This is a genomic window from Bradyrhizobium sp. SZCCHNR1002 (genome assembly GCF_032381435.1).
Taxonomy (GTDB): domain Bacteria; phylum Pseudomonadota; class Alphaproteobacteria; order Rhizobiales; family Xanthobacteraceae; genus Bradyrhizobium; species Bradyrhizobium aeschynomenes.
Map to the genome: position 1 here is coordinate 1 of NZ_JAUHIS010000011.1, position 57,671 is coordinate 57,671.

45 protein-coding genes and 1 tRNA gene (1 of these 46 running past the window's edge) are annotated in these 57,671 nt (G+C 65.8%); 26 read left to right on the forward strand and 20 right to left on the reverse strand.

What is annotated here, in order from left to right; translation table 11 throughout:
• Positions 1–125 precede the first annotated feature (125 nt).
• On the reverse strand, positions 126–314 hold the full coding sequence (locus QX108_RS32515; protein ID WP_315786354.1) for a hypothetical protein: 189 nt from the start codon (positions 312–314) through the stop codon (positions 126–128).
• A gap of 123 nt (positions 315–437) precedes the next feature.
• On the opposite strand from QX108_RS32515, the gene QX108_RS32520 reads away from it, so the two are divergent.
• From QX108_RS32520 to lepB, 10 genes are all read left to right on the forward strand, one after another.
• Entirely contained in the window at positions 438–650 is a 213-nt protein-coding gene (locus QX108_RS32520; RefSeq protein ID WP_172130955.1) for a hypothetical protein, read from the forward strand.
• Between the two features lie 30 nt (positions 651–680).
• Positions 681–1,217, forward strand: coding sequence for an HNH endonuclease (locus QX108_RS32525; protein WP_315786359.1), 537 nt, complete (start codon positions 681–683; stop codon positions 1,215–1,217).
• 565 nt (positions 1,218–1,782) lie between these two features.
• Positions 1,783–1,856: transfer RNA gene (locus tag QX108_RS32530), tRNA-His, on the forward strand.
• A 381-nt stretch (positions 1,857–2,237) separates the two neighbouring features.
• Entirely contained in the window at positions 2,238–3,389 is a 1,152-nt protein-coding gene (locus QX108_RS32535; RefSeq protein ID WP_315786361.1) for a slipin family protein, read from the forward strand.
• Between the two features lie 228 nt (positions 3,390–3,617).
• The gene (locus tag QX108_RS32540) at positions 3,618–3,905 is read left to right on the forward strand and encodes a GIY-YIG nuclease family protein (RefSeq protein WP_315786363.1); all 288 of its coding nucleotides are present in this window, start codon (positions 3,618–3,620) and stop codon (positions 3,903–3,905) included.
• A 284-nt stretch (positions 3,906–4,189) separates the two neighbouring features.
• Complete coding sequence (locus tag QX108_RS32545) at positions 4,190–4,321, forward strand: hypothetical protein (RefSeq protein WP_315786366.1); 132 nt, start codon at positions 4,190–4,192, stop codon at positions 4,319–4,321.
• Positions 4,322–4,522: 201 nt separating this feature from the next.
• The gene (locus QX108_RS32550) at positions 4,523–5,863 is read left to right on the forward strand and encodes an RtcB family protein (protein WP_315719438.1); all 1,341 of its coding nucleotides are present in this window, start codon (positions 4,523–4,525) and stop codon (positions 5,861–5,863) included.
• Positions 5,864–6,053: 190 nt separating this feature from the next.
• On the forward strand, positions 6,054–6,635 hold the full coding sequence (locus QX108_RS32555) for a 2OG-Fe(II) oxygenase (protein WP_315719439.1): 582 nt from the start codon (positions 6,054–6,056) through the stop codon (positions 6,633–6,635).
• Positions 6,636–6,879: 244 nt separating this feature from the next.
• Positions 6,880–8,235 (forward strand): RtcB family protein, encoded by a 1,356-nt coding sequence (locus QX108_RS32560; protein WP_315786371.1) that lies wholly within the window; start codon positions 6,880–6,882, stop codon positions 8,233–8,235.
• A gap of 124 nt (positions 8,236–8,359) precedes the next feature.
• Positions 8,360–9,568, forward strand: coding sequence for a signal peptidase I (lepB, locus tag QX108_RS32565; RefSeq protein ID WP_315786585.1), 1,209 nt, complete (start codon positions 8,360–8,362; stop codon positions 9,566–9,568).
• Positions 9,569–9,791: 223 nt separating this feature from the next.
• Here the strand turns inward: lepB and groL are convergent, their stop codons facing one another.
• On the reverse strand, positions 9,792–11,432 hold the full coding sequence (groL, locus tag QX108_RS32570; RefSeq protein WP_315786374.1) for a chaperonin GroEL: 1,641 nt from the start codon (positions 11,430–11,432) through the stop codon (positions 9,792–9,794).
• A 91-nt stretch (positions 11,433–11,523) separates the two neighbouring features.
• Positions 11,524–11,838, reverse strand: coding sequence for a co-chaperone GroES (gene groES, locus QX108_RS32575; RefSeq protein ID WP_008969797.1), 315 nt, complete (start codon positions 11,836–11,838; stop codon positions 11,524–11,526).
• Positions 11,839–12,218: 380 nt separating this feature from the next.
• Between groES and QX108_RS32580 the strand changes: the two genes are divergently transcribed.
• From QX108_RS32580 to QX108_RS32590, 3 genes are all read left to right on the forward strand, one after another.
• Positions 12,219–12,503: an usg protein gene (locus QX108_RS32580; protein ID WP_009030613.1), complete on the forward strand. Its 285-nt coding sequence runs from the start codon at positions 12,219–12,221 to the stop codon at positions 12,501–12,503.
• Between the two features lie 417 nt (positions 12,504–12,920).
• Positions 12,921–13,550: a cupin domain-containing protein gene (locus QX108_RS32585; RefSeq protein WP_315786379.1), complete on the forward strand. Its 630-nt coding sequence runs from the start codon at positions 12,921–12,923 to the stop codon at positions 13,548–13,550.
• Between the two features lie 155 nt (positions 13,551–13,705).
• Positions 13,706–15,784: an acyltransferase family protein gene (locus QX108_RS32590; protein WP_315786381.1), complete on the forward strand. Its 2,079-nt coding sequence runs from the start codon at positions 13,706–13,708 to the stop codon at positions 15,782–15,784.
• Here the strand turns inward: QX108_RS32590 and QX108_RS32595 are convergent.
• Positions 15,722–16,972: a NupC/NupG family nucleoside CNT transporter gene (locus QX108_RS32595; RefSeq protein ID WP_315786384.1), complete on the reverse strand. Its 1,251-nt coding sequence runs from the start codon at positions 16,970–16,972 to the stop codon at positions 15,722–15,724. The genes QX108_RS32590 and QX108_RS32595 overlap by 63 nt on opposite strands.
• A 117-nt stretch (positions 16,973–17,089) precedes the next feature.
• Here QX108_RS32595 and QX108_RS32600 point away from each other — a divergent pair, with 117 nt between their 5' ends.
• A complete protein-coding gene (locus QX108_RS32600) occupies positions 17,090–18,316 on the forward strand; it encodes an MFS transporter (RefSeq protein ID WP_315786387.1) in 1,227 nt (408 codons plus the stop codon).
• A gap of 234 nt (positions 18,317–18,550) precedes the next feature.
• On the opposite strand, the gene QX108_RS32605 is transcribed toward QX108_RS32600, so the two are convergent.
• The 5 genes from QX108_RS32605 to QX108_RS32625 all read right to left on the reverse strand — a co-directional run bounded on the left by QX108_RS32605 (position 18,551) and on the right by QX108_RS32625 (position 23,919).
• Positions 18,551–19,306: an SDR family oxidoreductase gene (locus QX108_RS32605; protein WP_315719447.1), complete on the reverse strand. Its 756-nt coding sequence runs from the start codon at positions 19,304–19,306 to the stop codon at positions 18,551–18,553.
• 45 nt (positions 19,307–19,351) lie between these two features.
• Positions 19,352–20,110 carry a peptidase gene (locus tag QX108_RS32610; RefSeq protein ID WP_172113848.1) on the reverse strand — a complete coding sequence of 253 codons (759 nt, stop codon included), beginning with the start codon at positions 20,108–20,110 and terminating at the stop codon, positions 19,352–19,354.
• Between the two features lie 242 nt (positions 20,111–20,352).
• Positions 20,353–21,201 carry a transglutaminase family protein gene (locus QX108_RS32615; RefSeq protein WP_315719448.1) on the reverse strand — a complete coding sequence of 283 codons (849 nt, stop codon included), beginning with the start codon at positions 21,199–21,201 and terminating at the stop codon, positions 20,353–20,355.
• 151 nt (positions 21,202–21,352) lie between these two features.
• Complete coding sequence (locus QX108_RS32620; protein ID WP_172113850.1) at positions 21,353–22,297, reverse strand: alpha-E domain-containing protein; 945 nt, start codon at positions 22,295–22,297, stop codon at positions 21,353–21,355.
• A gap of 203 nt (positions 22,298–22,500) precedes the next feature.
• Positions 22,501–23,919: a circularly permuted type 2 ATP-grasp protein gene (locus QX108_RS32625; RefSeq protein ID WP_315786393.1), complete on the reverse strand. Its 1,419-nt coding sequence runs from the start codon at positions 23,917–23,919 to the stop codon at positions 22,501–22,503.
• Positions 23,920–24,147: 228 nt separating this feature from the next.
• On the opposite strand from QX108_RS32625, the gene QX108_RS32630 reads away from it, so the two are divergent.
• From QX108_RS32630 to QX108_RS32645, 4 genes are all read left to right on the forward strand, one after another.
• A complete protein-coding gene (locus tag QX108_RS32630; RefSeq protein WP_315719450.1) occupies positions 24,148–24,885 on the forward strand; it encodes a competence/damage-inducible protein A in 738 nt (245 codons plus the stop codon).
• A 244-nt stretch (positions 24,886–25,129) separates the two neighbouring features.
• Positions 25,130–25,651: a xanthine phosphoribosyltransferase gene (gpt, locus tag QX108_RS32635; protein WP_315719451.1), complete on the forward strand. Its 522-nt coding sequence runs from the start codon at positions 25,130–25,132 to the stop codon at positions 25,649–25,651.
• 104 nt (positions 25,652–25,755) lie between these two features.
• On the forward strand, positions 25,756–26,391 hold the full coding sequence (locus QX108_RS32640; RefSeq protein WP_315719452.1) for a hypothetical protein: 636 nt from the start codon (positions 25,756–25,758) through the stop codon (positions 26,389–26,391).
• Positions 26,392–26,550: 159 nt separating this feature from the next.
• Positions 26,551–28,065 (forward strand): glycoside hydrolase domain-containing protein, encoded by a 1,515-nt coding sequence (locus QX108_RS32645; protein WP_315786397.1) that lies wholly within the window; start codon positions 26,551–26,553, stop codon positions 28,063–28,065.
• 41 nt (positions 28,066–28,106) lie between these two features.
• Here the strand turns inward: QX108_RS32645 and QX108_RS32650 are convergent, their stop codons facing one another.
• Entirely contained in the window at positions 28,107–30,953 is a 2,847-nt protein-coding gene (locus QX108_RS32650) for an autotransporter domain-containing protein (RefSeq protein ID WP_315786401.1), read from the reverse strand.
• Between the two features lie 391 nt (positions 30,954–31,344).
• Positions 31,345–32,367, reverse strand: a complete 1,023-nt coding sequence (locus QX108_RS32655) for a methionine synthase (protein WP_315719455.1) — start codon at positions 32,365–32,367, stop codon at positions 31,345–31,347.
• 148 nt (positions 32,368–32,515) lie between these two features.
• On the opposite strand from QX108_RS32655, the gene QX108_RS32660 reads away from it, so the two are divergent.
• From QX108_RS32660 to QX108_RS32670, 3 genes are all read left to right on the forward strand, one after another.
• Positions 32,516–33,220 carry a glutathione binding-like protein gene (locus QX108_RS32660; protein WP_315786404.1) on the forward strand — a complete coding sequence of 235 codons (705 nt, stop codon included), beginning with the start codon at positions 32,516–32,518 and terminating at the stop codon, positions 33,218–33,220.
• A gap of 225 nt (positions 33,221–33,445) precedes the next feature.
• Complete coding sequence (locus tag QX108_RS32665; RefSeq protein ID WP_315719457.1) at positions 33,446–34,051, forward strand: 2-hydroxychromene-2-carboxylate isomerase; 606 nt, start codon at positions 33,446–33,448, stop codon at positions 34,049–34,051.
• A complete protein-coding gene (locus QX108_RS32670) occupies positions 34,051–35,028 on the forward strand; it encodes an NADPH:quinone oxidoreductase family protein (protein WP_315786408.1) in 978 nt (325 codons plus the stop codon). Before QX108_RS32665 ends, QX108_RS32670 begins: the two co-directional genes overlap by 1 nt.
• 198 nt (positions 35,029–35,226) lie before the next feature.
• On the opposite strand, the gene QX108_RS32675 is transcribed toward QX108_RS32670, so the two are convergent.
• The 8 genes from QX108_RS32675 to QX108_RS32710 form a co-directional block, all read right to left on the reverse strand.
• Complete coding sequence (locus QX108_RS32675) at positions 35,227–36,117, reverse strand: crotonase/enoyl-CoA hydratase family protein (RefSeq protein ID WP_315719459.1); 891 nt, start codon at positions 36,115–36,117, stop codon at positions 35,227–35,229.
• 416 nt (positions 36,118–36,533) lie between these two features.
• On the reverse strand, positions 36,534–37,955 hold the full coding sequence (locus QX108_RS32680) for an amidase (protein ID WP_315786411.1): 1,422 nt from the start codon (positions 37,953–37,955) through the stop codon (positions 36,534–36,536).
• Positions 37,956–38,021: 66 nt separating this feature from the next.
• On the reverse strand, positions 38,022–39,185 hold the full coding sequence (locus QX108_RS32685) for a M20 aminoacylase family protein (protein WP_315719461.1): 1,164 nt from the start codon (positions 39,183–39,185) through the stop codon (positions 38,022–38,024).
• 236 nt (positions 39,186–39,421) lie between these two features.
• Complete coding sequence (locus tag QX108_RS32690; protein WP_315786414.1) at positions 39,422–40,927, reverse strand: M81 family metallopeptidase; 1,506 nt, start codon at positions 40,925–40,927, stop codon at positions 39,422–39,424.
• A gap of 296 nt (positions 40,928–41,223) precedes the next feature.
• Positions 41,224–42,870, reverse strand: a complete 1,647-nt coding sequence (locus QX108_RS32695; protein WP_315786417.1) for an ABC transporter ATP-binding protein — start codon at positions 42,868–42,870, stop codon at positions 41,224–41,226.
• Between the two features lie 112 nt (positions 42,871–42,982).
• Entirely contained in the window at positions 42,983–43,873 is an 891-nt protein-coding gene (locus QX108_RS32700) for an ABC transporter permease (RefSeq protein WP_315719464.1), read from the reverse strand.
• 13 nt (positions 43,874–43,886) lie between these two features.
• Positions 43,887–44,828, reverse strand: coding sequence for an ABC transporter permease (locus QX108_RS32705; protein WP_172113867.1), 942 nt, complete (start codon positions 44,826–44,828; stop codon positions 43,887–43,889).
• 411 nt (positions 44,829–45,239) lie between these two features.
• A complete protein-coding gene (locus QX108_RS32710; protein WP_315786420.1) occupies positions 45,240–46,370 on the reverse strand; it encodes a M20/M25/M40 family metallo-hydrolase in 1,131 nt (376 codons plus the stop codon).
• Between the two features lie 267 nt (positions 46,371–46,637).
• On the opposite strand from QX108_RS32710, the gene QX108_RS32715 reads away from it, so the two are divergent.
• Positions 46,638–48,251 carry an ABC transporter substrate-binding protein gene (locus QX108_RS32715; protein ID WP_172130937.1) on the forward strand — a complete coding sequence of 538 codons (1,614 nt, stop codon included), beginning with the start codon at positions 46,638–46,640 and terminating at the stop codon, positions 48,249–48,251.
• A gap of 411 nt (positions 48,252–48,662) precedes the next feature.
• Positions 48,663–50,276, forward strand: coding sequence for an ABC transporter substrate-binding protein (locus QX108_RS32720; protein ID WP_315786423.1), 1,614 nt, complete (start codon positions 48,663–48,665; stop codon positions 50,274–50,276).
• 128 nt (positions 50,277–50,404) lie between these two features.
• Here QX108_RS32720 and QX108_RS32725 read toward each other — a convergent pair whose 3' ends face one another.
• Positions 50,405–50,545, reverse strand: a complete 141-nt coding sequence (locus QX108_RS32725; protein ID WP_172130935.1) for a hypothetical protein — start codon at positions 50,543–50,545, stop codon at positions 50,405–50,407.
• A 251-nt stretch (positions 50,546–50,796) separates the two neighbouring features.
• On the opposite strand from QX108_RS32725, the gene QX108_RS32730 reads away from it, so the two are divergent.
• From QX108_RS32730 to QX108_RS32740, 3 genes are all read left to right on the forward strand, one after another.
• On the forward strand, positions 50,797–52,407 hold the full coding sequence (locus tag QX108_RS32730) for an ABC transporter substrate-binding protein (protein ID WP_315786426.1): 1,611 nt from the start codon (positions 50,797–50,799) through the stop codon (positions 52,405–52,407).
• Positions 52,408–52,630: 223 nt separating this feature from the next.
• Entirely contained in the window at positions 52,631–55,765 is a 3,135-nt protein-coding gene (locus tag QX108_RS32735; protein WP_315786428.1) for an autotransporter domain-containing protein, read from the forward strand.
• A gap of 380 nt (positions 55,766–56,145) precedes the next feature.
• Positions 56,146–57,671, forward strand: partial view of an autotransporter domain-containing protein gene (locus QX108_RS32740; protein WP_315786430.1) — the 5' portion only. It continues 1,081 nt past the right edge of the window; the window shows 1,526 of its 2,607 coding nt (coding positions 1–1,526); its start codon is at positions 56,146–56,148; its stop codon lies beyond the right edge, outside the window.

The window sequence follows — 57,671 nt, forward strand, 5'->3', positions numbered from 1 at the left end:
GATGATACGGCTATGGCTCGAAGTCGCACCGCGCCGAGCCCTCCTAGCCTCTTAATTTGGATTCTTGCCCAGCCTCGACGGGCAGTCCGGCTGTTGCCGATCTGCCGCGCTCGACCGCAGCACTATCATTTGCCATCGCCATCCGGCCTTGACGGCTTCGGAAAATTCTGCGCATAGCTCTGCCCCATCGAAAACGGACCGCCGATATCGGGCGCTCCCTTGAGGACCACGACCGTGTTGAGCCTAAGCTCACATCTCGCGAACACCCCCGCCAACGAACGGCCATTCACCTGGTCGCGCGGCTGGTTCGGCATGGGCGTCGCCTGTCAGGGTCCTGACAATCTCGCACTGTCCCGGGCGAAACCGGGACTTCAAATTTCAGCAGACGTGTAATTCGCGGCGGGATCCGACCCTCCGCACATCGAGCGGAGGGTCAGATGACCCGCATGACGAGCGAAGACCCTGAGATTTGCGACCACGCACGCGCGCTGTCCTCGCCGGTGGCGCTTGCCTTCGTGCGCATCGCGATGGCCTGCCGCGGCGTCAGCGAGGCAGCCGCGCGGCAGATCTATCTCGACTACATCCATGGCGCTGCGACCGCGCACGCGCCTGACGAATCCGGTCGTCCCGTCGGACATCCGCAATCATGAGCCGGCCGAGCCCGAGAAAGGAGGTCGACGATGTCAGCAACACATCCCGCGCTCGTTCTCAACGCCGACTTCCAGCCGCTGAGCTACTTTCCGCTGTCGGTGGTCAGTTGGGAGGATGCGATCCGCGCGGTGGTCAGCGGCTCTCACGTCGTGGTCGCGGAGTACGACCGGGTTGTCCGCAGCCCGAGCGTCAGCATGCGGCTGCCGTCGGTGATCGCGTTGCGCGACTATGTGAGGCCTGCGATGCGCGTGCCGTTCACGCGCTTCAACGTCTTCCTGCGCGACCGGTTCGAATGTCAGTATTGCGGTGGCCGTTATCTCCACGGCGAGCTGACCTTCGACCACGTCGTGCCGCGCGCCGATGGCGGCGAGACGTCGTGGGCCAACATCGTCGCGGCCTGCAGTCCGTGCAACGCGCGCAAGGACCGTCGCTACCTCAAGCCGCGGCGGCCGCCGTTCGAGCCGACGCGGCACGAGCTGATGGCCGCCCAGCGCCTGTTCCCGCCGAGATTCCTGCATGTGACATGGCAGGATTATCTGTATTGGGACGTGGAGCTGGAGCGGTGAAAGGGCGTGGAGCCCGGATGCGCCTGCGTCGATTCCCAAAGGGCGTCGGCGCAGGCGGCGTCCGGGTTCCTATCGGCTGCGCGTGTGAACCCGGATGTCGCTTACGCTCATCCGGGCTACGAAGTTGCGTACCGTATCATGATCTGCATCGACACAGCGGTCATTCCGGGGCGCGCGTAGCGCGAGCCCGGAATCCATAGCCACATCTGCTCATGTGGCGCGAGATGCGAGTGGCGCTCATCTTCGTCAAATGTCCGCTCGTGGTTATGGATTCCGGGCTCGCGCTGCGCGCGCCCCGGAATGACGACGTGGCGAGATCCCGAGGTCATTAGCTGAGTTCGAGTCAAAAATAGTGATGCATCTACAAACTAACACTTGCCATGTCGTATTAGTCGATCTATACGCGCCGTCCTTCGCTTCGGCCATGGGTTCGGGCTCGTTGAGATCCCGACTGGTGCGGGCCGGCATCCGGTGGCGTATTCCGCTGAAGAGAAGATACGCGTCGAAGCTCATGGTGAGCATCGGGTGAGAGCCCGACGGCATCGGTTCGAATCCGATCGACACACAATGGATAGCTCAGATGGTTAGAGCAGATGACCATGAATCATCCTGTCGCGGGTTCGACTCCCGCTCCAGCGCTCCGCGCGTTAGCTTTGCAAGCTAATTTCCTCTGACGAGGACCGGACGCGCGCTTCAGTCGCGGTTCGGCCGTTCTGCTCCGAGGCAATGCCTCGGTCATGGCGACCTGATCGGGACACTGCAGAGCCGGCTCTGTGCCGCGGTGGATACCGCGTCGCGTATGGCCGGGACAGCTTGCGCATCGCCACGTCCGCTAAGGCGGCCGTGAGGTGTGCAGGCGCCCGGCCGCACCCGACGCTCAAGCCGCGGCCCGCTCGGTTCAGGCAGGAAGCGCCGTCCGGTCCTCACGTCCTTTGAATTTCAAACTGCTGCGGGCGTGGGCCGGCAGCCAACAGAGCGGGGCCCGGCATCCGGCCGGACCTTGCGTGACAGGAGAGTGCCATGAGCTGGCATGTGATGATGAAGACGCAGACGGTGGCGGATGGCGAGCGGGCGCTGGTCTGGCGCGATGGCCAGCTCGTGCGCGTGCTCGGTCCCGGCCGTCATGCGCTGCTCGATCCGCTGCACCGGCAGACCGTGCAGGTGTTCGACGTGGTCAAGGCCGAATACCCGGCCGATCGTTACGCGGTGCTGAAGGCGGCGCGGGCCGATCTCGCGGCCGAGCTGTTCGAGGCGGTGGAGACGGGCGCGAACGAGATCGCGATCGTGAGCCTCGACGGCCGGCCGGCGCACCTGCTGACGCCGTGGCAGACCCGCGTCTACTGGAAGGTGGCGACGCGGGTCGAGGCGGAGCGGGTCGACATCACCAGCGACGTGCGCGTGAGCGTGCGCCACCTGGCGATGATCGAGCGCAACCGCCCGGGCATCGTGACCGAGGTCGTGGTCGAGAACCACGAGGCCGGTCTGCTCCACGTCGACGGCAAGCTGACGGAGCGGCTGGCGCCGGGCCGGCATGCGTTCTGGGCGATCGGCCGCAAGGTCGAGGTCAAGCGCCTCGATCTCAGGCCGACCGCGCTCGAGATCACCGCGCAGGAGATGCTGACCAAGGATCGCATCGCGCTGCGGGTGACCTTGACGGCGTTCCGCCGGATCGTTGATCCGGAGGCGGCGCTGGCGACGACGCCGGACGTGGATGCGTGGCTGTACCGGCTGGTGCAGTTCGCGATCCGCGAGGCGGTGGCGTCACGCACGCTCGACGAGGTGCTGGCGGCGAAGGCCTCGCTCGACGCCGAGCTGCGCGACTACGTGCGCGCGCGGCTCGACGGCTCGGGTGTGGAGGTGACGGAGCTCGGCGTGAAGGACGTGATCCTGCCCGGCGAGATCCGCGAGCTCGTCAACAAGGTGGTGGAGGCGGAGCGGCTGGCGAAGGCCAATTTGATCCGCCGCCAGGAGGAGACCGCGGCGACGCGCTCGCTCCTGAACACCGCCAGGTTGATGGAGGAGAACCCGCTGCTGCTGCGGCTCAAGGAGCTGGAGTCGCTGGAGCGCCTGGTCGAGAAGGTCGGCCGCATCGACCTGCATGCCGGTGAGGGTGCGGGCTTGGATGCGCTGCTGACGCGGCTGGTGCGGCTGAAGGCGCCGGATGCGGCGTGAGGCTGCATCGCCGAGTTACTGATGAGAAAGGCCGCCTACGGGCGGCCTTTCGTTTGTTTGTGTGATGGGAGAAGCAAGTTGCAAGTTCAACTGAGTTTCGGGAGTATGGATTCCGGGCTCTCGCTTCGCGAGCCCCGGAATGACAAGCGGATAGGGTACGGGCTCTCTCCGCTTGTCATTCCGGGGCGCCCGAAGGGCGAGCCCGGAATCCATAACCACGGCTGTCTGATGGCGTACTACGTCTATCTGCTTGCGAGCAAGAAGCATGGCACGCTGTACCTTGGCGTGACGAATGATCTCGTGCGGCGAGTCCATGAGCATCGGTCTAAGGCCACGCCAAGCTTCACGTCCCGTTACGACGTTGGCATGCTCGTCTGGGTCGAGATCTATGATGATCCAACGAGCGCCATCACCCGCGAGAAAGAGCTGAAGAAGTGGCGGCGGGATTGGAAGATCAGGCTGATCGAGGAGCAGAACCCGAGCTGGGATGATCTGTATCCGGGGATTTGTGGATGAGCAGTGAGGCTCAAATGCTCATAATGCGTATGGATTCCGGGCTCGCGCTTCGCGCGCCCCGGAATGACGGATGAGGGGGGGCGTGATCCATCCTCCCGTCATTCCGGGGCAGCCGCGCAGCGGCTGAGCCCGGAATCCATAACCACGAAACTCCATGATGTGCTCCGGCGACCCCACATCGCCAGCATTGCTCATCATTAGTAGACTCGTCACTTTACAAGTCCAAAAACACCCTGTATCTGCACGCGCCAACTTCCACGCGGTTGATCCGCAGCGAGAGACCCATGTCGTATCCGACCCCACGCCACATCAAGGACAGCGCGCTGCCGCAATCGCGGCGCCATGAGCTGGTCCTGCGCGTGCCGGCGGTCTCCGCAGCCAACGTGCTACCCGTCAATATCAGACTGATAGCCTAACGCGGCAGCGGGATCGTCCCTCTGCCGACCCGGCCAGAGCGACGATCATCCCGAGACTGGGCTCCCCACGCGGAGTCTCCCTCAACTCAGATCCACCTCCTGGCCTGCACAACCCGCTTGCGCGACGGTTCGCGCGAGCGTCGATGGCGGAAGCACCGTGTTGGTGCTCCGCGTCCTGATGCGAGCAAAGAGGAGGATCCGATGCGAGCCGATCCCTACAAAGACCGTGCGCGAGAGCTGGCCGTCGAGGCCGGGCTCGATCCGGATGCGCGGGTCGAGCGGCCCGGCCAGCGCTCGATGCCGTTGTGGTGCACCTTCCGCGACGCCGCGCGCAAGGAGCAGCTCGCGCGCGAGGCCGCGGCGCTGCCCGACACGGTGGCCAACCGGCCGCAGGCGGCGCAGTACCAGAACAGCCCGCTGAAGGTTTTCGGGACGCATGAGGCTGCCACGATCGCGCAGATGAAGAACTGCATGGCGGTCGGCAATGCCGTCGCCGGCGTGATCTGTGCCGACGGTCATCTCGGCTACGCGCAGCCGGTCGGCGGGGTGATCGCCTATGAGAAGCAGATCAGCATCTCCGGCGTCGGCTTCGACATCGGCTGCGGCAACATGGCGGTGCGGCTCGACACGCCGTTCAGCGCGATCGAGGACAAGGTCGGCGCGATCATCAAGGACGTGTCGAAGGTGATCTCGTTCGGCGTCGGCCGCAAGAACGCCGAGCGCGTCGAGCATGAGCTGTTCGATGATGCCGATGCGTGGCGGGAGTCCGACATGGACGCCTACCGGCAGAAGGCGGTCGGGCAGCTCGGCACGGTCGGGTCGGGCAACCACTATGTCGATCTGATGCGCGACGAGGACGGCTTGGTCTGGATCGGCGTGCATTTCGGCAGCCGTGGTCTCGGCCACACCTCGGCGACGCGCTACCTCAAGGCCGCCGGCGGCAAGGACGGCATGAACGTGCCGCCCGCCGTCGTCGACGAGGACTCGGAGGTCGGGCAGCGCTACATCGCCGCGATGCAGCTCGCCGGGCGCTACGCCTATGCGGGCCGCGAGTGGGTGGTGGAGCGCGTGCGCCAGATCATCGGCGGCGCGGTCACCGACAGCGTGCACAACCACCACAACTACGCCTGGCGTGAGACCCACGACGGGCGCGATCTGTGGGTGGTGCGCAAGGGCGCCACGCCGGCCTTTCCGGGGCAGCGCGGCTTCGTCGGGGGCTCAATGGGCGACGACGCCGTCATCATCGAGGGCGTCGAGTCGGAGGAGGCGAAGGCGTCGCTGTACTCGACGGTGCATGGGGCCGGGCGAATGTTCGGGCGGCGTGAGGCAAAGCGGCGCTTCACCCGCGACGAGATGGACGCCTGGCTGCAGAGCCGCGGCGTCACCCTGATCGGCGCCGACCTCGACGAGAGCCCGATGGCCTATCGGCGCCTGCCCGAGGTGCTGGCCGAGCACGCCGGCTCGGTGAAGGTGGTGCACACGCTGCGGCCGTTCGCGGTCGTGATGGCCGGCGAGGGCGAGTTCGATCCGTTCAAGGATTGAGCGCGTCCTCGTTCTCCCCTCGTCATTCCGGGGCAGCCCGCAGGGCTGAGCCCGGAATCCATAACTACGAGGGGAGTCGAACGAACGGGAGCGCCATTTGCATCTCGTACCACACGAGCGGCAGTGGCTATGGATTCCGGGCTCGCGCTGCGCGCGCCCCGGAATGACGGCGGGAATGGAGGATATGATGATGACCGAGCTCACTTGGCACGCTGACGACATCGAGACGATCGCGAGCTTTCTGTCGGCCGAGGAGTGCGATGACTACATCCGCTGGGGTGAGGCGATCGGCTTCGGGGATGCGCCGATCTCGACCTCGATGGGTATGATCATTGCCAAGGACGTGCGCAACAATGAGCGCGTCATGGTCGACGACGCCGAGCGGGCGCAGAGTCTCTATGCACGGCTCGCCGGTCATCTCGCGCCGTCGTTCCAGCATCGCTGGCAGCCGGTCGGGCTAAACGAGCGGTTGCGGCTGTATCGCTACGACGTCGGCCAGAAGTTCGATTGGCATCGCGACGGCCATTTCGCCCGCGACAACGGCGAGCGCAGCCTGTTCACCTTCCTGATCTATCTCAACGATGATTTCGAAGGTGGGGCCACCTCGTTCTGCGACGACACGGGCCTGATGCCGGAAGGTCCGCTCCGCATCACCCCGCAGCAGGGCATGGCGCTGCTGTTCCACCACCCGATCATGCATCGCGGCGATCGGGTGACGCGGGGACGTAAATACGTGCTGCGGACCGACGTGATGTACCGGCGTGCGAGGTGAGACGCCAAACTCTCTCCTCGTCATTCCGGGGCAGCCGCGCAGCGGCTGAGCCCGGAATCCATAACCCCGATCGGGGATGTGGCGAAGACCGCTGCCACTTGCACCTCGTGCCACACCGCCGTCGTGAGTATGGATTCCGGGCTCTCGCTGCGCGAGCCCCGGAATGACGGCGGAGGGAGTGTCGCAGGTGAACGCAATGCCCGTTCGCGGCAACAAACGAATCCGACCGAACGCGAGACCTGCCATGATCGACGGAAACACTCTGATTGCCTGGGGCTTGAAGCCGGGCCGCTGGTTCAAGGACGCGCTGGCGACCGCGAACGCGCTGCGCGCCGAGGGTGCCGATGATGACGCGATCTTCGTCGCGTTGCAGGCGCTGCAGCCGGCGGAGGCGTTGATGCGCACCAATGGCGTGCCGTTTGCGATGCTGATCGAGGCCGAGAACGAGCTCGAGCGTGCCAATGTCGCGGCGGTCGCGCAGCACATGGATGCGCTGATGCGGGTGCCGACCATCGTGGCCGGCGCCGTGATGCCCGACGCCTGCCCGTCGGGCACGGCGCTCGGCACCATTCCCGTGGGCGGCGTGGTGGCGTGCGAGGACGCCATCCATCCCGGCTTCCATTCGTCTGATATCTGCTGCTCGGTGGCGGTGACCGTGTTCGCGCGCAAGGACGATCCCAAGCGCATCCTCGATGCTGTCAACGCCGTCACTCACTTCGGTCCCGGCGGCCGCGACCGGCTGCACCAGCCGCCGGACGAGGTGATGCAGGGTTTTGACAACAACCCCTTCCTCAAAGGTCTGGAGCGCTTCGCGGTCGGCCATTTCGCCACGCAGGGCGACGGCAATCACTTCGCCTTCGTCGGGCATCTGAAGTCGACGGGGCAGGCGGCGCTGGTGACGCATCACGGCTCGCGCGGCTTCGGCGCGCAGCTCTACAAGCGCGGCATGGCGGTCGCGCGCAAACACACCGCGATCCACGCGCCGAAGGTCCCCGAGCACAGCGCCTGGATCAGGGCGTCGAGCGACGACGGCCGCGCCTATTGGGAGGCGCTGCAGGTGGCGCGGTTGTGGACCAGGGCCAATCATCACGCGATCCATGATCTCGCGGCGGCCAAGCTCGGCAATGCCGTCGCCGACCGGTTCTGGAACGAGCACAACTTCGTCTTCCAGAAGAGCGATGGCCTGTACTACCACGGCAAGGGCGCAACGCCGAATTGGTCCGGCTTCTCGGCCGATGATGACGGCCGCACCATCGTGCCGCTCAACATGGCCGAGCCGGTGCTGATCATCAAGCATCGCGACAACAAGGACGCGCTCGGTTTCGCGCCGCACGGTGCCGGCCGCAATCTCGGCCGCAAGGCATTCTTGCGCGAGCATCGCCCCGACCTTCCCGAGGGCATCGACGCGCGGTTCTATTGCGGCAAGCCCGACCTCTCGGAGCTGCCGCAGGCCTACAAGAATGCGGCGTCAGTACGCGCGCAGATCGCGCGTTTCGGGCTCGGCGAGGTCGTCGACGAGGTGATCCCCTACGGCTCGATCATGGCCGGCGACTGGGAGGACGACGCGCCGTGGCGGAAGAAGCGATCGGTGCCGTCGTAGGCGGGCTCTGCCCGTGCAATAGCCTTTGCGCTTTCGCTTGCGCGTGCGGCATGATTGACCGCAACCATGTCGCGCGCGGCTCAAGTGAAGCTGTGCCGAATGAGGATGATCCATGTCCGATATCATGCCCGTGACGACGCCCGAGGGATCGCCGTTCGTGTCGGTGTGGCTGCACCCGCGGCGCACGATTGCGCGCATCGTCGCGCGGTTGCCGCATCCGCTCGTTGTGCCGCTCGCGGTTGCAGGCGGGGTCGCCTCGGCCATCAACACGGTGCTCGGCTTCGGGACGGCGAACGATCTGTTCGACTGGCGCGCGCTCCTGTTCTGCTTGGCGATCGGGGGCGCGCTAGGCGTGATCAATCTCTATGTCCTCGGCGCGATCGCTGCATGGTTGGTGCGTCGACTGGGCGGCCAGGCGTCGGCCGCGGCGATGCGCGCAGCCCTCGCCTTTGGCGGACTGCCGGTGATTCTCGGCGGCGTCGCGATCGTTGCGGCATCAGCGAGCGCGGGCCAGGTCTCCGGCGTCTCGATGCCGTTGCAGATTCTGGGCGGCATCTGCGGCCTCTGGGCGATGGCCGTGACCGCAGCGATGATGGCCGAGGTCGCAGGCCTCCGTCTTTGGCGGGGCATCCTCACCTATGCCGTTGCGGCGCTGCTGGTGCCGGCGCTCGGCGCGCTGGCCGTCAGAACCTTTGCCTTCCAGCCGTTCAGCGTGCCCGCCGCCTCGATGATGCCGACCCTGCTGGTCGGCGACAACGTGTTCGCGACGAAATACGCCTATGGCTACAGCCGCTATTCGCTGCCATTCGCGCCGCCGCTGTTCGCGGGGCGCATCTTCGGCGCAATGCCCGCGCGCGGCGACGTCGTCGTCTTCCGCCTGCCGCGAGGCGAAGGCGGCGTCGACTACGTCAAGCGGGTGGTCGGCCTGCCCGGAGATCGCGTCCAGATGCGCGACGGCGTGCTTCATCTCAACGGACAGCCGGTCGCGCGCGAGCGGCTGGCCGATGTCGCGGGCGAGGAGGCTTGTGCGGGAAGTTCGCGTCCGGCGAAGCGCTGGCGGGAGACGCTGCCGAACGGCGCGAGCTATGAGACGATCGATTGCCTCGACCACGGCGCCTTCGATGAGACGAACCCGACCACCGTTCCGGCCGGACATCTGTTCATGCTCGGCGACAACAGGGACAATTCGACCGACAGCCGCATGTCACAGATCGGCGCGATCCCGGTCGAGAACCTCATCGGCCGCTTCGGCATGATCTTCTTCTCGGGGGCCGGCGGTGTCGACGAAGGACCGCGGGCCCGGTTCGAGCGGATCGGGACGATGGTGCGCTGAAGCACGCGCCGGAGTGAGGTCGGCAGAGTGTGGGGAAAGCGGCCGCTGAAAGGCGGCAGCGTGCCCGCCATCGTCCTGCAAACTCATCAGCAAGATGGTGGGCATGGCGCCACCCGTTCGCGCCTGCGGCGACGGCGCGGCCGCCTTTGCCCATTCTACTCGTCCAAAGCAAAAAGGGCGCAGCTTGCGCTGCGCCCTTGGTATTCGCGTTGGAAGCCTGACTTTAGAAGTCCATGCCGCCCATGCCGCCGCCCGGAGGCATCGCGGGGCCGCCGGCGTTCTTCTTCGGCAGCTCGGCGACCATCGCCTCGGTGGTGATCAGCAGGCCGGCCACCGACGCTGCGTTCTGGATCGCGGCGCGCACGACCTTGGTCGGGTCGATGATGCCCTTGGACACCATGTTCACGTAGTCGCCGGTCTGCGAGTCGAAGCCGTACGCATACTGCTCCTTCTCGAGGATCTTGCCGACGATGACCGAACCGTCCTCGCCCGCGTTGATCGCGATCTGGCGGGCCGGGGCGGAGAGCGCCTTGCGGACGATCTCGATGCCGGTCTTCTGGTCCTCGTTCTTGGCGCGGACGCCCTTGAGCTGCTCGGAGGCACGGAGCAGGGCGACGCCGCCGCCCGGCAGGATGCCTTCCTCGACAGCCGCGCGGGTCGCATGCATCGCGTCATCCACGCGATCCTTGCGCTCCTTGACCTCGACCTCGGTCGCGCCGCCGACGCGGATGACCGCGACGCCGCCGGCGAGCTTGGCCAGACGCTCCTGCAGCTTCTCGCGGTCGTAGTCCGAGGTGGTCTCCTCGATCTGCGCCTTGATCTGCTGAACGCGCGCCTCGATGTCGGCCTTCTTGCCGGCGCCGTTGACGATCGTGGTGTTCTCCTTGTCGATCATCACCTTCTTGGCGCGGCCGAGCATGGAGAGGTTGACGTTCTCGAGCTTGATGCCGAGGTCTTCCGAGATCGCCTGGCCGCCGGTCAGGATCGCGATGTCCTGCAGCATGGCCTTGCGGCGGTCGCCGAAGCCCGGCGCCTTGACGGCAGCGACCTTCAGGCCGCCACGCAGGCGGTTGACGACGAGCGTGGCCAGAGCCTCGCCCTCGACGTCCTCGGCGACGATGACCAGCGGCTTGCCGGTCTGCACCACGGCCTCGAGCAGCGGCAGCAGCTCGTTCAGCGACGACAGCTTCTTCTCGTTGATGAGGATGTAGGCGTCGTCCATCTCAACGCGCATCTTGTCGGCGTTGGTGACGAAGTAGGGCGAGATGTAGCCGCGATCGAACTGCATGCCCTCGACGACGTCGAGCTCGGTCTCGAGCGACTTGGCTTCCTCGACTGTGATCACGCCCTCGTTGCCGACCTTCTTCATGGCGTCGGCGAGGAACTTGCCGATCTCGGAGTCGCCGTTGGCGGAGATGGTGCCGACCTGGGCGATCTCGTCGTTCGACGTGACCTTCTTGGAGTTCTTGACGAGATCGGCGACGACCGCCTCGACCGCGAGGTCGATGCCGCGCTTCAGATCCATCGGGTTCATGCCGGCGGCAACCGCCTTGGCGCCTTCGCGCACGATGGCCTGGGCCAGCACGGTCGCGGTGGTGGTGCCGTCGCCGGCCGCGTCAGCGGACTTCGAGGCGACCTCGCGCACCATCTGCGCGCCCATGTTCTCGAACTTGTCGTCGAGCTCGATTTCCTTGGCGACGGTGACGCCGTCCTTGGTGATGCGCGGCGCGCCGAACGACTTGTCGAGGACGACGTTGCGGCCCTTCGGACCGAGCGTGACCTTCACGGCATTGGCGAGAATGTCCACGCCGCGCAGCATGCGGTCGCGGGCTTCGACGCCGAACTTTACGTCTTTCGCTGACATATTGGGTTTCCCTGAGTTGAATTGTCTGTCTCACCCCTTGGCGAGGCGCCCGCAGGCGCGCTCCTCAGGGTGAGCGTTGTGCGAGCTTGGATCAGGCGGCCTTCTTCTTGGCGCCGACGTCGGTCAGGACGCCCATGATGTCGCTTTCCTTCATGATCAGCAGCTCCTGGCCGTCGATCTTGACCTCGGTGCCCGACCACTTGCCGAACAGCACGCGATCACCGACCTGGACGTCGAGCGGGACCAGCTTGCCGCTCTCGTCGCGAGCGCCGGGGCCCACCGCGATCACTTCGCCCTGCGAGGGCTTTTCCTTGGCCGAGTCGGGGATGATGATGCCGCCAGCGGTCTTCTCTTCGGCGTCGATGCGCTTGACCACGACGCGGTCGTGAAGCGGACGGAAAGCCATACAGTCCTCCTAAGCAATTGAAGCGATTGTCAGTTTCTGGAGATTTGGCAGTCGATGCCGGCGAGTGCCAGCACGCGGGCTGGATTTAGGGGAGAGTGTCCAGCCGGGCAAGGCCTTGTAGCAGAAAAATTAGCAGTCAACTGCGCGCTCTGCCAAAGCGTTCCGATAGCGTTAACACGAGCGGAACGAAACGCGAAACACCGTATTAGCACCTGGGCTAAGTGGCTGCTAATGCAGCATTTTTCAACATGCCGTTAAACATTTAAGCTTGAGATGGGTTGAGGACATGCGTCACATTTCTTTTGCAGTGAGCGCATCTTTGCCGGGTGGCTCCATCCCGGTTGCCACGCGGACATGCGCTCCAGAAACGGAGGGTTGGCATGGTGTCGAGGGTTGAGGTTTCCGAGGACTTTCGGAAACAGGTGCTGGGTTATGGGCTGACGACCGCGCAGATCCTGTATCGGATGCCGGACCATCGCTCGCTGCTGCAAACCTATGTCTGGCAGAACTACGACCTGTTTCCGAAATTCCCGGCGCTGCAGGATTTCCTGGCGTTCTGGCAGGAGAAGATCGAGGGCCCGTTGCACTCGGTCACGGTGGCGCATTCGAAGCTGATCAAGCCGGCCGAGCTGCGCGCCGTCGACGGCGTGTTCCGGCTGCATTGAGCTGACGGGCACCGCAGCCGTCCCACCACCGGTGTCATTCCGGGGCACGCGTCAGCGCGAGCCCGGAAACCATCGGGCGGCATAACGCGCGGAGGAATGGATTCCGGGCTCGTGCTTCGCACGCCCCGGAATGACGGCCTTTGTTGGAGAAGCTACTGAATCTCTCCAATCCGTATCCCCCTAGCGACGAGGTCGCAGTTCGTAGCCCTGCATGAGCTGTGGTCGCCGCCCCATCACCGGTGTCATTCCGGGGCGCGCGTAGCGCGAGCCCGGAATCCATCGGGCGGCATAACGCGCGGAGGAATGGATTCCGGGCTCGTGCTTCGCACGCCCCGGAATGACGACCTTTGTTGGAGAAGCTGCTGACGTTCGACAACATGTGCTAGCCTTGCATCGAGGACTCGCAGGGAGAGCACCATGGCCAGCAAGAGCCGCATCACCAAACCGGCATCACGCGCCGCCGCCAAGGCCGCAGCGCTGAAGACCAGCAAGAGTAGCAAGGCGGCTGCGAAGGCGCCCGCCAAAGCCAGCGCAAAGGCCATCGCCAAGACCATCGCCAAGACGCTTGGCAACACGCCCGCCAGGCCGGGCAGGGCCGTTGCGCCGTCCGCGCGCAAGGCGCTCGTGAGCAAGGGGCGGCCGGCGCCGGCGCCGCGGCGGCCGAAGCAGAAGGTCGCGATCTCTCACCACCGCGAGGAGGATTTCAAGGCCGACGGCCTGCGCGCCTATGCGCATTATCGCGATCTCGGCATCGCCGCCGCCACCCATGGCCTCGCACGCGCGCATGTCATCCGCATGCTGCCGCCGTGCAATCCGCTGGAGGTGTCGAAGCTGCACACCCATGCCGTCGACTTCCAGATGGTCTATGTGCTCAAGGGCTGGGTGAAGAGCTACCTCGAAGGCGTTGGCGAGACCCTGATGAAGGAGGGCAGCTGCTGGACGCAGCCGCCGAAGATCCGGCACATGATCCTCGACTATTCCGACGACGTCGAGCTGCTCGAAGTGATCCTGCCGGCCGACTTCAAAACCGTCGAACTTACGACGTAAAGGCGACAGAAACGGATGGAAACATTTCACGCGCGATGGACGGCGGCCGTCGCGCGTGTGTGTTGACGTCCAGTCCCGCGTGATGGGGACGGATGGGCCGGCGACGGATGCGGAGCGGCGTTCGGCGCGGGCTTGTGTAAGGCGTATCCGTCCCGTTGCCCTCCTTCGTCGTTCAATACGCTCCCACGGCCAAGCGCGCGCCACGGCTGCATGCGCCCGCGCAGCCAGGTGTTGCCGGCTCGACCGCAGCGTCAGCTCCCGCGCATCGTGAGGACATCGACTGGCTCCGCGCCATCGCGGTGCTCGCCGTCATCGGCTTCCACTTCGAAGCGCCCGCCATCTTCGGCGGCTTCGTCGGTGTCGACATCTTCTTCGTGATCTCCGGCTATCTGATCACCGGCATCATCACGGCCGAGATCGCCAAAGGGCAGTTCTCGTTTGCCGGCTTCTATGAACGGCGTGTGCGGCGACTGCTGCCGGCGCTCTATGTCATGGTGGCGTTCGCCGCGATCCCGGCATCCTGGGATCTGCTGACCTCGGAGCGCGCCGAGTTCTCCCGCTCGGCCATGGCCGTCGTCACCTTCACCTCGAACATCTTCTTCTGGCAGCAGTCCGGCTATTTCGACCATGCCGCGGTGGAGAAGCCGCTGCTGCACACCTGGTCGCTCGCCGTCGAGGAGCAGTTCTATCTCGTGCTTCCCGTGGTGATCTGGGGCGTGTTGCGGATCGCGCGCGGCCGCCGGCTGGCGCTGCCCGTCACGCTGCTGGCGCTCGCGGCCGGCTCGTTCGCGCTTGGCCTCATGCTGATGCGAGGAGGCGCCTCCGCGAGCGCCTTCTTCCTGAGCCCGCCGCGGGCCTGGGAATTCCTGCTCGGCAGCCTCGTTGCTGTCTCCGGCCTTCCGGCTCCGCAGGCCGGCCTGGTCCAGCGCTCGACCCGCATGCTGTCGCTGCTGCTGATGGCGATCCCGATCCTGTCGCTGCGCCCGGGGCCTGGCTTTCCCGGCATCAACGCGCTCGCGCCGTGCCTCGGCGCCGCGTTGTTCTTGTGGAGTGGCGCCGGTGTCGCCAACGTGCCGCGCAGCCGGCTGTCGCCGCTCGGCGTGGCGGCGTTCGTCGGCCGCATCTCCTACTCGCTCTATCTCTGGCATTGGCCGTTGTTTGTCTTTGCGCGCTTCGCCAAGCCCGGCCTTGCGCTCGATGGTTGGGAACGGGCGGTCGTGTTCGCGCTCACGGTCGCGACCGCCACGCTGTCCTGGCGCTTCGTCGAGCAGCCGTTTCGCAGCGGCCGGCTCGCAGCCACGTCGCGCGCCGCATTCGGCTTCGCCGTGCTCGCGAGCTTCCTGCTGCTCGCCGGGAGCGGTGTCGGCCTGTTGTGCGCGGGCGCCGCTTCCGATGCTGACCGTACGGCACAGCACTTCGACGCCTACAATGGCTACGACATGAAGCCGGTCTATCGCTACGGCTCCTGCTTCACCACCCCAGACGGACGAATCCCGGAGGACTGCCTGCGCCGCGTGGCCGGCAAGACCAACGTGCTGCTGTGGGGCGACAGCTTTGCCGCGCACTACTACCACGGCCTCAAGGCTCAGCTCGATCCGGACACCGTCAACATCATGCAGGCAAGCCAGCCGACCTGCATGCCGACCTTCAGCGCGGAGACGCAGGGCGTCGCAGCCTGCCGCGCCCTGGCGAGCCAGATGCGCGACTATCTCGCGACGGCGCGGCCAGATCTCGTGGTGATGTCGGCGGACTGGCTGGAGGATGCACGCCCGCCGCGCTTCCAGAGCATGGTCCACGACCTCAAATCGACGCTTCATCGCCTGCATGATGCCGGCATTCCGGTGGTGCTGCTCGGCCCCTCCGTTCAATTCCGCGCGCGGCTGCCATCTATGCTCGCGCGTGCGACGCTCCGCGGCGTCGCGCCTGATCCCGCGGCGTTCGTGCGATCCGATGTGTTTGCGCTGGACGCGGCAATGCAGGCGGCGCTGCCGAGCGGCGAGGGTTTTTCCTACGTCTCGATCCTGTCTGCCGTCTGCAAGGGCGACCATTGTCCGTTGACGGTCGGCGGCGTTCCGCTGTCCTTCGACCACGCACATCTCACGGCCGAGGGCTCGGTGCACGTGATGGCCAAGATTGCGCCGCAGCTTCTGCCTGGCGCCAGCGAGCTCAGCTCAAATCAGCACGCCGACGATCGCACCCATCAGGCAGGTGGTGAGGGTCCCCGAGACGATTGATTTCAGCCCGAGCGCGTTGATCTCGTCGCGGCGCGTCGGCGCCATCGTGCCCAAGCCGCCGATCATGATGCCGAGGCTGGCGAAGTTGGCGAAGCCGCACATCGCATACAGCATGATCAGCCGCGCCCGCGGGTCGAGCGCGGCAGGGTCGAGCTTCGCCAGCTCGACATAGGCGATCAGCTCGTTGAGCACCGTCTTGGTCCCCATCAGACTGCCGGCGGTGACGGCCTGCGACCAGGGCAGGCCCATCAGCCAGCACACCGGCGCCATCAGGAGGCCGAGCAGCCGCTGCAGCGAGATGGCGGCGCCGCCGACGGCCGGCAGCAGCGACAGGATCGCGTTCGCAAGATAGACCAGCGCCACCAGCACCAGCAGCAGCGCGACGATGTTCATCAGGAGCTCCAGCCCAGCGCTGGTGCCCTTGACGATGGCGTCCATCGTCGAGGAGGCCTGCATGTCCGGATCGCCGAGCGCGCCGCCGGTGAGCTGCTTCGAGGTCTCCGGCACCATGATCTGGCTGATCAGGATCGAGGCGGGCGCGCCAAGCACCGAGGCGATGACGAAATGCGCGGCGGCGTCGGGAATGAGCGGCGCAAGCAGCGTCGCGTACAGCACCAGTACGGTGCCCGCGATACCGGCCATGCCGCCGGTCATGACCAGGAACAACTCGCTCCGCGTCATCTGCGCGAGATAGGGGCGGATGAACAGCGGCGCTTCGACCATGCCGAGAAAGACGTTGGCGGCGGTGGAGAGGCCGACGGCGCCGCCGACGCCGAGCGTCCGCTCGAGCAGCCAGGCCATGCCGCGCACCAGAGGCGGCAGCACGCGCCAGTAGAACAGCAGCGTCGTCAGCACGCTCATGACCAGCACGATCGGCAGCGCCTGGAAGGCGAGCACGAAGTCGGCGCCGGGCGCCTTGAGGTCGAACGGCAGGGCGCCGCCGCCGACATAGCCGAACACGAACGACGTCCCCGCGCGCGAGGCCGCGGAGATGGCGCCGACTGCGTCGTTGATGGCGCCGAAGGCGCGGGCGACGGTGGGGACCTTGAGCAGGACGAGCGCCGAGAGGATCGTCACCACCAGCCCCAGCGCGGCCTGCTTCAGCGAGACGGCCCGCCGGTTCTCGCCGAGCGCCCACGCGATCGCAAGCAGCGCGACGATCCCGAACGCCGATTGCAGCTGAAGCATCAGATCCCCCGAACCCATGGCATTATGAGCTGACGGAACAGCCCCGCGCAATGCCGTGCGGCCATGCGGGGCTCGCGATTGACAAGCAGTTGGGCCTGCGTCACGCAAGGCGCCATCATGTCAACCACCGCTCCGACCGGCGCGCGGGATCTCCTGAAGCAAGCCGCGTTCCTGTTCTTCCTGTCGTCACGCAGCCTGTCACGGTTCGCGAGCCAGATCGCGGCGGTAGCGATCGGCTGGCAGATCTACGATCTCACCGGGCGCGCCTTCGATCTCGGCATGGTCGGGCTGATCCAGTTCCTGCCGACGGCGCTGCTGGTATTCGTGGCCGGCAGCGCCGCCGATCGTTATCCGCGCAAGCGCGTGGTGCAGCTGTGCCAGCTCGCCGAAGCGATCACCGCGCTCTATTTGTGCTGGGGGGCGTATGCCGGCCAGCTCGCCGAGCTGCAGCTGTTCGCGGCCGTGTTCGTGCTCGGCATCGCCGGTGCGTTCGAGAGCCCGGCCACCGCCGCGCTGCTGCCGCTGATCGCGCCGTCGGGCACGCTGCAGCGGGCCAGCGCGCTGTCGAGCGGCGCGGCGCAGCTCGCCACCATCGCCGGCCCCGCCATCGGCGGCTTCGCCTATGCGGTCGCGCCTGGGCTGCCCTACGGCATCATGATGCTGTTCTGGCTCGGCGGCATGGCGCTGACCGGCCTGATGCAGGTGCCGGATGATGTGCCGGCCGAGCGGCTCGACGGCGGCAGTGCCGACCTGTTTGCCGGCGTCCGCTTCATCCGCGCCAATCCGGCCATTCTCGGCACCATCTCGCTCGATCTGTTTGCGGTGCTGCTCGGCGGCGTCACGGCGCTGCTGCCGATCTATGCGCGCGACATTCTGCAGACCGGGCCGTGGGGGCTCGGCGTGTTGCGCGCCGCGCCTGCCGTCGGCGCGCTGATGATGACGGCGGTGCTGGCGCGCTACACGATCCGTCGCCGCGTGGGACTGCGGATGTTTCAGGCGGTGATCGTGTTCGGCGCGGCGACCGTCGTGTTCGCCGTCTCGCACGTGATGTGGATCTCGGTGCTGGCGCTCGCCATCCTCGGCGCTGCCGACACGATCAGCGTCGTCATCCGCTTCTCGCTGGTGCAGCTCGCCACGCCGAACGAGATGCGCGGCCGCGTCGGCGCGGTGAACTTCCTGTTCATCAACGCCTCCAACCAGCTCGGCCAGTTCGAGAGCGGCGTCACCGCCGCGCTGCTCGGCGCCATGCCCGCCGCCATCCTCGGCGGTGCCGGGACGATTGCGATCGCGCTGGCGTGGATGAAGCTGTTTCCGGAGCTCCGGAAGGTCGAGCGGCTGGAGTAGGGCCTTTCGCTCTCTTCGTTCATGCCGGGACGCGCGCAAATCTTTCCGCCGTCATTCCGGGGCATCGCGGAGCGATGAGCCCGGAATCCATAGCCACAACAAGTTGTGAGGCGAAGATCGTCGCCACTGCCATCTCGTGCCACATCACCGCCTGCGGCTATGGATTCCGGGCTCGCGCTGCGCGCGCCCCGGAATGACGAGGGGAGAGAGCAGGGCGCGATCGCGACGAGCTCGTCAGCCTCGGCCGACGAACGGCATTTTCGTCGCCATCACGGTGATGAACAGCACGTTGGCGCTGAGCGGCAGGCCGGACATGTAGACCACGGCGTCGGCGACCGCCTTCACGTCCATGCGTGGTTCCGGCATCATGCGGCCGTCGGGCTGCAGCACGCCGCCGACCATGCGCTCGGTCATCGGCGTCTCGGCATTGCCGATGTCGATCTGGCCGACGGCGATGTCGTAGGCGCGGCCGTCGAGGTTGGACGCTTTCGTCAGGCCGGTGATCGCGTGCTTGGTGGAGGTGTAGGGCGAGGAGAACGGCCGCGGCGCATGCGCCGAGATCGAGCCGTTGTTGATGATGCGGCCGCCGCGCGGGTTCTGGTCCTTCATGATGCGGAAGGCGTGCTGCGTGCACAGGAACGGCGCGGTGAGGTTGGTCGCGACCACCGACTGCCACTGCTCCATGGTGAGGTCCTCGAACGGCACCGGCGGCGCGCCCATGCCGGCATTGTTGAAGAGAACGTCGAGCCGGCCATAGGTCGACTTGACCGTGTCGAACAGCGCCGCGATCGAGGCGGGGTCCATCATGTCGGCCGAGACGGGCAGGCTCATGCCGGCCGGGCCGAGCTTGGCGGTCTCCTCCAGCATCTCCTTGCGGCGGCCGGCAAGCACCACGGTGAAGCCTGCGTTCATCAGCGCCAGCGATGTGGCGCGGCCGACACCCGTGCCTGCGCCCGTCACCAGTGCGATCTTCTTTGCCGCTTCAGCCATGAGTCCTCACCTTCAGTGGTTTTGCAGTTCGCGTGATCTGCAGTTTCAGTGTTTTGATTCGCTTTGAGTCTTATAGGGCGGCCTTGGAATGTTGTTATGCGCCGCGCGCAAGGCCGCCGACCAGCGCGAGCGGAGATCGTGGAAATAGGGCTCGCCGGCCTCGATCCGGTGATTGAGGTCGGCCTCGCAGGCTTCGGCGCGCACCACCAGCACGTCGATCGGCATGCCTACGCCGAGGTTCGAGCGCATCGTCGAATCCATCGAGATCAGACCCGTCTTCAGGGCATCGTAGAGCTCGACATCGTAGTGCATGGCGCGGTCGAGCACTGGCTTGCCGTATTTGTGCTCGCCGATCTGCAAATAGGGCGTGTCGGTGGTGCATTCGATGAAATTGCCGGCGGTGTAGACCATGAACAGCCGCATCCGCGAGCCCTTGATCTGGCCGCCGAACAGGAAGGACACGTCGAACGAGATATCCTCGGCCTTCAGCGCCGGGCCTTCGGTCGCGTGAACCATGCGGATCGCCTTGCCGATGCGCTGGGCTGCCTGGAACATGGTCGGCGCGTTCATCAGGGTCTCGACGTCGCCGGTCTCCGGGTCTTCGATGCCTTCGGTCAAGGTCGACAGCACGGACTGGCTGATGGCCAGATTGCCGGCACTGGCGATCGCCAGGATGCGCTCGCCCGGATTGGAGAAGATGTGCAGCTTGCGGAAGGTCGAGACGTTGTCGAGACCGGCATTGGTTCGGGTGTCCGCGATCATGACGAGCCCGTCACGCACCAGAATTCCGCAGCAATACGTCATCGTCGTCCCCTCGAGCCAGAGCGCGAATTAGTAGCGAAATTCGGTGGCGCGTCCAACCCCGACGAGACGGTGGTGGCTCCAGCGAGCCGCTGCTCCACGATAGGTCGTCATTCCGGGGCGGCGCGCAGCGACGAGCCCGGAATCCATTGTCCCGCGTGCTCTGTCGCCCGATGGATTCCGGGCTCGCCCTTCGGGCGCCCCGGAATGACACCGCTGGGAAGGTGGCGGGCGCGTTCCGGAATTCAGGACTGGCGCTGCGACTGCGATTGCGACTGGCCGCCGCGGCCGACCTGCTCGACCTTGACCTTCACGGTGAGGGTCTCGGTGCCGCCGCCATAGCGGGTGCCGCGCACCGGGGCGGCGCCGAGATAATCGAGCCCGATCGCGACCCGCACATGCGCATCCGTCGTGCAGATGCAGTTGGCGGCGTCAAATCCGACCCAGCCGAGATCCGGAATGAAGGCTTCGGCCCAGGCATGGCCGGCCTCCTGGTGCACTGCACCATCGGAGCGCAGGAAGTGCCCGGAGACGAAGCGGGCCGGGATGCCCGCGGCGCGCGCGCTGGCAATGAAGATGTGGGCGTAGTCCTGGCAGACGCCGCGCTTCAGGACGAAGGCCTCCGCCGCCGAGGTGCCGCTATGGGTCGGGTCCTCGTCGAAGGTCATGTGCTCGTAGACCTGCATCATCAGCGTGTGCAGGAAGCCGAGCACGTCGCTTTCCGACTCCGCGCGCAGATCCCGCACGATGCCGGCCATGGCCGCATTGGCCGTGGTGAGCGGGGTCTGCCGCAGGAAGAAGCTCGGCGGAAACCGCTCGTCCGCGCCCTTCAGCACACCGCCGGTGTCGTGCGTCTCCACCAGGCCTTCTGCCGTGATGGTGAGGTCCTCGAGCGGTCCGTGGGTGATCACGTGGGTGACGTTGCCGAACGCATCCTCATGCATGTCGAGACGTGAATCGGTCGACACGTCGATCTGCCATTCCGCCACATATTGGCCGTCATGGCTGCCGGGCGTCATCCGGATGATCTGGATGGCGCCGGTCGCCGCCGGCTCGTAGCGGTAGGTGGTGGAATGAGAGATACGCAGGCGCATGGTCGTGTCCGATGGGATGCCGGTCAATCCATCGTCATGCCCGGGCTTGACCCGGGCATCCACGCGCGTCTCACCGGGAGAACAAGGAAGACGTGGATGGCCGGGTCAAGCCCGGCCATGACGACGGCCGAGAACTTTTCACCTTACTCGATCAGATCAGATATTGCTTGGTGATGATCTCTCCCAGCCGCGAATTGTCCGAGATGAACTCCTGGATGAACTCGTGGACGCCGCGCTGGAAGATGTCGTCCATGTTGGAATGCTCGAGCCGGTTGCGGACGCCGCGGGCATGTCGCTGCGACGGACCCTGGCGGCCATAGGCCACGCCGATCTGGTCGAGATTGCGGACGAGGTTGCCGTAGCAGCTGGCGAGCGAGCGCGGCAAGGTGTCGTTGAGGATCAGGAGGTCCGCGATCAGCCAGGGTTTCAGCGTCTCGCGATACACCCAGTGATAGGCGGTCAGCGCCGACACCGAGCGCAGGATCGAGGTCCACTGATAGTAGTCCAGCGGGCCGCCGACATGCTCCTCCTCGGGCAGCAGCACATGATATTTCACGTCGAGAATGCGCGCGGTGTTGTCGGCGCGCTCCAGATGCAGGCCGAGCCGCGAGAACCAGTAGGCGTCGTTGCGCAGCATGGTGCGATAGGCCGAGCCGTCGAAGCGCAGCGAGGTCTCCTGCACGAAGCGCAGGAAGCGCGCCAGCTCCTCGCGGGTCTTGGTGCCCTTGCTCCAGACCTCCTGCAGCTCGATCCAGGAGCCGTTGATGGTGTCCCACATCTCCGAGGTCAGCGCCGTCCGCACCGAGCGCGCATTGAGGCGGGCGGCCTCGATGCAGTTCTTGATCGAGGACGGGTTCGACTGGTTGAACGAGAGATATTCGACGACGTTCTGCTCGTTGGCCTCGGAGTAGGCCTCATAGAAGCTGGCGCTGACGCCGGCGGTCAGCAGCGCCGATTCCCACTCGTTGGTCTTGCCGATATAGGCCGCGGGAAGCGCGGTGACGCGCAAGGTGGCGTCGATGGTGCGGGCGAGATACTCGGCGCGCTCGACATAGCGGGCCAGCCAGTACAGGTTTTCGGCGGTGCGCGACAGCATGGGCAATCTATGAGGTGCGGAAGAGACGGTGCGCTCCCTCTCCCCGTTCTTTACGGGGAGAGGGTTGGGGTGAGGGGCAGCCGCACGGATGGGGCGAATTGATAGACCTGTACCCCCTCACCCGGATTGCATCTGGCGATGCAATCCGACCTCTCCCCGCAAGCGGGGAGAGGTGACCGAGCCGAGAGACATGTTCATACCCTCTACTCATCCAGCACCCATGTGTCCTTGGTGCCGCCGCCCTGGCTGGAATTGACCACCAGCGAACCTTCCTTCAGCGCCACGCGGGTGAGGCCGCCGGGCACGATGGTGGTGCGGTCGCGTCCGGTCAGCACGAACGGCCTGAGGTCGACATGGCGCGGCGCGAGCCCCGAGGTGACGCAGGTCGGGCAGGTCGACAGCGCCAGCGTCGGCTGCGCGATGAAGCCTTCGGGCTCGCGCTTCAGCTTGTCGCGAAACGCCTCGATCGTCGCCTTGGTCGCGGCCGGGCCGATCAGCATGCCGTAGCCACCGGAGCCGTGCACCTCCTTGACGACGAGCTCGCCGAGATGGTCGAGCACATAGGACAGATCCTGCGGCTCGCGGCAGCGCCAGGTCTGCACGTTCTTCAGGATCGGCTCCTCGTCCAGATAGAACTTCACCACGTCCGGCATGTAGGAGTAGATCGCCTTGTCGTCGGCGATGCCGGTGCCGACGGCGTTGGCGAGCGTGACATTGCCGGCGACATAGGCCGACATCAGTCCGGGCACGCCGAGCGCCGAATCGGGCCGGAAGGTGAGGGGATCGAGGAAGTCGTCGTCGACGCGGCGGTAGATCACGTCGACCCGCTTCAGCCCCTCGGTGGTGCGCATGAACACCTCGTCGTTCTTGACGATGAGGTCGCGACCCTCGACCAGCTCGATGCCGAGCTTGTCGGCGAGAAAGGAGTGCTCGTAATAGGCGGAATTGTAGATGCCGGGCGTCATCAGCGCGACGGTCGGCTCGGCCGAGGCGCTGAGCGGCGCGACCGAGCGCAAGCACGACAGCAGCTCGTCCGGATAGCGCTCGACCGGCGCGACGCGGTGGCGCGCGAACAGATCCGGAAACAGCCGCATCATGATCTCGCGGTTTTCCAGCATGTAGGACACGCCCGACGGCGTGCGCGCATTGTCCTCGAGCACGATGAAGTCGTTGGCGTCGACGCGGACGATGTCGATGCCGGCGATGTGGACGTAGACGTCGTGCGGCACATCCTGGCCGTTCATCTCGGGGCGGAACACCGGGTTCTGGAAGATCAGGTCATCCGGCACCACGTTGGCGCGCAGGATGTCGCGGCCGTGGTAGATATCGCGCAGGAACATGTTCAGCGCCTTGACGCGCTGCTTCAGCCCCTTCTCCAGCAGCGTCCATTCCTTGCCGGAAAGGATGCGCGGGATGACATCGAACGGGATCAGCCGCTCCTGCGCCTCCGCCTCGCCATAGACGGCGAAGGTGATGCCGATTCGCCGGAACAACAGCTCCGCCTCGTGGCGGCGATATTCCAGCGCTTCCGGCGGCGTTTCCTTCAGCCACCGCGACAGCTCCTGATAAGCCTGACGGACGTCGCCGCCCGGCTCGTTCATTTCGTCGAACGCAACTGCCATAGATGCCCGTGTGTCCCAGCCTCGCCATACACTGCATGACTCCACGTGATGGTAGCAAGGGCCGGGCCAGCGAGATATGCATTCTCCTGCGGCATTTCGTGGGGGGTGCGGAAGTCGTGCCCGAAAAACCGGCTGCACGATGCTCAAATCCGCGGCATGGGCTGCGACGTTTCGGATGACTTTGGTGACGGCTCGGGCCAAAAGAGACGCCAGATGCGAGGAGATACCATGAGCGACATCGTCACCGCGGGATTGCTGGTCATCGGCGACGAGATCCTGTCCGGGCGGACCAAGGACAAGAACATCGGCTTCATCGCCGAATACCTGACCAATCTGGGCATCGACCTCAAGGAGGTCCGGGTGGTCTCGGATGACGAGGGCGATATCATCGCCGCGCTGGATGCGCTGCGGCACCGCTACACCTATGTGTTCACGACCGGCGGCATCGGGCCGACCCATGACGACATCACCGCGGACGCGATCGCCAAGGCCTTCGGCGTCGGCATCGACCACCACCCCGAGGTCGTGGCGCGCTTCCGCGAGCGCTGGAGCGAGCAGGAGCTGAATGAAGCCCGTCTGCGGATGGCGCGCATCCCTGATGGCGCCGAGCTGATCCAGAGCGCAACCATCCTGGCGCCGGGCTTCAAGCTCGGCAACGTCATCGTGATGGCCGGCGTGCCCTCGATCATGCAGGCGATGATGGACATCGTCGCGCCGAAGCTGAAATCGGGCGTCCGCATGCTCTCGGAGACGGTGCGCGCCAACGCCCGCGAGGGCGACATCGGCGGCCCCCTGCGCGAGATTGCCAAGGCGCATCCGGACACCATCATCGGCAGCTATCCCTTCACCGACGAGGACCAGAAGCCGAACACGCATCTGGTGGTGCGCTCGCGCGACCAGGACAAGCTGACGGCGGCGATGGCCGCGGTGAAGGAGATGCTCGCCGGGCTCAACGTGACGCGCTAAGTTTACGACGTCGCAAAAAGCTAGGCGGCTTGCGCGCTCGCCGTCATTCCGAGGCAAGCGTCAATGCGAAGACGCGAAGCGGCGAAGCGTTGACGATTGAACCCGGAATCCCGAGATTGTCAGAAATGAACGCAAGACAATCTCGAGATTCCGGGTTCAAGGCCTCTCGGCCTTGCCCCGGAATGACCGGGACTTTGCGCGGCAGGTGTCATCAGAGGCGGCGGGCGAGGGCGGACGGGACGGCATGACAGACAAGACCTTGAGCGCAGAGGAGCGCGCCGGCCGGGCCTTTCCGGTGTCCTGGGACCAGTTTCACAGGGATTGCCGGGCGCTGACGTGGCGGCTCAACGAGATCGGGCCGTTTCACGCCGTGGTGGCCATCACCCGCGGCGGATTGGTGCCGGCGGCGATCGTGGCGCGCGAGCTTGGCGTGCGGGTCATCGATACGATCTGCATCGCGAGCTATGATCACACCAAACAAGGCGAGCTGCAGGTCTTGAAGGGCATCTCGGCCGACACCGCGCAACTCGGCGGCGGCACCGGCAAGGGGCTCCTGATCGTCGATGATCTCGTCGACACCGGCAAGACCGGTCGCATGGTCCGAGAGATCCTGCCCGATGCCCATTTCGCCACGGTCTATGCCAAGCCCAAGGGGCGGCCGCTGGTCGACACGTTCATCACCGAGGTGTCGCAGGACACCTGGATCTTCTTTCCCTGGGACACCGCGCTGTCCTTCGCGCCGCCGCTGCGCGACGGAGCGGCGTGAGAAGGAGCGAATGGCGATTAGGGGGTAGCGAATAGGGATTCGGGTGGGTGAGTCTTGCTCTATTCGCTACGCCCCATTCGCTATTCGCCAGCCGAAGGCTCGCCATGCCGCTGCAGAACCGCGTCACCCCGACCGGCGACATCGTCGCAACGCCGCACCGCGGGCTGTTCACCGGCAATCGCGGCATCATCCATGACCCCGCGACCAAGACGCTGCTGAAGAAGCGCTGGTCGAGCCCGGCCTGGCTGGTCTGCCTGTGCGACTTTCGCGGCAAGCGCCGCGAGGTGATGGCGACGCAGAGCTGGACCGAGCTGTTCTTCCTCGACGAGGCCACCGCGCTCGCCGCTGGCCATCGTCCCTGCTTCTACTGCCGCCGCGACGATGCGAACCGGTTTCGCACCGCGTGGGAGACGGGCAACGGCGTCGGCGATATCCGTGCGTCCGAGATCGACAAGGTGCTGCATCGCGAGCGGCTCGACCGCGGCCGCAAGCGGTTGCATCCGCTGCCGCTGCCGTTGGCGAAGCTCCCTGACGGCACGATGGTGCACTCCGGTCAGGAGAGCTTCCTGATGCTGCACGGTCGGGCGCGGCCGTGGTCGCTCGCCGGCTATGGCGCGGAGCGCGAGCACGTCCCTGCGCCGCAACTGCTGACGCCGCCCTCGACGGTGCGCGCGCTCCGTGCCGGCTATCGGCCGGTGCTGCACGCCGGGCTGTCGGGGACGTTCGATCTGGATGGCTAGGTGGCGTCCATGAGATCCGCTGATCAAACTGCGTCTCGCAACTGCACTCTGTGAACGGCTTCACATTTCCACCCGTTCCGGTTGCGATAGCATCGCAACGCGTGATCCATCGCGATGCAAGCGATGAGACGGCACACGCGACAAACGGGAGAGCGTCACATGGCTTTCGTTGCGCTGGACACCAATCAGAACTCGACTCGCATGATTCCGTGCATGCAATCGCAGGGCATCATCGCGATCGGCCGCTACTACACCCGCAACCGGTCCAACCCGAAGATCCTGAAGCCGGACGAGGCGCAGGCGCTCTCGGCGGCAGGAATCCGGATCTGGCCGGTCTATCAGATCCGTCACAGGCTTCGCGCCGATTTCAGCGCAGTCAAAGGCAAGAGCGAAGCAGAGGATGCGCTCGACTACGCACGCCACGTCATCGGTCAGCCGGCGGGCTCGGCCATCTATTTCTCGGCAGATTTCGATGCGTCCGACGCCGACGTCAACATCGCCATCCGGCCGCACTTCGAGGCCATCAATGCCGCGTTCGCGGCCGCCGGCCGTCCCTACCGGATCGGCGTCTACAGTTCGGGAGCGGTGTGCAAGACCCTGCTGGATGCCGGTCTGGTGCAACTGACCTGGCTGTCCCAATCGAGCGGCTTTCGCGGCACGGCCGAGTTCAAGGCATCGGGCCGCTGGAACATTCTTCAGGCCCTGCCGGTCCGGCGGTTCTGCAACTTCGATGACGACGTCGATCCGGACCGGTTCAATGTTGATTTGCCCGACTTCGGCGGCTTCCTGCTCGGTCAGGCGGCGCAGCCGCAACCCGCCGCCGACGCCGCAGCTCCCGTGATTGCGGTCGCAGCCGGCGCAGTCGCGGCCCAGCCGGACTTTCCCGCGGCTCCCCCATTTCCGGGCCAGCCCCTGCATCGCGGCCAGTTCGGCTCGGACGCGGTCAGGGTCGTGCAGGCCAGGCTCAAGGAGCTCGGCTTCGGTCAGCTGGTGACCGACGGCGATTTCGGCGAGGGCACCCAGAACGCCGTGTTCCACTTCCAGGCGCGCAACTCTACGCCTGGTGGCAAGCCGCTACACATCTCCGGCGAGGTCGATGCATCGACATGGGCGGCGCTGTTCGGGCCCGGTGCGGTGTTCGATGCGGCCGCCTTCGACCGCAACACGCCGATGCGTGATCTGGTGATCGACATCGCCGCGTCCCAGATCGGCGTCGTCGAGCAGCCGCGCGGCACGAACCGCGGGCCGGAGGTCGACGTCTACATTCGCACTGCCGGCCTTGATCCTGCGACGGACAGCTTCCCGTGGTGCGTCTGCTTTCTCTATTGGGTGTTCAATCAGGCCGCCAGGGTCAAGGGGATCGAAAATCCGTTGCCCAAGACGGCAGGCGTCATCGCGCTCTGGACCATGGCGCGCCGGACCGACGCGCAGATCGTGCACAGATCCGAAGTCAGCGCGCAGACGGTCAAGCCCGGCATGATCTTCGCGCTCGACCTCGGCGGCGGCAAGGGCCATGCCGGCCTGGTCATCGAGGTGGTCGGCGACCATGTCGTCACGATCGAGGGCAACACCAATCCGGGCGGCTCATCCGACGGTTTCGGAGTCTTTCGTCGGGACTCGCGGCCGTTGAGCAACAGCGTGCTGCTGGGCTATCTCGATTTCTGCGAGTCGTGAGCGGCCCGGATCACGCGCGTAACCCGGATGCGACATCCGGGTTACCACGAATAGCGCACGACCGCCTTGCCGCCATAGCTTCGGGTGACGTTGGAGAATTCGCCTTCGAAGGCCCCAGCGGCCGACCAGCCGTTCATCCACTTCATCTCGGCCGATGCCGAGGTCAGCGCGGCGTCGCTGGCCTGCCGGGCTCCGTTGACGACGAAGGAGGCGCCGGGCAGGGCCTGGAACGTGGCGGAAATTGAACGGTCCGGATTGAAGTCATGCGCCCAGGCGACACGGCCGCGCAGCGTGAAGATGCCGTCGGTCAGGGCGTAGGACTTGTCGGTGCGCAGACCGAGTTCGCTGCGCGTCGCCGTGATGGTCCTGGCGCCATAGGTGAGCGCGAAGGTGTTGTTGCCGACGACGGCCCGCTCGGCATAGCCCGGCAGCGCGAAGGTGGTGAACTGAGCGGCCGCGTAGGGCGTGAGGCCGACGGTCGTCCAGGGGGTGACGAAGCGGTGGCCACCCTCGATCCGGCCCGAATAGGAGTTGGCGTTGAAGTCGGCGCGCAACTGATCGATCCCGGCCACGGTCACGGTCCGGTTCGTGGTGACGTCCTGCCAGCCATAGGCCAGGGCGCCGGTCACATAGCCCGCGCCGATATTGTGCCTGACGAAGCCGCCGGCCTGGAACAGATCCGACCTGCCGCCGCCTCCATTGAAGACGCTGAAGTTTGTGCCGCCCCCTGCCATCGCGAAGCCGGCGACGGTGTAGGGCGAGAAGCGATAGTCGGCTCCGACCGCGGTGCCGTAGAGGTTGCTGGTGGCGGTGTTGGAGCCGAGCGCGGCGTTGCCATCGGTGGTCTGGGCTCCGCCGAAGGCGGCCGCCCACACGCTCCAGCCCGTCCTGGCGACGGGCGCGGGCGGCGCCTTGGTGTAGATCGCGGCCAGCGCGTCGTTCGGATTGCGCTTGGCCGCATAGGCCAGCGTTTCCTCCGCGTAGCCGATCGCGCCGTTGGGCGCAGCGCCCTGGTCGCCGCGACCGCCGACGAAGGGATCGGTCATGACGCCCATGAACTGCGTCATCGCATTGAACGTCGCCTGCTGACCGCCGGTGGCGGTCTCGCCCGAGAGTTGCGTCAGTCCGGTGGGGGTCAGTCCGGTGAAGACGACGGGAATGCTGCCGTTCGTGGTGAAGTAGTTGCTCAGCGCCGTGTTGACGTTGACCTGGTTGGTGTTTCCCGCCACCACGGCGAGATCGAGGTTGAGGAAGACGTTGTTGGCGTCATAGCTCAAGGATGACGCGAAGCCGGCGGGCGCGCTGGTCGCCGTCACGGCGCTGAAGGTGCCGCTGACGCCGCCCGTCGCGGTCAGGATCGTGTATTTCTTCGCGACATAGGTTCCGGCGGCGTAGACCGCATTGACCGTGGCGCCGTTGAGGGTTGCGATGCCGGTCACGCTGGCGCGCGAGGCGGTCGTCGGATCGACCTGGACCAGGTAGATCGCGCCCGACTGGAACGCGAGGCTGCCGCTGACCGTCATCGTGCTGGCGGCCGTCCCGTTGCCGGGCGCGAAGGTGCCGCCGGCATTGATCTGGGTGCCCTTGACCGTGCCGACACCGGCCAGCGTGCCGCCGGAGTTGACCGAGGTCAGGGCCGAATTCGCCGCTGTGCCGTTCACCTCCAGCGTTCCGCCATTCACGACGGTGTTGCCGGTGTAGGTGTTGGCGGCCGTCAGCACCAGCTTGCCGGCGCCAGTCTTGACGAGGGCGGTGTTGATGCCGCCGGTGGTCAGGCCGGTGCCGGCGATGGTGTTGGCGTAGGTGAGGGTGCCGCTGGATACTGCGATGTTGGCGGTGACCCCGCTGATGAAGATGCCGGATCCCTGCGCTGCGCCGGCCGCTGCCGAAAATCCATTGATGGCGCTCGGCCCGATACCGACGCCAGGGGTACCGGCGGCACCGCCAGTGACGGTGTTGCCCGAGATCGGCGAGTCGAGAATCGTCAGCGTGCCGCCGGTGGCGACGTAGATGGCGCCGCCGTTGCCGGCGCCGCCATTGCCGCCGGCGCCGCCGTCGGAGCCGGGTCCGGGACCGCCCGCGCCGCTGGCGTTGGTGGCGCCGTCACCGCCGGTGCCGCCGTTGCCGCCATTTGCGTTGCCGGTGCCGCCGGGATTGTTGTTGGTGTAGACGTTGCTGTTGGTGGTGCCGGAGCCGCCACCGCCGCCACCGCCGTCACCGACCGATGGGCCCGCCGTGCCGACCGTTCCTTGCGTTCCGGCATGTCCACCGGTACCGCCCGCGCCGCCGCCGCCGCTGGCGCCGCCATTGTTGGCGGCGCCGCCGGTGCCGCCATTGCCGCCATTCACCGGGTCAGGCGCCGCGTTCTGCGCGCTGCCGCCATTGCCACCGGCGCCGCCTGTGGCGCTGTTGCTGGTGAAGGTCACTGCGGCAATCGTGACATTGGCGCCACTGCCGACGAACAGGCCGCCGCCGGCCCCGAGGCCGCCGCCGCCGCCGCCGCCGGAGCCGTAGGCCAGACCGCCGCTGTAGTAGCCGTTCTGACCGTTGGTGCCATTGCCGCCGATCGCCGCCATGTTGGTGATCGACAGGCTGGAGATGTTCACGGTCGGCGCGTTGGCGCCATTGACGACGATGCCCTGGAAGGAGGAGGCGCCGTTGATCGTCTGGCCGTTGCCGGTGATGTTCACCGTGACGTTGGCGTTGGCGGCCTGCAGCTGTGCCAGCGAGCTCGACAGGGTGAAGCCGCTGGTGATGTTGATGGTGACCGTCGAGTTGGCGCCGGCGGCTGCGACCGCAGCAACGGCCGTATTCCAATCAGCCTGGTTGGCGACGTCGATCGCCAAGGCCTGGGTGCTCAGCATCGTTCCCGCGAGGAGGATCGACATGGCCAGAAAGCGACGCGCCTTTGACTTCGGCGCAGCAAACATCGTTCTCGCAAAGCAAGCCATCTCAGTCCCCAGCAATGAAGGCAAGTGTCAGACTCGAACTAATTTAGGCGGCAGAAATTTCACGCCAAACTTGTGTTCCGAAATGAAATGTCGCGACACATCTTGTCAAGAACAGCAAAGACACACTCGGAAACGAATGATGTTCTATGGGTGTTAAAATACCATGGCGCCGATTGAGCTGTGGACCGGCGTGTGCGGCGGATGCCGGCACGGCCTCTGGTGCGGATGACGTGATGGCCGCAACGCATCGTATGATGCGCAAGCGATGCCGTGTCTCGCATCGCTTCCGCGTCATTGTCGCAGGTGAGCCTGCGGATCGGTGATTCCCTTACGCGAACCGCTGCCGCGCCAGCTTCGCGCCGGTGCCGAGCGCCATCAGCTTCGCCTCGGCGACCTCGCGCCGCATCGGGGCCATGCCGCAATTGGTGGTCGCGATGATGTTCTCTTTCGGCACCACTTTCATGACGTCCTCGAGCGTCTTGCAGACGTCCTCGGCGGTCTCGATCTCGTCGCTGGCGACGTCGATGACGCCGGCCTGAACGATCTTGTTCTTCAACAGTCCGAGCAGCTCGATCGGCACCTTCGAATTGCGGCATTCGACCGCGACCTGCTGAATGCTGCTGGCATCGATCACCGGGAAAGTGTCCTCATATTGCCGCCACTCGCTGCCGAGCGTTTCCTTCCAATCGGTGTTGGCCTTGATACCGTAGCCGTAGCAGATGTGGACGGCGGTCGGGCACGTCAGGCCTTCGGCGGCGCGCTCCAGCGCCTTGATGCCCCAGTCGCGGACCTCGTCCATGTAGACGTTGAAGGCGGGCTCGTCGAACTGGATCATGTCGATGCCGTCATCGTGCAGCGCCTTGGCCTCCTGGTTCAACAGCTCGGCAAAGGCGAACGCCATCTTGACGCGGTCGCCATAGTAGTTGTCGGCGATGGTGTCGATGATCGTCATCGGCCCCGGCAGCGTGAACTTGACGGCGCGGGTCGTATGCGTGCGCGCGATCCGCGCCTCGTCGCCATGGACGCGGCCCTTCAGCGACAAGGGCGCCACCACCTGCGGGACCATCGCCTTGTAGCGATCCTTGCGGATGCCCATCTCGACCTTGTGCGCGAAGTCGATGCCCTCGACGCGCTCGAGAAAGCCGTGCACGAAATGCTGCCGCGACTGCTCGCCCTCGGTGAGGATGTCGATGCCGGAATCCTCCTGCAGCTTCAGCGCCAGGATGGTGGCGTCGCGCTTGGCGCGCGCGAGCTCGTCGCCCTTCGACTTCCACGGCGCCCACAGCACGTTCGGCTCGGCCAGCCATTCCGGCTTCGGCAGCGATCCTGCGATGGTCGATGGAAACAGCATGGTCGGACTCTCCGGCGTAGGGGCGGTCAGGCTTGAGCGCCTGTCTGCCATGGCTTAACTGTCAGGTACAGAAAGAACCAAGGCCGGCGCGCGTTCCGCAGCGCGGCATAATGGTCCGGACATGGATTGGGGAAGGACGAAGAGAGGCATGATCGACCTCCATTACGCGCCGACGCCGAACGGCTGGAAAATCTCGATCATGCTCGAGGAACTCGGGCTGCCCTATACCGTCATTCCCGTCGACATCCGCGCCGGCGACCAGTTCAAGCCGGAGTTCCTGGCGATCAGCCCGAATAACCGGATTCCCGCGATCGTCGACCATGCGCCGGCTGACGGGGGCGAGCCGTTCTCGGTGTTCGAGACCGGCGCGATCCTGATCTATCTCGCCGACAAGACCGGGCGTTTTCTGCCGCAGGAGATGCGGGCGCGCTCGCGCGTCATCCAATGGGTGATGTGGCAGATGGCCGGACTCGGGCCGATGATGGGACAACACGGCCATTTCGCGCTGTATGCCGCCGAGAAAATTCCCTACGCGATCCAACGCTACCGCGATGAGGTCGCGCGTCTCTTCCACGTGCTCGACGTCCAGCTCGGCAAGACCGGCGCCCATGTCGCCGGCGACGACTACACCATTGCCGATATGGCCTGCTTTCCCTGGATCATGACGCACAAGGCGCAAGGCTTTACGCTCGGCGACTATCCGAACATCAAGCGCTGGTACGCAACCTTGCGCGCGCGGCCAAAGCTGCAGGCCGGGCTTGCGATCGGCAAGTTCGTCAAGGAGCCGTTCAACAACGAGACGCGCCACGTGATGTTCGGCGCACGGGCGAAGGAGATGACGGGGAGATCGTGAACGAGCGCGACGTCGTAGCGAGGAGTGTAGCGACAAAACATTCAGGCCTTTTCTCGCAGCCCCTGGATTGCTTCGTCGCTCCGCTCCTCGCAATGACGGAGAGAGCGGCGTGCGCCAACTCCCACCTCTGTCATTGCGAGCGAAGCGAAGCAATCCAGAGCCACGATCGACACCGTTAATTTCTGCGCGCGCGATGACGAACTCATCAAGACCTGAGGACACACGATGATCGAATTCTTCTTCGACTGCTCCAGCCCCTGGACCTATCTCGCCTTCCACAACATCCAGCCGCTCGCGAAGGAGTTCGGCGTCGACATCGTCTGGCGTCCCATCCTCGTCGGCGGCATCTTCAACACCATCAATCCCAGCGTCTACGCCCAACGCGAGAAGCCGGTGCCAGCCAAGGCGGCCTACACGCTGAAGGACCTCGGCGACTGGTCACGCTCGGCCGGGCTCAAGATCAAGATGCCGCCGACGGTGTTCCCGGTGAACAGCGTCAAGGCGATGCGCGGCTGCATCTGGCTCGGCAACGAGGCCATGGTGCCGTTCGCGCGGGCGGTGTTCGAGATCTATTGGGGCGAGGACCAGGACATCTCGCAGGATGCGGTGCTGACCGAAGTGTGCCGGCGTGTCGGCGTCGATGCGAAGGCGTTGTTCGACGGCATCGCACAGCAGGGGATCAAGGATCAGCTGCGCATCAACACCGAGGAGGTCGTCAAGCGCGGCGGCTTCGGTTCGCCGACGATTTTCGTCGATGTCAACGACATGTATTTCGGCAATGACCGACTGCCGCTGATCCGCGAGGCACTGGCGAAGCGGAAGGCGGCCTGATGCCGCGTGCGATCGTCTGCCGCGAGCTCGGGCCGCCGGAGAGCTTGCGGCTTGAAGAGCTGCCGCCGCGCGTTCTGCGCGAGGGCGAAGTGCGGGTGAAGATCCGGGCCGCCGGCATCAACTTCCCCGACATTCTGATGGCGGCCGGCGAGTATCAGCTCAAACCGGAGTTGCCGTTCACGCCTGGCGTCGAGGCGGCGGGCGCCGTCGTCGAGCTCGGGCCCGATGTCAACGGCTACGCGGTCGGCGACCGGGTGATCGTCCGCATGCGGTTCGGCGCCTACGCCGAGGAGGCGGTGGTCGCGGCCAGCCAGCTCACGCCGCTGCCGTCGCCGTTCGACTATGCGGAAGGTGCGACCTATCTGGCCGGCCACGGCACCGCGTATCACGCACTGGTCGATCGCGGCCAGCTCAAGCCCGGCGAGACGCTGCTGGTGCATGGCGCCGGCGGCGGCGTCGGCCTTGCCGCCGTCGAGCTCGGCAAGCTGCTGGGCGCCACCGTGATCGCGGCGGCGTCGTCGGAGGAGAAGCTCGCGGTGGCCCGCGCGCGCGGCGCCGATCATCTCATCCTCTATTCGCGCGAGCCGTTCCGCGACGCCGTCAAGCGCATCACGGCTGGCCGCGGCGCCGATGTCGTGTTCGATCCGGTCGGCGGCGAGGTGTTCGAGAACAGCGTCCGCTGCATCGCCTGGGGCGCGCGGCTGCTGGTGATCGGCTTCACCGGCGGCATCGGCCTGGCGCGGACCAATTTGATCCTCATGAAGGGCGCGAGCGTGCTCGGCGTTCGCGCCGGAGAGGCGGTTCGCAAGGATCCCGCGCTCGGCGAGCGCCGGATGGCCGCGCTTCTGGTCTGGGCGGAGGAGGGCAAGCTGCGACCCAACGTGTCACATCGCGTGCCGTTCGATGACTATGCCGCCGCGATGCTGCTGCTGATCGATCGCAAGGCGATCGGCCGCGTGGCGCTGGTGATGGATTGAGGCACTGAGGCTCCACACCCTCGGTGTCGTCCCGGCCTAGAGCCGGGACCCATACCGCGTGATCTATCTTGTGGCACCTTGAACGTCGTTCTTCGCCTAACAGCCCCTTATGGCTATGGATCCCGGATCGGCGCGCGCGTGCCGCGCGCTTGTCCGGGACGGCAGCGGAATATGTGGCGCGAGCGTGGCCGATAACGACTACTTGTACTCCCGCTCGTCCCACCACGGGAAATAGTCCGGCATGTCAGCCGTGACTGTGTTCTTGAACTGCGCGGGACGCTTCTCCAGGAACGACACCACGCCTTCCTTGACATCATCAGAGCGTCCCCGCGCGTAGATGCCGCGGCTGTCGACCTTGTGCGCTTCCATCGGATCGTCGGCGCCCATCATGCGCCACATCATCTGGCGGATCAGCGCGACCGACACCGGCGCGGTCTTGTCGGCGATCTCGCGCGCCAGCGCCCGCGCGGTCGGCAGCAGATCGTCCGGCGGCACCACCTTGCTGACGAGACGGCCGGCGAGCGCCTCCTGCGCCGGAAACACGCGGCCGGTGTAGCACCATTCCAGCGCCTGCGAGATGCCGACGATGCGCGGCAGGAACCAGCTCGACGCCGCCTCCGGCACGATGCCGCGCTGGGAGAACACGAAGCCGAACCGCGCCGCTTCCGACGCAATGCGGATGTCCATCGCGAGCTGCATGGTGACGCCGATGCCGACCGCCGGGCCGTTGACCGCGGCGATGACCGGCTTCAGCGATTTGAAGATCCGCAGCGTGACCTGGCCGCCGCCGTCGCGCACCTGCGGATCGGAATAGTCGACGCGGCCGTCGGCATGCCGTTTCACCGGCCCGCGCTTGACATCGCGATCGAACGTGTCGGCGCCGGAGGAGAGATCCGCGCCGGCGCAGAACGCGCGGCCCGATCCGGTGACGATGATCGCCCTGACGCCGTCATCCTTGTCGGCGCGATCGAAGGCGTCGATCAGCTCTTCCATCATCGTGCCGGTGAAGGCGTTGAGCTTCTCCGGGCGGTTCAGCGTGATGGTGAGGATCTTGTCGGCGACGTCGTAGAGGATGGTCTGGTAGGCCATGAGCGTTTCCTGATGTCGTTGTCGTGGCGTTTGTTCGTTGGTTGCTCGTGCCACAATCTCCGCCGTCATTCCGGGATGCGCCCCCTTGGGTGCAGGCCGGGAATCCATGACCACGATCGTGAGTCTGGATTCCGGGTTCGTGCTTCGCACGCCCCGGAATGACGACGAAAATTGAGATCGGCGATAGCGATACAGTAGTTCAGCGCGCGGCCAACGCAAAGTGTGCATGACATTCCGCAGGGCGGGCAAAACACTGCGCGCAGCATTGCTCTCTCAGCAAGCGATGCGGCAGTGATCGGGTCTACGCTCTCTCCCGCGTCATTGCGAGCGCAAGCGAAGCAATCGAGAGTCGTGGGCTGGACTCTGGATTGCTTCGCTTCGCTCGCAATGACGGAGGAGGGAGCAGTGGATAGGCTTCACTTCACCGGCGCCTTCGGCCACGGCCGCTGCTCGCCGCGCAGGCCCTCGAACGTCTTCGCCATTCCCAGCACGCCGACATCGTCGAAGCGGCGGCCGACGATCTGCAGGCCGATCGGGAAGCCGTCGGAATCGTAGCCGGCATTGACGGAGATCGCCGGGTTCTCCGACATGTTCCACGGCACGGTGTAGGTGATGTGCTCGAACGGTGCTTGCGGATCGTTGACGGGGGAGGCGTACTCGGCCGGAAACTTCACGCCGGGTGAGACCGGCGAAATGATGTAGTCGTACTCGCAGAACAGCTTTGCGGCAGCCGCCCGCAGCGCCATCGTGACATTGAATCCCCTGACGACCTCGACGCCGGACAGCGCCGCGCCGCGCTCCGCCCATTGCAGGATGTAGGGCAGGGTTTTCGCGCGCACCTCGGGCGCGAGCCGGGCCAGATCGTCCCACAGCCGCGCGCGCCAGAAATTGTCGAGGCCGTCGAGCATCTCCCGCGTGAGAAAGCCTTTCGTCTCGGTCACAACCGCGCCGGCGTCCTCGAAGGCCTTCGCTGCCGCAAGCGTCGTCGCGCGCACCGGCTCCTCGAGCGCCTGGCCGACGCCGCCGAGGTCGAGCATCAGGCCGAGGCGCAGCTTGCGCACCGGCTTCTCCGCGACCTTCCAGTGCAGATCTGACGGCGGCAGGCTGGTGCCGTCGCGGCGGTCAGGCTTCGACAGCACGCTCATCATCAGCGCGGCATCGTCGACGATGCGCGTCATCGGACCGGCGACGCGGCCGACATAGGGCGGGTCGATCGGCACGCGGCCGAAGCTCGGCTTGAGGCCGACGAGGCCGCACCACGATGCCGGCAGCCGGATCGAGCCGCCAATGTCGGTGCCGACATGCAGCGGGCCGTAGCCTGCGGCGGCGGCGGCACCCGCGCCGGCGCTCGAGCCGCCGGGGTTCATGCGGAGATCCCAGGGATTGCGCGTCAGCGGGTGGAAGCTCGACAGGCCCGATGACAGCATGCCGTAGTCGGGCATCGTGGTCTTGGCGAAGATGATCGCGCCGGCTTCGCGCAGGCGCGCCACCGGCGGCGCGTCGGCCGCGAGCGGCGCCCGCGTGACGCTGGCCGCGCCGAGCGGCATCGGCTGGCCCTTGGTGGCGATGTTGTCCTTCACCGTCGCCGGCACGCCGTCGAGCACACCGGCGGGCTCGTCATTGGCCCAGCGCTCCGTCGACGCCTTCGCCGCGGCCCGCGCGGCGTCGACGTCGAGCAGATACAGCGCCTTGATCTCGGGCTCCCAGGCCGCGACATGCGCCAGCACGTCGTCCATCACCTCGGACGGCGAGAACTGGCGCGCGCGATAGCCGGCGATCAGGTCGACGGCGGAGAGATCGTGCAGCGAGGTGACGTCGTCCGAAACAGGCTTGTGCATGCTGGTCCTCCGTCGCCGAACTTCGTCTCAAACACCGCCCCGCTCATTGACCCAGGTCAGGCGGCGCTAGGCCGCCGCCAGACGGGTCTCGATGATGCGGGCGAACATGCTGGCACCGATCGGCAGGATCTTGTCGTCGAGCACATAGCCGGGATTGTGCACCGGCACCGAGCCGTCATGGCCGACCCAGAAATAGGCGCCCGGGATGGTCTGCAGCATGTCGGCGAAATCCTCGCTGCCCATCTTCGGCGTCGAGCGCGTCAGCACCTTGGACGGCTCCACGACGGTGCGCGCGACCTCCTCGACGACCTTCGACTGTTCCTCCTGGTTCACCAGGACGCTGAACGTGTCGCGGATGTCGACGTCGATCTCGCAGTTGAACGCGGCCGCCATGCCGGCGCAGATCGCGCGCATGCGCTCGCGCACCAGCGCGCGGACATTGTCGGAGAAGGCGCGGACGGTGCCGCACAGCCAGGCATCGCCCGGAATGACGTTGTAGGCCGAGCCGGCATGGATCTGGGTGATCGAGACCACGGCGGCCTGCAGCGGCTCGACGTTGCGGCTGACGATGGTCTGGATCGCCTGGGCGACGCTGGTCGCGATCACCACCGCGTCCTTGGAGCGCTCGGGCATCGCGCCGTGGGCGCCATAGCCGGAGATGCGGATATCGAAGAAATCGGCGCCGGCCATCGCCGGGCCGGGGAGGATCGCGATCTCGCCATGCGCGAGGTCCGGCGCGTTGTGCAGGCCGTAGAGCTCGTCGCAGGGGAATTTCTGGAACAGGCCGTCCTTGATCATCGCCCGCGCGCCGCCGAGGCCTTCCTCGGCCGGCTGGAAGATGAAGTGCACGGTGCCATCGAAATTGCGCGTCTCGGCGAGATAGCGCGCGGTGCCGAGCAGCATCGTGGTGTGGCCGTCATGGCCGCAGCCGTGGAAGCGGCCGGGAATGGTCGAGCGCCAGGGGAGGTTGGTGTTCTCCTCCATCGGCAGCGCGTCCATGTCGGCGCGCAGGCCGATGGTCTTGGTGCCGGCGCCCTTGCCCTTGAGCACGCCGATCACCCCGGTGCCACCGAGGCCGCGATGCACCTCGATGCCCCATTGCGCGAGCTTCTCGGCGACGATGCCGGAGGTGCGGGTCTCCTCGAAGCCGATCTCGGGATGCGCGTGCAGGTCGCGGCGGATGGCGGTGAGTTCGTCGGCGTAACCTTGGATGCGATCGATCGTGGGCATGGGTGTGTTTCCAATTGAACGGAAGAGTGTGGGTTAGGAGATGACCTGAAGAGGCTTGTCGATCACCGCGTTTGCGGCCCATCCTTCGAGACGCCCGCCAAGGGGCGGGCTCCTCAGGATGAGGATGTGGGTGTGGCGAGACGTGTCTATGCAGCGAAACTTCCGCTCCTCATGGTGAAGAGCGCCGTCTTCGGCGCGTCTCGAACCATGAGGCCCCGGCAGGTTCGACAAACTACTCATCCCTTCACCTCAAACGCCGGACCGTTGGGCTTGAGGCGGATGCCCGGACGCAGTCGCGCCCAGGGCAGGGTGGAGGGATCGGCGGGCATTGCGCCGGGCGCGGCGCAGATCAGGAGCTGCTCTGCGATCGGCTCGAAATCGGCGCGGAAATGCACCGAGCTCTTGTTGACCAGGATCGCCTGCTCGGTCGGCTCGATGCCGACGAAACGGTACATCTCCTGGTCGGCGAGCTGCGATTTGTGCGAGGCCACGACCACGCGAACGTCGCCGATGCGCAAGCAGGCGGAGGGTCCCATCTCCATCTTGCGGCCGCCATAGAACGGACCGGGCGCTGTGAAGCGGCCGTCGGAGATCTTCTCGACGATGAAGCTCTCCTCGAACGGCGCATCGCCGGGAATGCCGCTCTTGCCGCCGAGCGACAAAGTGATGGTCGCGCCTTCGCCGGCCGCATGCGCGGCCAGCGCGGCCTGCGGATCGTAGATCATGCCGATCGCCGCCCGGCTGGCGCGGTTGCGCACCAGCGCGCGCAGCATGCCGGTGGTATCGGAATCGCCGCCGGCGCCCGGATTGTCCTGGGTATCGGCGATCACGATCGGACGGGTCGCATTCTTCGCCAGCGTCATCGCATGACGCACGCCCTCGTCCGGTGTGTAGATGCGGCCGTCGAAATCATTCTCGTGACCCATGACGATCGCCGCGATCGCATCTGCCGCGGTGTCCGCATCGGCCTGCGTGCGGCCGTACGCGAACACGCTGGGGCCGCAATGCACGAAGTCGGCCGCGGGGAAGCCGGGCGCGAAGGACAGCGTCGGCACGGCGTCGCTCTGCAACGCCGCGAGCTTCTCGTAGATGCCTTTGGTGGGCTGGTCGTTGGTGCACTGCCAGCTGATCGGGATCAGGAACGGCAGCTGCCGGAAGGCTTTCGCCAGAGGTTGTTTCGTGCGCAGCAGCAGCGCGAGATGCTCGGCGCAGGCGCGGCCGGTGTCGGCCATGTCGGTGTGCGGATATTTGCGATAGGCGATCAGCGCGTCGGCATGCGCCATCATCTCCGGCGTGACGTTGGCGTGCAGATCGAGGCTCGCGACCAGCGGCACATCGGGGCCGATCGCCTTGCGCACCCGCGCCAGAATCTCGCCCTCGCCGTCGTTGACATGCTCGGGCACCATCGCGCCGTGCAGGTCGAGATAGACGCCGTCGAGCGGCAGGGCCGCCTTGATCCGGTCGACCATCACGGTCGTGATGCGCTCGAACGCGTCCCTGGTGACGTGCGCCGACGGGCTTGCCGCGCAGGCGATGCTGGGGACGATGTTCCAGCCATTGGCTTCCGCGACCGCGATGAACCCCGACTGGCCGGCATTGATGCCCCGCATCGTCGTCATCACGCTCGCGGCGTCGGCGATGGAGGCGCGACCGCCGCCATGCATGAAGTCGTCGTAATCCGCTTTCGTCGGTGCGAAGGTGTTGGTCTCGTGCAGGAAGCCGCCAATCGCGACGCGCGTCATTACTTCGCCTCAGGTCGTGAGATGGAGTGGCGACGTTAGACTGTGCGTTGCGGCCCGCGCAAGCGAAGGAGCGATGCCGTTTTGCATGCGGGCCACGATGACGGCGGGCCGGTCCGAAGAGCTATCTCCGCGCGTCATTCCGGGGCATCGCGCAGCGATGAGCCCGGAATCCATGACCACGAGCAGGTGTTGCGAAGCACGCGCGTCGACCAGCCGACATTCCCACACCCGCCTGTGGGTATGGATTCCGGGCTCGTGCTGCGCACGCCCCGGAATGACGGTGGTTGGTGGCGCCGCTACGCCACCGCCTCCGACACCGGGCGGAAGTTGGCAAAGTCCCAGTTCCGCCCGGGGGCGGCCTCGAGCAGGGACTTGGTGTAGGCTTCCTTCGGATGCGTCAGGATCTCGCCGGCCGGACCCTGTTCGACGATGCGGCCCTTCTGCATCACGACGACCTCGTCGCAGATCTGCGCGGCGACGCGCAGATCGTGCGTGATGAACAGGATGGCGATGCCGAGGCGGCGCTGGATCTCGTCGAGCAGCTCCAGCACCTGCGCCTGTACCGAAACGTCCAACGCGGACACGGCTTCGTCGGCCACCAGCACGTCCGGATCGAGCGCGAGCGCACGCGCGATCGCGATGCGCTGACGCTGGCCGCCGGAGAACTGGTGCGGATAGCGCGAGATCGCGTCCGCCGGCAGGCCGACGAGCTCGAGCAGCTCGCGGGCGCGGGCCATCGCCTTGTCGTGAGAGGTGCCGTAGTTGATCGGGCCCTCGGCGATGCTTTCGCCGACCGTGAGGCGCGGATTGAGCGAGCGGTAGGGGTCCTGGAACACGATCTGGATGCGCTTGCGGTGCGGCTGCAGCAGCCGCCGCGTCAGGATCGAGATCTCGTGGCCGGCGAGGCGGACGCCGCCGGAGGTCGGATCGATCAGGCGCACGATGCAGCGCGCCACCGTGGATTTGCCCGAGCCGCTTTCCCCGACGATGCCGAGCGTGCGGCCTTTTCGCAGCGTGATCGTGACGTTCTGCGCGGCGACGACCTCGCGCGCTTTACCCAGGAAGGAGCGCTCGCGATAGACCTTGCCGAGCTCGTTGGTCTCCAGCACCACCGGCTCGGTGCTGTCGGGCCGCGGCGGCCGCGGAATGAGGCTCGGCACCGAGGATAGCAGGTTGCGCGTGTAGTCCATTTCGGGCGCGCGCAGGATCTTGTCGAGCGCGCCGGTCTCGACCAGGCGGCCCTGGCGCATGACCGCGACGCGGTCGGCGATCTCGGCGACGACGCCCATGTCGTGGGTAATGAAGAGCACCGCGGTGCCGTGATCGCGCTGCAGCTCGCGGATCAAGGACAGGATCTGCTTCTGCGTGGTGACGTCGAGCGCGGTGGTCGGCTCGTCGGCGATCAGCAGCTTTGGCTCGAGCACCAGCGCCATCGCGATCATGATGCGCTGGCGCTGGCCGCCGGAGAGGCGGTGCGGGTAGGAGCCGAAAATGCGCTCGACGTCGGGCAGGTGGACCTGCTCCATCATGTCGAGAATGCGCTTGCGGCGCGCCCGCGCATCGAGCGACGTATGTGCGCGCAACACCTCGTCGATCTGGCGGCCGACCGGCACGACCGGATTGAGCGCGGTCATCGGCTCCTGGAAGATCATCGCCATCTTGGTGGCGCGCAGTTCGCGCAGACGGCGATCGGTCGCGCTGAGCAGCTCTTCGCCGACCAGCTTGACGCTGCCGCCGACCGGGTGGAGCGCGTTCTTCGGCAAGAGGCCCATGGTGGTCAGCGAGGTCACCGATTTGCCGGAGCCGCTCTCGCCGACGACGCAGAGCGTCTCGCCTTTTTCGACCTTGATCGAAACGCCGTCGATGATGCGCGGGCCGTTCGGGTTCTTCGTCTTGCCGACGGTGACGACGAGGTTGTCGATGTCGAGGATGGTGTTGGTCATGCGTTCATTTCTCCACCGTCATTGCATGGAGAGTCAGCGACGAAGCAATCCAGAGCTCCGGATGCGGACCCTGGATCGCGTCGCTTCGCTCGCGATGACGAAAAAACCATTTTCACTTGCCGGCCTCGCGCTGCTTCATGCGCGGGTCGAGCGCGTCGCGGGCGGCGTCGCCGATCAGGTTGATCGAGAGAATCGCGATCGACAGCAACAGGCCCGGCCAGAAGATCAGCGAGGGCTTGATCTGGAAGTAGGAGCGGCCCTCGGCCATGATGTTGCCCCAGGTCGGCGTCTCCGGGCTGATGCCGGCGCCGAGGAACGACAGGATCGCCTCGGTGAGAATCGCGGCAGCGCAGATGTAGGTGCCCTGGACGATCAGTGGCGCGATCGTGTTCGGCATCAGATGCCGCCACATGATCTTGGGCATCGATGTGCCCAAGGAAATGGCGGCCTCGACATAGGGCTCCTCGCGTGCGGTGAGCACGACCGAGCGGACGAGGCGCGCGACGCGCGGGATCTCGACGATGGTGATCGCGATCATGACGGTGCCGACGCTGGCGCCGGAGAGCGAGACCACGGCGATGGCGAGCAGGATGCTCGGGATCGCCATCAGGCCGTCCATCACCCGCATCAGGATGGCGTCGACCCAGCGGAAGAAGCCGGAGACGAGGCCGATCACGAGCCCGATCGCGATCGAGATGATCGCTGCGCCGACGCCGACCAGGAGCGAGATGCGGCCGCCATAGATGGTGCGCGACAACAGGTCGCGGCCGTAGGCGTCGGTGCCGAGCAGGAACTGCGCGCTCGACGGCTTGAGCCGCTGAGCCGGCGCCAGCAGCACCGGATCATGGGGCGCCAGCAGCGGCGCCAGGATCGAGACGATCACGATCAGCGACAGGCACACCGTGGCGACGGCGATGATCGGGGTCGATGTCAGGAAGCCGAACCGAGGGCCCAGTCGCGTGGTGACCGGGATCGACGGCTCAGGAGTGGTGACGATTGCCATCGGAGCTAAGGCCTCAGTAGCGGATGCGGGGATCGAGAAGCGTGTAGGCGAGGTCGATCAGCAGATTGACCGCGAGATAGATGAAGGAGGTCAGCAGGATCATGCCCTGGATGACCGGATAGTCGCGCGCCAGCACGGCATCGACCGTGAGACGCCCGATGCCGGGCAGGTTGAACACGCTCTCGGTGACGACGACTCCGGAGATCAGCAGCGCGAAGCCCGAGCCGATGACGGTGATCACCGGGACCGCGGCGTTGCGCAGCGCGTGGCGCAGCAGCACCGCGATCTCGCTGACGCCCTTGGCGCGGGCGGTGCGCACGAAGTCTTCGCCGAGCACGTCGAGCATGGCGGCACGAGTCATGCGCGCGATCAGCGCGACATAGATGAAAGACAGCGCGCAGGTCGGCAGGATGATGCGTTCGAAGAACGGTCCGAAGCCGACGCTGAGACTCTTGAAGCCCTGCACCGGGACCCAGCGCAGGTTGATGGCAAACACCTGGATCAGGATGTAGCCGATCACGAACACCGGCACCGAGAAGCCGAGCACCGAGAGTGCCATCACGAAGCGGTCGATCCAGGTGCCGTGCTTCCACGCGGCGATCACGCCGAGCGGCACGGCCACGAGGATCGACAGGATGATGGTCGACAGCGCCACCGAGATCGACGGCTCGATACGCTGCCCGATCATCTGCAGCACCGGCACCTTCGATATCAATGACACGCCGAGATCGCCGTGCAGCAGCTGATTGATCCATGTGAAGAACTGGATGTAGAGCGGCTCGTTCAAGCCGAGCGTGGTGCGGATGCGCTCGAGCTGCTCGGGCGTGGCGTTGTCGCCGGCGAGAATCGCGGCGGGATCGCCTGGCGTCAGCCGCAGCAGCAGGAAGACGAACAGCGCCACCACGCCCATCACCGGGATGGCAGCGAGAATGCGGCGGAGCAGATAACCGATCATCTTGAAAGAACCGTTGTCATGGTGCGGGAGTGTCGTGCCTGATGTCGCGAGTGATTGTGCATGTCACCGATGGTCATCGCTTTCAAGATCTCCGGTGTTCGCTCGTCTGCTCGTGTGCGCGGATGACACGATCGTCGTCGGCCGTGCGAACCATCGCATTTGCGAACAATGTTGCGACCCTTTGCGGCGAACTTTCGCGCGAAAACTTTGCAAGCCGCATGCCATCATGCGCGCGCTGCGGAGCGATTGTCCACTTGCTCTGTTGGTCCCGGAAAATGAAACCGTGCTGCTGCGCAGCAGGCGGAGCGTAGCCCGGGAGAGCGAAGCGACCTCGGGGGCTCTCGCACAGCGGCGAGGACCCGGCATGTCGCTGCGCTCATGCAGATTACGAGATCCTGCCCCGAGGCGATTCTACGCCAGCGTCGCGAGCAGGCCGGCCATCAGGCGGCCGCGCTCGGCGAGGCTGTCGATCTCGATGTATTCGTTCAAGGTGTGCATGTCGGCGCCGCGGACGCCCAATCCATCGAGGGTCGGAATGCCCAGCGCGCCGGTGAAATTGCCGTCGGAGCCGCCGCCTGCCGATCCGTGGGGCAGGGACATGCCCAGCTGCTCGGCGATGCCGCGCGCCTTGTCGTAGAGCGCCATGGTTCCGGAATCCGGCTCCCAGACCGGTCGCGTCACGCCGCGCGTCACCTTGAAGGCGACGTCGTCGGTGGTGCCGGACAGCGCCAGCATGCGCTCGACGCCGCGGTCGAGATCGGCCTGCCGCTTCGCCATGCTGAGCGCCTCGCCGGTGCAGGTCGTCGCCACGCAATTGACCCATTGGCCGCCATGCACGATCCCGACCGAGAAGGTGCAATCCTCCGTCGTCATGGCGTCGATGGCCATGATCTGCCGCGCCATTTCCCGGATCGCGGAACGGCCGGCGCCGAGCCGCGCGCCGGCATGGCTGGGACGCCCGGTGGCTTCGAGATTGAAGCGTGCGATCGCATAGCGGCCGGTGACCACGCCGTTGTCGGGGCGGCCCGGCTCCGGCACCAGCACGTATTTGTTGCGCTTCGCCTCGGCCTCGATGATGTCGCGGGTCGAGGGCGTGCCGACCTCCTCGTCCGGCGTGAACAGCACGGTGACGGGCAGCGGCGTCGTGACACTCGCCTTGATCAGCTGCCGGATGGCCTCCAGCGAGAGATAGTTGCCGCCCTTCATGTCGCAGATGCCGGGTCCATGACATCGGTTGCCGTCACGCCGCCACGGCAGCTTGGCCAGCGTCCCGACCGGATGAACGGTATCCATGTGGCCGGCGATGAGGATGCCCGGCTCGCCTTGCCGGGGATGCGGAAAGCGCGCGCGCACGCACCCGGCGAAACCGTGCTGCCCGGAGATGCGCTCGATCGTCGCACCCAGGATCGCCATGTCCCGTGCGGCGAGATCGAGCATCCGCTCGACGGCCGCCGTGTCCCAGGTCGGACTCTCGCATTCCACCCAGCCGCGCAAGCCCTGCAGCATGGCTTCGGTATCAAAGGGAAGATGGGCTGGATTCATCTGAGTTCTCTTCACGGCGTTGTCGCAATCTCATCACACGAGACGGAGTCGGGCGACTTGTAAAGCGAAAGCTGTACGAGCGTTAACGGCATTGTCAGCTGCAGCGGGCATGCGCTGAATGCGGATTGACGCGACAGACGACCTCTGCAAGTGTCGAAAGCTCACGACTTACAGCGTGTTAGTTCGCACAAGGAATGATCTTCACGCACAACGAATGATCTGAATCTGATCAGTTTCAGGTCAAATCATCCTCCAGGAGACTTCGTAATGTTCCACATCCCGCGCTGGAAACGTCTGACGCTCGCTGCGAGCCTCGCCGTTTCCATGCTTTCGCTCTCGACGGCGCTGAGCACCCAGGCCATCGCTGCCGGCAAGAAGACGATCACGGCGGTGATGCATTCTGATCTGCGCGTGATCGACCCCGGCTTCACCACCGCCTACATCACCCGTGATCATGGCTACATGGTTTACGACACGCTGCTTGCGACCGATTCGAATTTCAAGGTCCAGCCGCAGATGGCGGACTGGAAGGTGTCGGACGACAAGCTGACCTACACCTTCACCCTGCGCGACGGCCTGAAGTGGCACGACGGCGCGCCGGTGACGGCCGAGGACTGCGTCGCCTCGCTGAAGCGCTGGGGCCGCAATGACGGCATGGGCCAGAAGCTGATGGACTTCACGGCGAGCCTCGAGGCGCCGGACGCCAAGACCATCGTTCTCAAGTTGAAGGAGCCCTATGGGCTCGTCCTGGAGTCGATTGCCAAGCCGTCGTCGCTGGTGCCCTTCATGATGCCGAAGCGTCTCGCCGAGACGCCGCAGGGCCAGCAGATCGCGGAGCAGATCGGCTCGGGTCCGTTCAAATTCGTCAAGGCGGAATTCCAGCCGGGCGTGAAGGCGGTGTATGAGAAGAACACCGACTACGTGCCGCGCAAGGAGCCCGCGAGCTGGACCTCCGGCGGCAAGGTGGTGAAGGTCGACCGCGTCGAGTGGATCACGATGCCGGATGCCCAGACCGCGGTGAACGCGCTGCAGTCCGGCGACATCGACTTCATGGAGAACCTGCCCTACGACATGTTGCCGGTGGTGGAGGCGAACCCCGAGCTCAAGATCGACGTGCTCAACAAGTTCGGCTACCAGACCCTGGGTCGCATGAACTTCCTGAACCCGCCCTTCGACAACGTGAAGGTGCGCCGCGCGGCGTTCCTCGCGCTGAACCAGAAGGACGTGCTCGACGCGCTCGTCGGCAATCCGAAGTACCAGAAGGTCTGCGGCGCGGTGTTCGTGTGCGGCACGCCGCTGGAGACCGACGTCGGTGCCGAGACCCTGATCAAGGGCAACGGCATGGCGGCGGCCAAGAAGGCGCTCGCCGAATCCGGCTATGACGGCACGCCGATCGCAATCATGGCCCCGGGCGACGTGACCACCCTGAAGGCCCAGCCCGTCGTGGCGGCGCAACTGCTGCGCGAGGCCGGCTTCAAGGTCGACCTGCAGGCAACGGATTGGCAGACGGTGGTCACCCGCCGCGCCAGCCAGAAGCCTGTGAAGGAGGGCGGCTGGAACATGTTCTTCACCAACTGGGTCGGCGCCGACGTCGCCAATCCCGTCGCGAACGTGTCGGTCGGCGGCCGTGGCACCAAGGGCGGCTGGTTCGGCTGGGCCGAAGACGCCGAGATCGAGAAGCTGCGCGATGCCTATGCACGCTCGTCCTCTCCGGAGGAGCAGAAGAAGATTGCCGCCGAGATCCAGAAGCAGAACTACGAGAAAGTGATCTACATTCCGCTCGGCCAGTACCTCAATGCCAGCGGTTGGCGCAAATCGCTGAGCGGCGTGCTCGACGGCCCGGCCACCCCGGTCTTCTGGAATGTCGATAAGAGCGAGTAGGTCGCTCACCATCCTGCAAACGACCATGCGGCGGAGGCAACTCCGCCGCATTTTCTATGCGATCGTCCGGGTCGACGAAGTAACCGTGCCGCGGGGCGGCAGCGCGCCCGCCGTCGATCGGCATATTCCGCGCGGCAGGACGGCGGGTGCTGCGTCCTTCTGATCTCGCCCGTAGAAATAGTATCCCTGCGCCTTCGCTCACCTTGCGGGAGCGAAGCTGGTAACCGGATGCACGGCTGCTGCGCGGGCGACAGCAAAGCCGATTGACGGGCGCGAGAACTGTTGCAACTCTTCGCGCGCGGAATGAACGCTGGGCGCAGACCCGTGGAAATGATGGTGCGACGCCCAGCGGTCGCCGTGTCTCGATCACGTCGAGGCCGTCGTTCACCCCGTCACGTCAAGAGAGATCGCATGTCACCTCATTCGCGTCGGGCCCGTTCCGCGCTCGCGTCATGGCTTGTTGCGTCCGCCGTCTTGTTAGCGCCGGGGCTCGCGCCCGAAGGACTTGCCGCCGGCAAGAAGACCATCGCCGCAGTGATGCATTCGGATCTGCGTGTCATCGATCCCGGCTTCACCACGGCCTACATCACCCGCGACCACGGCTACATGGTCTACGACACGCTGGTCGCCACCGATTCCAATTTCAAGATCCAGCCGCAGATGGCGGACTGGAAGGTGTCGGACGACAGACTGACCTACACCTTCACCCTGCGCGACGGCCTGAAGTGGCATGACGGCGCACCGGTGACGGCCGAGGACTGCGTCGCCTCGCTGAAGCGCTGGGGCCGCAATGACGGCATGGGCCAGAAGCTGATGGACTTCACGGCGAGCCTCGAGGCGCCGGACGCCAAGACCATCGTTCTCAAGTTGAAGGAGCCCTATGGGCTCGTGCTGGAATCAATCGGCAAGCCGTCCTCCTACGTGCCGTTCATGATGCCCAAGCGCCTTGCCGAGACGCCGCAGGGCCAGCAGATCGCGGAGCAGATCGGCTCGGGCCCGTTCAAATTCGTCAAGGCGGAGTTCCAGCCGGGCGTGAAGGCGGTCTACGAGAAGAACACCGACTACGTCCCCCGCAAGGAGCCGGCGAGCTGGACGGCGGGCGGCAAGGTGGTGAAGGTCGATCGCGTCGAGTGGATCACGATGCCAGACTCCCAGACCGCAGCGAACGCGTTGCAGTCCGGCGACATCGACTTCATGGAGGCGCCGCCCTACGAGCTGCTCTCGGTGCTCGAGGCCAACCCCGAGCTCAAGACCGAGGTGCTCAACAAGTTCGGCTATCAGACGCTCGGCCGCATGAATTTCCTGAATCCGCCGTTCGACAACGTGAAGGTGCGCCGCGCGGCGTTCCTCGCGCTGAACCAGAAGGACGTGCTCGACGCGCTCGTCGGCAATCCGAAGTATCAGAAGATCTGCGGCGCGGTGTTCGTGTGCGGCACGCCGCTGGAGACCGACGTCGGGGCCGAGACCCTGATCAAGGGCAACGGCATGGCCGAAGCGAAGAAGGCGCTCGCCGAATCCGGCTATGACGGCACGCCGATCGCGATCATGGCGCCCGGCGACGTGATCGCGCTCAAGGCGCAGCCCGTCGTGGCCGCCCAGCTCTTGCGCGAGGCCGGCTTCAAGGTCGACCTGCAGGCGACCGACTGGCAGACCGTGGTGACGCGGCGCGCCAGCCAGAAGCCCGTGAAGGAGGGCGGCTGGAACATGTTCTTCACCAACTGGGTCGGCGCCGACGTCGCCAATCCCGTGGCGAACGTGTCGGTCGGCGGCCGTGGCACCAAGGGCGGCTGGTTCGGTTGGGCCGAGGACGCCGACATCGAGAAGCTGCGTGACGCCTATGCACGCGCATCGTCGCCCGAGGAGCAGAAGAAGATCGCGACCGAGATCCAGAAGCTGAACTATGAGCGCGTGATCTATGTGCCGCTCGGCCAGTATCTGCAGCCGAGCGTGTGGCGCAAGACGTTGACCGGCGTGCTCGACGGCCCGGCCACGCCGATCTTCTGGAACATCGAGAAGAAGGACTAAGTCGCCGGCCGGTGGCGATCACGACCGGGTAGTCGAATGCACAGCGCGGCGAGGGGGACCCGCCGCGCTGTTTTTGCGAGCTGTTTGCGTCCGAGCTCTTCGCCGTCAATGGCTGGAGCAAACGGCGCTCAGCAGTGCGTGTCACGAACGGCTTCCAACCCATCCACCATCAGCGGCGGCGTGAGTTGATCCCGCGACGGCTTGTTGCTGGTGGGTATCGGTGCGGCAGGGCGGCGATTGCCCTGCGGCTCGGTGGTTTCGATCGGCATCGTCATGCTCCTGGTCGCGCTCTCAACGGAGCAGCCGGTGCAGAGTTCCAGCTGGCGGGACACTATCGGCTCACTGCCAGCCCGTGCCGGCTTTGCCGCGCGCCCATGCGGCCAAGACAATTGACGAGCGGTGGAACTGCTGCAAGTCTCTGCGGGCGTCGCCTAAGCGTCTGCGGACGCGATGCAAGCGCTCGCCGCGCCTTGGTCGGTGTCAGGGCCGCCTGATGAAAGCTCACGTCAAGAGAGATCGCATGCCACATCCTTCGCGCCGGACGTCATCCGCGCTCGTGTCCTGTCTCGTCGCTGCGGCCCTTGCCGTCTCGGCGGGAATGACGACCAAAGCCTTCGCTGCCGGCAAGAAGACGATCACGGCGGTGATGCACTCTGATCTCCGCGTGATCGATCCGGTGTTCACGCCGGCCTACATCACCCGCGACCATGGCTACATGGTGTACGACACCCTGCTCGGAACCGACGCCAACTTCCAGGTCCAGCCGCAGATGGCGGATTGGAAGGTGTCGGACGACAAGCTGACCTACACCTTTACCCTGCGCGACGGCCTGAAATGGCACGACGGTGCTGATGTCACCGCCGAGGACTGCGTGGCCTCGCTGAAGCGCTGGAGCCGCAACGACAGCATGGGCCAGAAGCTGATGGAGGCGACAGCTTCGCTCGAGGCGACGGATGCCAAGACCATCACGCTCAAGCTGAAGGAGGCGTACGGCCTCGTGCTCGACTCGATCGGCAAGCCGTCGTCCTACGTGCCGTTCATGATGCCGAAGCGTCTGGCCGAGACGCCGGCGAACCAGCAGATCTCCGAGCAGATCGGCTCCGGCCCGTTCAAGTTCGTCAAGGCCGAGTTTCAGCCCGGCGTGAAGGCGGTCTACGAGAAGAACACCGACTACGTGCCGCGCAAGGAGCCGCCGAGCTGGACCGCCGGCGGCAAGGTCGTGAAGGTCGATCGCGTCGAATGGATCGCGATGCCGGACGCCCAGACAGCGGTGAATGCGCTGCAGTCCGGCGATGTCGATTTCATGGAGTTTCCGCCGCTCGATCTCGAGCCGCTGCTCGCCGCCAATCCCGATATCAAGATGAACGTGCTGAACAAGTTCGGCTATCAGACGCTCGGCCGGATGAACTTCCTGTTTCCGCCGTTCGACAATGTGAAGATTCGCCGGGCGGCGTTCCTGGCGTTGAACCAGAAGGACGTGCTCGACGCGCTGGTCGGCAATTCGAAGTACTACAAGATCTGCGGCGCCGTGTTCGGCTGCGGCACCCCGCTGGAAGCCGACGTCGGCTCGGAGACGCTGGTCAAGGGCAACGGCATGGAGCAGGCCAAGAAGCTGCTCGCCGAGGCGGGCTATGACGGCACGCCGGTGGTGATTCTCGCCCCCGGCGACGCCATCACCTTGAAGGCGCAGCCGGTGATCGCCGCGCAGCTGCTGCGCGCGGCGGGATTCAAAGTCGATCTGCAGACGACGGACTGGCAGACCGTGGTGACCCGGCGCGCCAGCCAGAAGCCGCCGAAGGAGGGCGGCTGGAACATGTTCTTCACCAACTCGGTGATCGCCGATTCCGGCAACCCGATCGGCAGCACCTTCGTCGGCGCGCGCGGCCAGAAGAGCCCGTTCGGCTGGCCCGACGATCCGAAGATGGAGGAGCTCCGCGATGCCTTCGCCAAGGCCACCACGCCCGAGGATCGAAAGCGGATCGCAGCCGAGATTCAGCAGGAGGTCTATGAGCAGGTGATCTACGTGCCGCTCGGCCAATGGTTCATGCCGAGCGCCTGGCGCAAGTCGATCAGCGGCGTGCTGGAGGGGCAGGCGGTGCCGGTGTTCTGGAACGTCGAGAAGAGCGAGTGACGCCTGCCGCAGCCTCGTAGCCGCAGTAGCATGTAGCCCGGATGTCGCTGTCGCCTTCGCGCTCGCGCGCGCCGGCTGTCGCTCATCCGGCTACGACCACGGGCTACGCGCGACGCGACGATGTCTCCGGAGAACTACGCGCTAAAGTTGTAACGTATAGTTAACACTTGATTAGATCGAGTTGTCCTAGATTCGCGCTCCATCAGCGGAGCGCATGGACCAGATGGCGCGTTTCTTCAGATCGCATTGCGGTCACGGCCTGACGGCAACATCCATCATTCTCGGAACGGTCCTGGCGCAGACGACGCCTGTCCGTGCCGTCGACTGGACCGGCCTGCTGTCGACCGACTGGTTCAACGCCGGCAACTGGACGGGCACCGTTCCAGACAACACGACCAGCACGAGGATCGACACCATCACACCCAACCCGACATTGGTCGGGGCGCCCGGCGCGCAGGCGACCGATCTGAGGGTCGGCGTATCAGCAACCGGCGCGTTGATGGTCCAGAGCGGTGGCACCATCAACAACACCCTCGGCGTCATCGGCGACAATGTGGGCTCGATTGGCAGCGCGACGGTGGATGGCGCCGGTTCAAGCTGGATCAATAGCGCCGATCTGCTTGTCGGGAACGCCGGCAACGGCACACTGATCATTCGCAATGGCGGCGCCGTGAGCAATGACTACGGTTATGTCGGCCTTGATAACGGTGCGACCGGCGTCGTGACCGTGGATGGCGTCCATTCGACCTGGACCAACACCTCCGATCTGCTCGTCGGCTCCACCGGGAACGGTACGCTGGCTATCCGCAATGGCGGCGCAGTGACGAATGAGTACGGCTTTGTCGGCAATGATAGCGGCGCGACCGGCGTCGTCACCGTGGATGGCGTCGGCTCGACCTGGACCAACCGATCGGAGCTGTATGTCGGCTCAGCCGGCAACGGATCTCTGAAGATCCAAAACGGCGGCACAGTCACCAGCGGCATGAGCGTTTTCGCCATCAATCCCGGCTCCACCGGTGCCGTGACGGTGAACGGCGCCGGCTCGGGCTGGACGACTGCCGGCGATTTGTATGTCGGCAGCGGCGGGAGTGCGACGCTGGCCATCCTGAATGGTGGCGGCGTCAGCATTGGCGGCAACAGCTATCTCGGCGTCGCATCGGGCTCAGTCGGCACCGCAACCGTGGACGGCGCCGGCTCGCACTGGATCAGCAGCGGCAATCTCGGCATCGGCAGCCAAGGCGGCGGCACGGTGACCATCCGCAACGGCGCTGCTGTGAGCAACGTCTTCGGCTCCCTCGCCATCCAGCCCGGCTCGACCGGTACCGTGACGGTGGATGGGACCGGCTCGACCTGGACCAACAGCGCGGATCTCCATGTCGGCTATGGCGGCATCGGAGCGTTGACTGTCAGCAATGGCGCCAGCGTCTCGGCCTCGACCATGTTCCTCGCCTACCAGCCCGGCTCGGTCGGCAAGCTGAATATCGGCGCAGCCGTCGGCCAGGCGGCCACAGCGCCCGGAACGCTCAGCGCAGCCTCGGTCGATCTGGGGAGCGGCAATGGCGAGATCGTGTTCAACCACACGGGCACGAACTACACTTTCGCCCCCGTCATCACCGGCAGCGGCGCAGGGACGCGAACGGTGCGCGTCGAGGCCGGCAAGACGATCCTGACCGCGGCCAGCACCTACACGGGACCGACCATCATCAATGGCGGCACGCTGTCGGTGAACGGTTCGATCGCCGGTTCTGCCGTCATGGTGAACGCCGGCGGCACGCTCGGCGGCAACGGCACCGTCGGCAACACCATGATCAATGGCGGCACACTGGCGCCCGGCAATTCGATCGGCGTGCTGACCGTGAACGGCAGTCTATCGTTCACCGCGGCGTCGTCCTACATGCTCGAGATATCGCCTGCCAGCGCCGACCGCGTCAACGTGTCGGGAACGGCGACATTGTCCGGCGCCAAGGTGAATGCGTCGTTTGCGGCCGGAAGCTATGTCGCCAAGCGGTACACCATCGTCAATGCCAGTGGCGGAATCAGCGGCACATTCGGGCCGGTGGTGAACAGCAATCTGCCGTCGGGATTCAAGTCGAGCTTGAGCTACGACGCCAACAACGCCTATCTCGATCTGGCGCTGGCCTTCATCGCTCCGCCCGGCACCGGCCTCAACATCAATCAAGCCAACGTCGGCAACGCGCTGGTCAACTCCTTCAACCGCAACGGCGGCATTCCGCTGGTCTATGGCGGGCTGACGGCGCCGGGGCTGACGCAGGCCTCCGGCGAGATCGCCACCGCGGTGCAGCCGACCATGGTGCGCGCGATCACGCAATTCACGACCGCGATGACCGATGCTGCGGCCGTCGATCGCCGCCGCGATGAGACCAGTGCGCTTGGTCCAGCCGATGACGCCGATCTCGCGAACGCCTATGCCAGCGTCCCGCTCCGCGGCACGGTCGGTGACACATTCAGCTCGAATGCGAGGGCCGCGCTGCGTGAGCCGCCATTCGAATCGCGCTGGCGCATGTGGGCCTCGGGCTTCGGCGGTGGCCAAGCCCGCGACGGCAACGCGGTCGTTGGATCCAGCACCGCCACCAGCCGCATGTTTGGCGCGGCGGCGGGGGCCGACTACTCGCTGTCGCCGGCAACGGTCGCCGGCTTTGCGCTGGCGGGCGGCGGCACCAATTTCAACGTGGCCGCCGGTGGCGGGGGACGTACCGACATGTTTCAGGCCGGCGCCTACATCAGACACGTTACAGGCCCGGCCTATGTCAGCGCAGCCGCAGCCTATGGCTGGCATGACGTCACGACGGATCGAACGGTCACCATCTCGGGCGTCGATCAGTTGCGCGCGCGGTTCTGGGCGAGCAGTCTTGCGGCGCGTCTCGAAGGCGGCAGCCGCTTTGCTCCGTCCTGGCTCGGCGGCCTCGGTCTGACGCCCTATGCCGCCGCGCAGGTGACGGCCACGCGTCTCCCCGGCTATGCCGAAACCGTCACCACCGGCGCCAACAGTTTCGCACTGTCCTATCTTGCGAAGTCCGTGACCGCGCCGCGCACCGAACTCGGCGTGCGCAGCGACACGTCCTTCGCTGTAAATGATGCGCTGCTGACATTGCGCGGCCGCACCGCCTGGGCGCACGACTTCAATCCCTTCAGTTCGGCCTCGGCCAGCTTCGAGTCCTTGCCCGGCGCAAGCTTCGTGGTGAACGGCGCGACCGCGGCGCGTGATGTGGCATTGACGACGGTCTCGGCCGAAGTGAACTGGCGAAATGGCGTCGCGCTCGCCGCGACGTTCGAAGGCGAGTTTTCCGCCGTCACCCGCGCCTACAATGGCAGGAGCGTCGCGCGTTACAGGTGGTGAGCCGAACCGTGCCGGCGATCGACAGGCATTGTTGATCCTCCGGGCAAGTGGGTGGTCGCAAGCTCAACTCTGACCACTCGCCACCTATGGGATCTACGGGCGACTACGATCTGTTCGCGTCATTGCGAGCGACGTGCCGTGTCGCTGCAACACGAACATCTCGACGAGACCGGGCGCGCGCGGTGCCCATCATCGAACGCTTTGCTACTCATCCGTGCAACTACGCGGAAAAGTTGTAACTTATAGTTAATACTTGATTAGATCAGTTATCTTAGATTCGCGCTCCATCAGTGGAGCGTATCGACCATATGGCGCGTTTCTCCCGATTGCCTGTCGCACAAGGCCTGGCGGCAACATCCATCGCGTTGGGAACGGTCCTGGTGCAGGCCACGCCAGCCCTTGCCGTCGACTGGACCGGTCTCACGTCGACCGACTGGTTCAACGCCGGCAACTGGTCCGGTGGTGTTCCAACCAGCGCGACCAGCGCGACGATCGACACGACCGGCCACATGGCGGTGATCGGGACGGCCGGCGCGCAGGCCACGGCCGTGAAGGTCGGCGATGCCAACGCCGGCGCGTTGACCATCCAGGATGGCGGCACCTTGAGCGCTACGCAAGGCACGATCGGCGGCCAGGCCGGCGCAACCGGGGCGGTGACCGTCGATGGCGCCGGGTCGACCTGGAGCACCAGCGGATCACTGGACATCGGAAGCCATGGCACGGGCACGCTGAGCATCCGCAACGGCGCCGCGGTGACCGTCGGCGATACTGTCTGGATCGGCAACTGGCCCGGGGGAATCGGCGGAGTGACGATCGACGGCGCCGGCTCCACCTTCATCATCAAGAATCTGTATGTCGGCTGGGACGGCCAGGCCACCCTGACCATCAGCAACGGCGCAAAACTGATCAGCGCCACGGTTGGCTCGAGCCTTGCTTCCACCGGGGTTAGCGCCATCACGGTGGATGGCATCGGATCGAGTTGGACCGATGGCGCCAACATCTTCATTGGTGACAGGGGTGTCGGCACGCTCACCATTCGCAACGGCGCCACGGCGTCGGGGCCGAACCTGATCCTCGGCCACTACGCCAGCGGAAACAGCACGCTCAATATCGGCGCCGGCCTCGGCGAGGCGGCCACAGCGCCCGGGACGCTCAGCGTGGCCTCGGTCCAGCTCGGTGTCGGCACCAGCCAGATCGTGTTCAACCATACCGGCACGAACTACACTTTCGCCCCAATCATCATCGGCAGCGGGGCAGGGACGCGATCGGTGCGCGTCGAGGCCGGCACCACGATCCTGACCGCCGCCAGCTCCTACACCGGGCCAACACTGATCGATGGCGGCACGCTGTCGGTGAACGGTTCGATCGCCAATTCGGCGGTTACCGTGAATGCCGGCGGCACGCTCGGCGGCAACGGCACCGTCGGCAGCACCATGATCAACGGCGGCGCACTCGCCCCCGGCAATTCAGTCGGCCTGCTGACCGTGAACGGCAGTCTGACGTTCACTGCGGCCGCGTCCTACATGGTCGAGATATCCCCGGCCGGTGCTGACCGCGTCAACGTTTCGGGAACGGCGACGCTGGCGGGCGCCACGGTCAGTGTGTCGTCTGCGGCCGGGGGCTACGTCGCCAAGCAGTCCACCATCGTCAATGCCGGCGGGGGCATCACCGGCACCTTCGGCTCGGTGGTGAACAGCGGTCTGCCATCGGGATTCAAGTCGAGCCTGAGCTACGACGCCAACAACGTCTATCTCGATCTCGCGCTGGCCTATGCGGCTCCGTCCAACACCGGCTTCACCATCAATCAGACCAACGTCGCCAACGCGCTGGTCAACGCCTTCAATAGCCATGGCGGCATTCCGCTGGTCTATGGCGGGCTGACCGCGCCGGGGCTGACGCAGGCCTC

Coding starts and splice junctions, on each gene's coding strand:
- QX108_RS32515 (WP_315786354.1), bottom strand. CDS start 314: ATGCCGAACCAGCCGCGCGACCAGGTGAATGGCCGTTCGTTGGCGGGG.
- QX108_RS32520 (WP_172130955.1), top strand. CDS start 438: ATGACCCGCATGACGAGCGAAGACCCTGAGATTTGCGACCACGCACGC.
- QX108_RS32525 (WP_315786359.1), top strand. CDS start 681: ATGTCAGCAACACATCCCGCGCTCGTTCTCAACGCCGACTTCCAGCCG.
- QX108_RS32535 (WP_315786361.1), top strand. CDS start 2,238: ATGAGCTGGCATGTGATGATGAAGACGCAGACGGTGGCGGATGGCGAG.
- QX108_RS32540 (WP_315786363.1), top strand. CDS start 3,618: ATGGCGTACTACGTCTATCTGCTTGCGAGCAAGAAGCATGGCACGCTG.
- QX108_RS32545 (WP_315786366.1), top strand. CDS start 4,190: ATGTCGTATCCGACCCCACGCCACATCAAGGACAGCGCGCTGCCGCAA.
- QX108_RS32550 (WP_315719438.1), top strand. CDS start 4,523: ATGCGAGCCGATCCCTACAAAGACCGTGCGCGAGAGCTGGCCGTCGAG.
- QX108_RS32555 (WP_315719439.1), top strand. CDS start 6,054: ATGACCGAGCTCACTTGGCACGCTGACGACATCGAGACGATCGCGAGC.
- QX108_RS32560 (WP_315786371.1), top strand. CDS start 6,880: ATGATCGACGGAAACACTCTGATTGCCTGGGGCTTGAAGCCGGGCCGC.
- lepB (WP_315786585.1), top strand. CDS start 8,360: ATGCCCGTGACGACGCCCGAGGGATCGCCGTTCGTGTCGGTGTGGCTG.
- groL (WP_315786374.1), bottom strand. CDS start 11,432: ATGTCAGCGAAAGACGTAAAGTTCGGCGTCGAAGCCCGCGACCGCATG.
- groES (WP_008969797.1), bottom strand. CDS start 11,838: ATGGCTTTCCGTCCGCTTCACGACCGCGTCGTGGTCAAGCGCATCGAC.
- QX108_RS32580 (WP_009030613.1), top strand. CDS start 12,219: ATGGTGTCGAGGGTTGAGGTTTCCGAGGACTTTCGGAAACAGGTGCTG.
- QX108_RS32585 (WP_315786379.1), top strand. CDS start 12,921: ATGGCCAGCAAGAGCCGCATCACCAAACCGGCATCACGCGCCGCCGCC.
- QX108_RS32595 (WP_315786384.1), bottom strand. CDS start 16,972: ATGCTTCAGCTGCAATCGGCGTTCGGGATCGTCGCGCTGCTTGCGATC.
- QX108_RS32600 (WP_315786387.1), top strand. CDS start 17,090: ATGTCAACCACCGCTCCGACCGGCGCGCGGGATCTCCTGAAGCAAGCC.
- QX108_RS32605 (WP_315719447.1), bottom strand. CDS start 19,306: ATGGCTGAAGCGGCAAAGAAGATCGCACTGGTGACGGGCGCAGGCACG.
- QX108_RS32610 (WP_172113848.1), bottom strand. CDS start 20,110: ATGACGTATTGCTGCGGAATTCTGGTGCGTGACGGGCTCGTCATGATC.
- QX108_RS32615 (WP_315719448.1), bottom strand. CDS start 21,201: ATGCGCCTGCGTATCTCTCATTCCACCACCTACCGCTACGAGCCGGCG.
- QX108_RS32620 (WP_172113850.1), bottom strand. CDS start 22,297: ATGCTGTCGCGCACCGCCGAAAACCTGTACTGGCTGGCCCGCTATGTC.
- QX108_RS32625 (WP_315786393.1), bottom strand. CDS start 23,919: ATGGCAGTTGCGTTCGACGAAATGAACGAGCCGGGCGGCGACGTCCGT.
- QX108_RS32630 (WP_315719450.1), top strand. CDS start 24,148: ATGAGCGACATCGTCACCGCGGGATTGCTGGTCATCGGCGACGAGATC.
- gpt (WP_315719451.1), top strand. CDS start 25,130: ATGACAGACAAGACCTTGAGCGCAGAGGAGCGCGCCGGCCGGGCCTTT.
- QX108_RS32640 (WP_315719452.1), top strand. CDS start 25,756: ATGCCGCTGCAGAACCGCGTCACCCCGACCGGCGACATCGTCGCAACG.
- QX108_RS32645 (WP_315786397.1), top strand. CDS start 26,551: ATGGCTTTCGTTGCGCTGGACACCAATCAGAACTCGACTCGCATGATT.
- QX108_RS32650 (WP_315786401.1), bottom strand. CDS start 30,953: ATGTCGATCCTCCTCGCGGGAACGATGCTGAGCACCCAGGCCTTGGCG.
- QX108_RS32655 (WP_315719455.1), bottom strand. CDS start 32,367: ATGCTGTTTCCATCGACCATCGCAGGATCGCTGCCGAAGCCGGAATGG.
- QX108_RS32660 (WP_315786404.1), top strand. CDS start 32,516: ATGATCGACCTCCATTACGCGCCGACGCCGAACGGCTGGAAAATCTCG.
- QX108_RS32665 (WP_315719457.1), top strand. CDS start 33,446: ATGATCGAATTCTTCTTCGACTGCTCCAGCCCCTGGACCTATCTCGCC.
- QX108_RS32670 (WP_315786408.1), top strand. CDS start 34,051: ATGCCGCGTGCGATCGTCTGCCGCGAGCTCGGGCCGCCGGAGAGCTTG.
- QX108_RS32675 (WP_315719459.1), bottom strand. CDS start 36,117: ATGGCCTACCAGACCATCCTCTACGACGTCGCCGACAAGATCCTCACC.
- QX108_RS32680 (WP_315786411.1), bottom strand. CDS start 37,955: ATGCACAAGCCTGTTTCGGACGACGTCACCTCGCTGCACGATCTCTCC.
- QX108_RS32685 (WP_315719461.1), bottom strand. CDS start 39,185: ATGCCCACGATCGATCGCATCCAAGGTTACGCCGACGAACTCACCGCC.
- QX108_RS32690 (WP_315786414.1), bottom strand. CDS start 40,927: ATGACGCGCGTCGCGATTGGCGGCTTCCTGCACGAGACCAACACCTTC.
- QX108_RS32695 (WP_315786417.1), bottom strand. CDS start 42,870: ATGACCAACACCATCCTCGACATCGACAACCTCGTCGTCACCGTCGGC.
- QX108_RS32700 (WP_315719464.1), bottom strand. CDS start 43,873: ATGGCAATCGTCACCACTCCTGAGCCGTCGATCCCGGTCACCACGCGA.
- QX108_RS32705 (WP_172113867.1), bottom strand. CDS start 44,828: ATGATCGGTTATCTGCTCCGCCGCATTCTCGCTGCCATCCCGGTGATG.
- QX108_RS32710 (WP_315786420.1), bottom strand. CDS start 46,370: ATGAATCCAGCCCATCTTCCCTTTGATACCGAAGCCATGCTGCAGGGC.
- QX108_RS32715 (WP_172130937.1), top strand. CDS start 46,638: ATGTTCCACATCCCGCGCTGGAAACGTCTGACGCTCGCTGCGAGCCTC.
- QX108_RS32720 (WP_315786423.1), top strand. CDS start 48,663: ATGTCACCTCATTCGCGTCGGGCCCGTTCCGCGCTCGCGTCATGGCTT.
- QX108_RS32725 (WP_172130935.1), bottom strand. CDS start 50,545: ATGCCGATCGAAACCACCGAGCCGCAGGGCAATCGCCGCCCTGCCGCA.
- QX108_RS32730 (WP_315786426.1), top strand. CDS start 50,797: ATGCCACATCCTTCGCGCCGGACGTCATCCGCGCTCGTGTCCTGTCTC.
- QX108_RS32735 (WP_315786428.1), top strand. CDS start 52,631: ATGGCGCGTTTCTTCAGATCGCATTGCGGTCACGGCCTGACGGCAACA.